At 54.0% G+C, this 48,966-nt stretch carries 47 protein-coding genes; 27 read left to right on the top strand and 20 right to left on the bottom strand.

Annotated features, from left to right (window positions below; translation table 11 throughout):
* A protein-coding gene (locus VGM55_RS10310) for an IS1 family transposase (protein WP_331635402.1) occupies positions 1-686 on the top strand; the annotation gives its coding sequence in 2 pieces (ribosomal slippage) (positions 1-235 and positions 235-686; 687 coding nt annotated over the 2 pieces). This gene is flagged as partial in the annotation.
* 134 nt (positions 687-820) lie between these two features.
* Here the strand turns inward: VGM55_RS10310 and VGM55_RS10305 are convergent.
* The 4 genes from VGM55_RS10305 to rlmG form a co-directional block, all read right to left on the bottom strand.
* Positions 821-1,279, bottom strand: a complete 459-nt coding sequence (locus VGM55_RS10305; protein WP_331635401.1) for a hypothetical protein — start codon at positions 1,277-1,279, stop codon at positions 821-823.
* Between the two features lie 77 nt (positions 1,280-1,356).
* A complete protein-coding gene (locus VGM55_RS10300) occupies positions 1,357-1,836 on the bottom strand; it encodes a hypothetical protein (protein ID WP_154186997.1) in 480 nt (159 codons plus the stop codon).
* On the bottom strand, positions 1,833-2,573 hold the full coding sequence (locus tag VGM55_RS10295; RefSeq protein ID WP_154186996.1) for a winged helix-turn-helix domain-containing protein: 741 nt from the start codon (positions 2,571-2,573) through the stop codon (positions 1,833-1,835). Before VGM55_RS10295 ends, VGM55_RS10300 begins: the two co-directional genes overlap by 4 nt.
* A 422-nt stretch (positions 2,574-2,995) precedes the next feature.
* Entirely contained in the window at positions 2,996-4,132 is a 1,137-nt protein-coding gene (rlmG, locus tag VGM55_RS10290) for a 23S rRNA (guanine(1835)-N(2))-methyltransferase RlmG (protein WP_331635400.1), read from the bottom strand.
* 84 nt (positions 4,133-4,216) lie between these two features.
* Here rlmG and VGM55_RS10285 point away from each other — a divergent pair, with 84 nt between their 5' ends.
* From VGM55_RS10285 to sstT, 4 genes are all read left to right on the top strand, one after another.
* Entirely contained in the window at positions 4,217-4,717 is a 501-nt protein-coding gene (locus VGM55_RS10285) for a M48 family metallopeptidase (protein ID WP_154186994.1), read from the top strand.
* 49 nt (positions 4,718-4,766) lie between these two features.
* Entirely contained in the window at positions 4,767-5,765 is a 999-nt protein-coding gene (locus tag VGM55_RS10280; protein ID WP_331635399.1) for a Gfo/Idh/MocA family oxidoreductase, read from the top strand.
* Between the two features lie 243 nt (positions 5,766-6,008).
* Positions 6,009-6,977 (top strand): TerC family protein, encoded by a 969-nt coding sequence (locus VGM55_RS10275; RefSeq protein WP_154186992.1) that lies wholly within the window; start codon positions 6,009-6,011, stop codon positions 6,975-6,977.
* 266 nt (positions 6,978-7,243) lie between these two features.
* A complete protein-coding gene (gene sstT / locus VGM55_RS10270) occupies positions 7,244-8,488 on the top strand; it encodes a serine/threonine transporter SstT (RefSeq protein WP_331635398.1) in 1,245 nt (414 codons plus the stop codon).
* Between the two features lie 30 nt (positions 8,489-8,518).
* On the opposite strand, the gene VGM55_RS10265 is transcribed toward sstT, so the two are convergent.
* Together VGM55_RS10265 and uxaC are read right to left on the bottom strand one after the other, a co-directional pair.
* Positions 8,519-10,006 (bottom strand): altronate dehydratase family protein, encoded by a 1,488-nt coding sequence (locus tag VGM55_RS10265; protein WP_331635397.1) that lies wholly within the window; start codon positions 10,004-10,006, stop codon positions 8,519-8,521.
* 7 nt (positions 10,007-10,013) lie between these two features.
* Positions 10,014-11,426 carry a glucuronate isomerase gene (uxaC, locus tag VGM55_RS10260; protein ID WP_331635396.1) on the bottom strand — a complete coding sequence of 471 codons (1,413 nt, stop codon included), beginning with the start codon at positions 11,424-11,426 and terminating at the stop codon, positions 10,014-10,016.
* Positions 11,427-11,786: 360 nt separating this feature from the next.
* On the opposite strand from uxaC, the gene VGM55_RS10255 reads away from it, so the two are divergent.
* The 11 genes from VGM55_RS10255 to VGM55_RS10205 all read left to right on the top strand — a co-directional run bounded on the left by VGM55_RS10255 (position 11,787) and on the right by VGM55_RS10205 (position 19,152).
* Positions 11,787-13,088 carry an MFS transporter gene (locus tag VGM55_RS10255; protein WP_154186988.1) on the top strand — a complete coding sequence of 434 codons (1,302 nt, stop codon included), beginning with the start codon at positions 11,787-11,789 and terminating at the stop codon, positions 13,086-13,088.
* A gap of 110 nt (positions 13,089-13,198) precedes the next feature.
* On the top strand, positions 13,199-13,975 hold the full coding sequence (gene exuR / locus VGM55_RS10250) for a transcriptional regulator ExuR (protein ID WP_154186987.1): 777 nt from the start codon (positions 13,199-13,201) through the stop codon (positions 13,973-13,975).
* Positions 13,976-14,295: 320 nt separating this feature from the next.
* Complete coding sequence (yqjA, locus tag VGM55_RS10245) at positions 14,296-14,958, top strand: DedA family general envelope maintenance protein YqjA (RefSeq protein WP_154186986.1); 663 nt, start codon at positions 14,296-14,298, stop codon at positions 14,956-14,958.
* 9 nt (positions 14,959-14,967) lie between these two features.
* The gene (gene mzrA / locus VGM55_RS10240) at positions 14,968-15,345 is read left to right on the top strand and encodes an EnvZ/OmpR regulon moderator MzrA (protein ID WP_154186985.1); all 378 of its coding nucleotides are present in this window, start codon (positions 14,968-14,970) and stop codon (positions 15,343-15,345) included.
* Between the two features lie 176 nt (positions 15,346-15,521).
* A complete protein-coding gene (locus VGM55_RS10235) occupies positions 15,522-15,890 on the top strand; it encodes a DUF1090 domain-containing protein (RefSeq protein WP_154186984.1) in 369 nt (122 codons plus the stop codon).
* 50 nt (positions 15,891-15,940) lie between these two features.
* The gene (locus VGM55_RS10230; RefSeq protein ID WP_154186983.1) at positions 15,941-16,246 is read left to right on the top strand and encodes a DUF883 family protein; all 306 of its coding nucleotides are present in this window, start codon (positions 15,941-15,943) and stop codon (positions 16,244-16,246) included.
* Between the two features lies 1 nt (position 16,247).
* On the top strand, positions 16,248-16,643 hold the full coding sequence (locus VGM55_RS10225; RefSeq protein ID WP_154186982.1) for a phage holin family protein: 396 nt from the start codon (positions 16,248-16,250) through the stop codon (positions 16,641-16,643).
* Positions 16,643-16,933, top strand: coding sequence for a YqjK-like family protein (locus VGM55_RS10220; RefSeq protein WP_154186981.1), 291 nt, complete (start codon positions 16,643-16,645; stop codon positions 16,931-16,933). The genes VGM55_RS10225 and VGM55_RS10220 overlap by 1 nt, the downstream gene beginning before the upstream one ends.
* A 284-nt stretch (positions 16,934-17,217) precedes the next feature.
* Complete coding sequence (locus VGM55_RS10215; RefSeq protein WP_154186980.1) at positions 17,218-17,610, top strand: DoxX family protein; 393 nt, start codon at positions 17,218-17,220, stop codon at positions 17,608-17,610.
* 73 nt (positions 17,611-17,683) lie between these two features.
* Positions 17,684-18,676, top strand: coding sequence for a glutathione S-transferase family protein (locus VGM55_RS10210; RefSeq protein ID WP_154186979.1), 993 nt, complete (start codon positions 17,684-17,686; stop codon positions 18,674-18,676).
* A gap of 104 nt (positions 18,677-18,780) precedes the next feature.
* Positions 18,781-19,152: a DUF805 domain-containing protein gene (locus VGM55_RS10205; RefSeq protein ID WP_331635395.1), complete on the top strand. Its 372-nt coding sequence runs from the start codon at positions 18,781-18,783 to the stop codon at positions 19,150-19,152.
* A gap of 51 nt (positions 19,153-19,203) precedes the next feature.
* On the opposite strand, the gene mpl is transcribed toward VGM55_RS10205, so the two are convergent.
* Positions 19,204-20,589: a UDP-N-acetylmuramate:L-alanyl-gamma-D-glutamyl-meso-diaminopimelate ligase gene (mpl, locus tag VGM55_RS10200; protein ID WP_331635394.1), complete on the bottom strand. Its 1,386-nt coding sequence runs from the start codon at positions 20,587-20,589 to the stop codon at positions 19,204-19,206.
* Between the two features lie 175 nt (positions 20,590-20,764).
* On the opposite strand from mpl, the gene fbp reads away from it, so the two are divergent.
* A complete protein-coding gene (gene fbp, locus VGM55_RS10195; protein ID WP_154186976.1) occupies positions 20,765-21,763 on the top strand; it encodes a class 1 fructose-bisphosphatase in 999 nt (332 codons plus the stop codon).
* A gap of 48 nt (positions 21,764-21,811) precedes the next feature.
* Here the strand turns inward: fbp and VGM55_RS10190 are convergent, their stop codons facing one another.
* Positions 21,812-23,365 (bottom strand): methyl-accepting chemotaxis protein, encoded by a 1,554-nt coding sequence (locus VGM55_RS10190; RefSeq protein ID WP_331635393.1) that lies wholly within the window; start codon positions 23,363-23,365, stop codon positions 21,812-21,814.
* A gap of 281 nt (positions 23,366-23,646) precedes the next feature.
* On the opposite strand from VGM55_RS10190, the gene ppa reads away from it, so the two are divergent.
* Positions 23,647-24,177 carry an inorganic diphosphatase gene (gene ppa, locus VGM55_RS10185; protein WP_008460444.1) on the top strand — a complete coding sequence of 177 codons (531 nt, stop codon included), beginning with the start codon at positions 23,647-23,649 and terminating at the stop codon, positions 24,175-24,177.
* A 121-nt stretch (positions 24,178-24,298) separates the two neighbouring features.
* Here ppa and VGM55_RS10180 read toward each other — a convergent pair whose 3' ends face one another.
* Genes VGM55_RS10180 through tamA form a run of 3 tightly spaced genes read right to left on the bottom strand, consistent with a single transcriptional unit; the run spans position 24,299 to position 30,155 of the window.
* The gene (locus VGM55_RS10180) at positions 24,299-24,643 is read right to left on the bottom strand and encodes a gamma-glutamylcyclotransferase (protein WP_331635392.1); all 345 of its coding nucleotides are present in this window, start codon (positions 24,641-24,643) and stop codon (positions 24,299-24,301) included.
* Positions 24,644-24,645: 2 nt separating this feature from the next.
* Positions 24,646-28,422 (bottom strand): autotransporter assembly complex protein TamB, encoded by a 3,777-nt coding sequence (gene tamB / locus VGM55_RS10175; protein ID WP_331635391.1) that lies wholly within the window; start codon positions 28,420-28,422, stop codon positions 24,646-24,648.
* Positions 28,419-30,155 (bottom strand): autotransporter assembly complex protein TamA, encoded by a 1,737-nt coding sequence (gene tamA, locus VGM55_RS10170; protein WP_331635390.1) that lies wholly within the window; start codon positions 30,153-30,155, stop codon positions 28,419-28,421. Before tamA ends, tamB begins: the two co-directional genes overlap by 4 nt.
* Before the next feature lie 215 nt (positions 30,156-30,370).
* On the opposite strand from tamA, the gene msrA reads away from it, so the two are divergent.
* Positions 30,371-31,006 (top strand): peptide-methionine (S)-S-oxide reductase MsrA, encoded by a 636-nt coding sequence (gene msrA, locus VGM55_RS10165; RefSeq protein WP_331635389.1) that lies wholly within the window; start codon positions 30,371-30,373, stop codon positions 31,004-31,006.
* A 48-nt stretch (positions 31,007-31,054) separates the two neighbouring features.
* Here the strand turns inward: msrA and VGM55_RS10160 are convergent, their stop codons facing one another.
* Both VGM55_RS10160 and VGM55_RS10155 read right to left on the bottom strand, forming a co-directional pair.
* Positions 31,055-31,903, bottom strand: coding sequence for a hypothetical protein (locus tag VGM55_RS10160; protein ID WP_154186971.1), 849 nt, complete (start codon positions 31,901-31,903; stop codon positions 31,055-31,057).
* Between the two features lie 72 nt (positions 31,904-31,975).
* Positions 31,976-33,310, bottom strand: a complete 1,335-nt coding sequence (locus tag VGM55_RS10155) for a hypothetical protein (protein ID WP_154186970.1) — start codon at positions 33,308-33,310, stop codon at positions 31,976-31,978.
* Between the two features lie 319 nt (positions 33,311-33,629).
* Between VGM55_RS10155 and VGM55_RS10150 the strand changes: the two genes are divergently transcribed.
* Positions 33,630-34,967 carry a hemolysin family protein gene (locus VGM55_RS10150; RefSeq protein WP_331635388.1) on the top strand — a complete coding sequence of 446 codons (1,338 nt, stop codon included), beginning with the start codon at positions 33,630-33,632 and terminating at the stop codon, positions 34,965-34,967.
* Positions 34,968-35,027: 60 nt separating this feature from the next.
* On the opposite strand, the gene VGM55_RS10145 is transcribed toward VGM55_RS10150, so the two are convergent.
* Entirely contained in the window at positions 35,028-35,234 is a 207-nt protein-coding gene (locus VGM55_RS10145; protein ID WP_126357745.1) for a DUF1107 domain-containing protein, read from the bottom strand.
* Positions 35,235-35,559: 325 nt separating this feature from the next.
* Between VGM55_RS10145 and VGM55_RS10140 the strand changes: the two genes are divergently transcribed.
* Positions 35,560-36,117, top strand: a complete 558-nt coding sequence (locus VGM55_RS10140; RefSeq protein WP_154186968.1) for a YtfJ family protein — start codon at positions 35,560-35,562, stop codon at positions 36,115-36,117.
* Here the strand turns inward: VGM55_RS10140 and cysQ are convergent.
* Positions 36,107-36,853, bottom strand: coding sequence for a 3'(2'),5'-bisphosphate nucleotidase CysQ (gene cysQ / locus VGM55_RS10135; RefSeq protein ID WP_331635387.1), 747 nt, complete (start codon positions 36,851-36,853; stop codon positions 36,107-36,109). The two genes, VGM55_RS10140 and cysQ, sit on opposite strands and share 11 nt — an antisense overlap.
* A gap of 202 nt (positions 36,854-37,055) precedes the next feature.
* On the opposite strand from cysQ, the gene VGM55_RS10130 reads away from it, so the two are divergent.
* Entirely contained in the window at positions 37,056-38,987 is a 1,932-nt protein-coding gene (locus VGM55_RS10130) for a bifunctional 2',3'-cyclic-nucleotide 2'-phosphodiesterase/3'-nucleotidase (RefSeq protein WP_331635386.1), read from the top strand.
* Between the two features lie 3 nt (positions 38,988-38,990).
* On the opposite strand, the gene VGM55_RS10125 is transcribed toward VGM55_RS10130, so the two are convergent.
* Positions 38,991-39,386, bottom strand: a complete 396-nt coding sequence (locus tag VGM55_RS10125) for a winged helix-turn-helix transcriptional regulator (protein ID WP_154186965.1) — start codon at positions 39,384-39,386, stop codon at positions 38,991-38,993.
* Between the two features lie 92 nt (positions 39,387-39,478).
* Between VGM55_RS10125 and VGM55_RS10120 the strand changes: the two genes are divergently transcribed.
* The 3 genes from VGM55_RS10120 to VGM55_RS10110 all read left to right on the top strand — a co-directional run bounded on the left by VGM55_RS10120 (position 39,479) and on the right by VGM55_RS10110 (position 42,275).
* On the top strand, positions 39,479-40,327 hold the full coding sequence (locus VGM55_RS10120; RefSeq protein ID WP_331635385.1) for an SDR family oxidoreductase: 849 nt from the start codon (positions 39,479-39,481) through the stop codon (positions 40,325-40,327).
* A gap of 80 nt (positions 40,328-40,407) precedes the next feature.
* Positions 40,408-41,229, top strand: coding sequence for an AraC family transcriptional regulator (locus VGM55_RS10115; protein ID WP_331635403.1), 822 nt, complete (start codon positions 40,408-40,410; stop codon positions 41,227-41,229).
* Positions 41,230-41,309: 80 nt separating this feature from the next.
* Positions 41,310-42,275: a DMT family transporter gene (locus tag VGM55_RS10110; protein WP_331635384.1), complete on the top strand. Its 966-nt coding sequence runs from the start codon at positions 41,310-41,312 to the stop codon at positions 42,273-42,275.
* A 62-nt stretch (positions 42,276-42,337) separates the two neighbouring features.
* Here VGM55_RS10110 and VGM55_RS10105 read toward each other — a convergent pair whose 3' ends face one another.
* Positions 42,338-43,993, bottom strand: coding sequence for a methyl-accepting chemotaxis protein (locus VGM55_RS10105; protein WP_154186962.1), 1,656 nt, complete (start codon positions 43,991-43,993; stop codon positions 42,338-42,340).
* Between the two features lie 243 nt (positions 43,994-44,236).
* On the opposite strand from VGM55_RS10105, the gene ytfE reads away from it, so the two are divergent.
* The gene (gene ytfE / locus VGM55_RS10100; RefSeq protein ID WP_154186961.1) at positions 44,237-44,899 is read left to right on the top strand and encodes an iron-sulfur cluster repair protein YtfE; all 663 of its coding nucleotides are present in this window, start codon (positions 44,237-44,239) and stop codon (positions 44,897-44,899) included.
* Positions 44,900-44,971: 72 nt separating this feature from the next.
* On the opposite strand, the gene cycA is transcribed toward ytfE, so the two are convergent.
* Both cycA and fklB read right to left on the bottom strand, forming a co-directional pair.
* A complete protein-coding gene (gene cycA, locus VGM55_RS10095) occupies positions 44,972-46,384 on the bottom strand; it encodes a D-serine/D-alanine/glycine transporter (protein ID WP_331635383.1) in 1,413 nt (470 codons plus the stop codon).
* 277 nt (positions 46,385-46,661) lie between these two features.
* A complete protein-coding gene (gene fklB, locus VGM55_RS10090) occupies positions 46,662-47,282 on the bottom strand; it encodes an FKBP-type peptidyl-prolyl cis-trans isomerase (protein ID WP_154186959.1) in 621 nt (206 codons plus the stop codon).
* A 339-nt stretch (positions 47,283-47,621) separates the two neighbouring features.
* On the opposite strand from fklB, the gene VGM55_RS10085 reads away from it, so the two are divergent.
* Entirely contained in the window at positions 47,622-48,218 is a 597-nt protein-coding gene (locus VGM55_RS10085) for an OapA family protein (RefSeq protein ID WP_154186958.1), read from the top strand.
* A gap of 232 nt (positions 48,219-48,450) precedes the next feature.
* Here VGM55_RS10085 and rplI read toward each other — a convergent pair whose 3' ends face one another.
* Positions 48,451-48,900, bottom strand: a complete 450-nt coding sequence (gene rplI, locus VGM55_RS10080) for a 50S ribosomal protein L9 (RefSeq protein ID WP_008460412.1) — start codon at positions 48,898-48,900, stop codon at positions 48,451-48,453.
* Positions 48,901-48,966: the final 66 nt, after the last annotated feature.

Below are 48,966 nucleotides of genomic sequence, written 5' to 3'. Positions count from 1 at the left end.
GTTACTGTTCATTGCCCTCGATGCCATTCAGACGAAGTTTATCGCCATGGCCGCAGTTCTTCCCAACACGAACGCTTTCGTTGCCGGACATGTGGCCGGGTTTTCCAGCTGGCCTATACCTATGAAGCCCGAAAACCCGGTGTTAAGGAGCAGATCATTGAGATGACCTTCAACGGGGCGGGTGTTCGTGATACCGCCAGAACACTTAAGGTGGGCATCAACACCGTCATCCGTGCCTTAAAAAACTCGCACCAAAACAGGTGACATCTTCACCAGTTGCTCATGCCGATGTCGCCCTTATCTGCGAACTGGATGAACAATGGAGCTTTGTTGGCAGCAAGACCCGACAGCACTGGCTCTGGTACGCGTATAACACAAAAGCAGGCGGCGTTCTGGCTTACACCTTTGGCCCCCGAACCGATGAAACCTGCCGTGAACTGCTGGCGTTGCTCGCTCCTTTTAACATCGGCATGATAACCAGCGACGACTGGGGCAGTTATGCCAGAGAAGTACCGAAGGACAAGCATCTGACCGGCAAGATTTTTACTCAGCGCATTGAGCGTAACAACCTGACACTGAGAACCCGAATCAAAAGGCTGGCCCGCAGAACCATCTGCTTCTCACGTTCTGTTGAGCTTCATGAAAAAGTCATAGGTGCTTTTATCGAAAAGTACATGTTCTATTGATTGGAGTCATCACCAAGATTGCCGCCTGTTACCAGGGCGGCATTATTACTGGATTATGAAACTGAAAAATGCACATACAAAACTGTCTAGTAACCACTATTTATACGTTTTTATGGTAAACCACTCGTCACCCTCTATATATCAGAAAAACTTTTACGCTTTTCATTGACTAAAATAAAACTTGAATATTGTATCTTTGCACAGAGTGTTTCAATCTTCATCTTTAGTTCCATAATGTATATTCGCTTCGCACTGTCATCCATGATGTTCTTATTCGCATTAAGGAAGGCATAACCGTCTGTAATTTTGGTGTACTCTTCGGAATATTTTTCAAACTGCCCGGACTTCTCCTCTTTGAGCAAATTGAAATTATCGATACATTTATTATTCGTTGAAGCGACCGTCATCCCTTCGGTTAAACCGCGAATAAAAGTCGCATCACTCTCCTGAGGTGCAACCTGATTATTGGCAGTAAAAAAATTATCTGCCGGATACGCCTGCACGGGTGGCATCCGCGCGGAATCATTACTGACACATGAAGAGATAAAAAAAGTACAGGGTAACAGGAGTGTTAGTGAGATTATTCCGTTCATAAATATCCTTATGAGTATCATAGAGAATCTGTATCTGGAGGGGCGCGCTGGCCTGCAGTAACCGGCTCTCATAAATTTTATATCGTGCACGAAAAAACGATTTTATTTTCTCGCCCAAAAAAGTAGGTGTTATTATTTTTATTTATCACAATCGTCAACTCCATTAATTCCTTACCGCGAAAAAAAAGAAAATCGAGAAAAGGATCGGGGATAAAAGTATTATTGACTGAGTCGCTTGCGTATACCGTGCCGTAGACACCATAAATAACCAATGTCTCAGGAGACATAACGCGATATTTAAAATCCACACTGCGAATAACATCATAAAGCAGCTTATCCTTTTTTAAATTGCCTACGATCTCCGCACTGCCGCTAAAATCATCTCTTAATGTTATTGATATATTCCCCTCGAAACGCTCATTTTTCATTTTATCAATATAGACAAAAGCATCATTACAGGAAAATCCATATGCCTGAGCATAGATTGAGTGCAGATAAAAAACGCTGCCCATCAGTGCAAGAAAGATATAAGAAAGAATGACTAGTCTATTATTCATTTAATATAATATCCTTTGCAAAAGGCGTTTTCATTACTATTTATACCGTGAGTGCACTCAGCAAGAAACTCTCTCCCCTGGCCACGAAAATCCAGATCGGTAATAAATACCTTACCTGAAATGCACGCTGCGGAAACTTCTTCTATTAATGCACTGGCGCGCTCAAGCACAATATCATTCTTTTCACGAAGCGCAGAACCAATCATATAAACATCACAAACATGGTATTTACCAACATAGAAAAAACTTTCTGCCACACTATTTTCATCGTTATGTAAGAAGTAATAAAAGAGCAGAAAAAAAATTAATAATACCAGAGTGAAAACCAGCAGCTTTATGTTTATTAATCGTTTGCCTGTTGCCTTATCAGAAGAGATTTCTTGATCCCCTGGTGTGCTATCGCTTTCTTTCTCGATAACTACATATTTATTTAAGCGAAAACCAGTGCGTGGAACAGTGATAATGACATCATCTTCTACTCCCAGTAAAGAAATAGCCCTTCTGGAAATAGATATATATTGATTGAGCGTGTTATTAGATGAACTTAACCCTTGTTTATCCCAGATGTCCTCAAGTATCGCTTCGCGAAAAAGAATAGCTCCATCACTGTCCAGGATAAACTGAAGAAGATTACTATTGGTGATCGTTAAGTTTATCACATGCTCAGGATCGTCTATATTCCAAAGCGTGCCATCCGCCGGCTTAAACTTCACCACTCTATTAATTATATAAATCATATTTACAATACATTCCCTTGCTGCGTGCAGAAATACATAAATTATTTAAAAGAATATTAAACACCAACTACTAATATAAGTTTTCTGAAATCGACGGCAGCTTAGCATAAAGGTTTATATAGTTAATAAGTGCAGGTATTTTTTAGGATAAAGACAGCACAATTATAAAAAACACAAGACATCCTCTCTTATAATACATAAGAGATAATTAATTTTTATAGCCTAAATATAAAGTCATGCAATTTTTAAAATGACATTTTTTCAATAAAATCATCCACAGGGCAGCAATAGACTAACCTCACTACTTGAGATTTCATTATCAAAGACGTTGGGAATATAGCAGGGTTAAGAACGGGTACAATGAAATGAAGGATGGATATCCGACGTGCTATCGCGCCGGATATCCGTCTGACGATACGGCGTTAGCTACGGCGGCCTAATTTGACGGCTTTAAGCACCACGAACTTGCTATTAGTCGCAACCGTGGTGCAGTTGCCGAAAATTTTCTTCAGCTTACGGAAGTAGTCGAGGTGGCGGTTGGCCACAATATACAATTCGCCGTTGATCTTCAGGCAACGGCGAGCGTGATGGAACATTTCCCACGCAATCTGGTCAGTTAGCGCATGCTGTTGGTGGAACGGTGGGTTACACAGCACGGCGTTGAAGCGGAACGGCTCCACGCCGGACAGCCCGTTATTGATCATAAACTCGCAGCGGTCGATGTCACCCGGCAGGTTTGTTTCAATGTTCAGGCGGCTTGAGGCGACCGCCATCGGCGACTCATCCACAAACACCACCTGAGCCTGCGGGTTTCTTTCCAACAGCGTTAGGCCAATCACCCCATTGCCGCAACCCAGATCGACAATTTCCCCTTCCAGGTCAGAAGGCAGGCTCTCAATGAAGAAACGCGCACCAATGTCCAGCCCGTTACGGGAGAAAACGTTCGCGTGGTTATGAATCGTCCACGGCGTACCTTCCAGCTTCCAGGTCAGGGTTTCTGGCGCATCGGCCAATTCTGGCTTGGTTACCGTCGGGTTAATTAAACGCGCTTTTTTCCACGCCAGCGTGGTCGTAGTCGGCCCCAGAATTTTTTCAAATAGCTCAAGCGTGGAGTTGTGAATATCACGCGCCTTCGCACCGGCGATGATGCGGGTTTCCGGCGTAACCACTTTACGCAGAGCGCGCAGCTGCTGCTCCAACAGCGCCAGCGTTTTAGGCACTTTAATCAGCACCAGACCCGGCTCTGGCGGATAATCCGCGGTGCTGTCGAGGAAGGTGACGCTGTTTTCCGGGATTTCGTTCTCGCGCAGATTTTCACGGGTTGCCAGCTCGCTTAAGTAAGAGTCGCCGATGCTGTAAGGCTTATGTTCGGCCAGTACGCAGGCCAGCGTACCGAAAGTATCGTTAAGAACAAGAACGGGGCCGACTGGCTCAAGTTCGTCTACCTGCTGCAACAGGTAGTCATCTGCCGCTTCCCACGCCTGCAGCGGGTTAACGTCGTCCGTTTCCGGAAAACGCTTCAGCGTCAGTGAACGAAAACCGTTGTCTAATTGGCTCATCGGCCCTCCTGGATGGTAAAGTTTGGTGATATCCCCGTAGTGGGGGCGAGAGTATACCTTTTTTTCCTTCAACCTGAGACAAGCATGAGCGAACTGATTTATTTAAGCGGCTATCCGGAGCATTTGCTTTCGCAGGTTCGCACCCTGATTCGCGAGCAGCGCCTCGGCACAGTGCTGGAAAAGCGCTACCCGCAGGGGCATAACATTGCGACCGATAAAGCGCTTTATGCTTATACTCAGGATCTGAAAAGCCAGTTTCTGCGCAACGCGCCGCCGATAAATAAAGTCGCTTATGACAGCAAAATCCACGTGTTGAATAACGCGCTGGGGCTGCATACCGCCATTTCACGCGTGCAGGGTAATAAGCTGAAAGCCAAAGCGGAAATTCGCGTTGCGACCGTGTTTCGCGGCGCGCCAGAAGCCTTCCTGCGCATGATTGTGGTTCATGAACTGGCGCATCTTAAGGAGAAGGATCACAACAAAGCGTTTTACGCCTTGTGCTGTCATATGGAACCGCAGTATCACCAGTTAGAATTCGATACACGGCTTTGGCTTACCCAGTTGGCCCTTAGCGGTACGGCCTGATTAAGCGCCAAAATTTTTGATTATCGACTTCCGGAGAACGCACCCGTCTATGATACGTTTCGCTGTGATTGGAACAAACTGGATAACCCGCCAGTTCGTGGATGCCGCCCATGAAAGCGGCAAATATAAGCTGACTGCGGTTTACTCCCGGAGCCTGGAGCAGGCGCAGACTTTCGCCAATGATTACCCTGTAGAGCATCTGTTTACTTCGCTGGACGAACTGGCAAAAAGCGAGGTTATCGACGCGGTGTACATCGCCAGCCCGAACTCGCTGCACGGCCCTCAGAGCCTGCTGTTCCTCAGCCACAAAAAACACGTTATCTGCGAGAAGCCGCTGGCCTCTAATCTTGCGGAAGTTGAAGCGGCTATCGCCTGCGCACGTGTTAACCAGGTGGTACTGTTCGAGGCGTTTAAAACCGCCAGCCTGCCAAACTTTATCGCGCTGCAGCAGGCGCTGCCGAAGGTCGGTAAAATCCGCAAAGTGCTGCTCAACTACTGCCAGTATTCTTCGCGCTACCAGCGCTACCTGGGCGGCGAAAACCCGAACACCTTTAATCCGGCGTTTTCTAACGGCTCAATCATGGACATCGGCTTCTACGTGCTGGCCTCCGCGGTCGCATTGTGGGGCGAACCGTACTCCGTTCACGCTACGGCTTCCCTGCTGGACAGCGGCGTGGATGCCCACGGCACGGTACAGCTGAACTACGGCGATTTCGACGTCACCCTGATGCACTCCAAAGTGAGCGACTCGGCGATCCCAAGTGAAATTCAGGGCGAAGCCGGGGCGCTGGTGATCGAGAAGATCTCCGAATGCCAGCGCCTGACCTTTATCCCGCGCGGCGGTAAACCACAGGATCTGACGCTGCCGCAGCATATCAATACTATGCTGTACGAAGCGGAGACGTTCGCCCGGCTGGTGGAAGAAAACGTGGTTAATCACCCAGGGTTGGTGACGTCGCGCAGCACTTCAGCGCTGGCGACCGAGATTCGCCGCCAGACCGGGGTTAAATTCCCGGCGGATGATGTGAGCCAGCAGACAACGGCATAAGGTATTTTGCATAAAAACAGGTACCAAATATTGACCAAAGCCATTGCTTGTCATATTTTGTTACCTGCAAAGGGGAGTAACTTCATTGCCGGTTAATCGTCATTACGATGCGCAAGCATCCGGTTGCCGGGCGACGTGAAAACGTCGTAAGTGAGACCTTGCCGGAAGGCGAGATCCCTGTTGCAAGCGAAAGCGGCTGGCGTCTTCTGATGTTGGCCGTTTTTGTTTTCAAGGAATCTTATTATGCATACTGTCGGTACTCCGCTGCTCTGGGGCAGTTTCGCCGTCGTGGTCGCCATCATGTTGGCGATCGATCTCCTGGTTCAGGGCCGCCGTGGCTCGCAAACCATGTCAATGAAGCAGGCCGCTATTTGGTCGCTGGTCTGGGTTTCTCTCTCCCTGCTGTTTAACCTTGCCTTCTGGTGGTATCTCAGCGGAACCGCTGGCCGCGAAGTGGCGGACACTCAGGCGCTCGCCTTCCTCACCGGTTATCTGATTGAAAAAGCCCTGGCGGTCGATAACGTCTTCGTCTGGCTGATGCTGTTCAGCTACTTTGCCGTGCCTGCTGCGTTGCAGCGCCGGGTGTTGGTTTACGGCGTGCTGGGTGCGATTGTACTGAGAACGATCATGATCTTCGGCGGCAGCTGGCTGATTACCCAGTTTGAATGGCTGCTGTACGTGTTCGGCGCGTTCCTGCTATTTACCGGGATCAAAATGGCGCTGGCGAAGGAAGACGACACCGGCATAGGCGAAAAGCCACTGGTTCGCTGGCTGCGCGGCCATCTGCGCATGACGGATAAAATTGAGAACGAACGTTTCTTCGTGCGCCATAACGGCCTGCTGTACGCTACGCCGCTGCTGCTGGTGCTGATTCTTGTCGAGCTGAGCGACGTGATTTTCGCGGTAGACAGCATTCCGGCAATCTTCGCGGTCACCACCGACCCGTTCATCGTGCTGACGTCTAACCTGTTCGCCATCCTTGGCCTGCGTGCAATGTACTTCCTGCTGGCCGGCGTGGCAGAACGCTTCTCAATGCTGAAGTATGGTCTGTCGGTGATTCTGGTGTTTATCGGCGTGAAGATGCTGATCGTCGATTTCTACCACATCCCTATCGCCGTTTCGCTTGGCGTGGTGGGCGGTATCCTGGCGGGTACGCTGATTATCAACGCCTGGGTGAATCACCGTAACGACCAGAAGAAGTCGGCGGAATAAGCCAATATCTCATCACAAATAAAGGGGCGTAATGCCCCTTTTACGTTCTGGCAAACGACCATCTTCCCAAATTGCTGAATATGTCACACAGATGTTAATCATCAGTTATGAAACCTAACGCTGAGCGCAATTCCAGCGCAAAATGCTTTTTCCTTCGTCGCTTTTCCTTATACTCATCGGGCAAACACATTTTCTTACAACCGCACAGACGTAGCCCACTACGCGCGCGGAACGGCACGACATCACTGAAACACAGGAAGGTATTCATGAGTTCGCAAGCTTCTGGACTACTGCAGCGCTTTGCCCGCGGCAGCCTCGTAAAACAAATTCTCGTTGGCCTGGTGCTGGGCATTCTGCTCGCGCTGGTCTCCAAACCCGCCGCCATTGCAACCGGCCTGCTCGGCACGCTGTTCGTCGGCGCGCTAAAAGCCGTGGCGCCGGTACTCGTCTTTACGCTGGTAATGGCCTCCATCGCTAACCACCAGCACGGGCAAAAAACCAACATTCGCCCAATACTGGTGCTTTACCTGCTGGGTACCTTCTCCGCCGCCCTGACGGCGGTCGTCGTGAGCTTCATGTTCCCTTCTACGCTTCACCTGACCAGCAGCGCCACGGACATAACTCCGCCGTCAGGGATCGTCGAGGTGATACACGGCCTGCTAATAAGCCTCATTGCCAACCCGATAAACGCCCTGCTGAACGCCAACTACATCGGCATTCTGGTCTGGGCGGTGGGTCTGGGCTTTGCCCTACGTCACGGCAGCGAAACCACCAAAAGCCTGGTGAACGATTTGTCTGACGCGGTGACCTTTATCGTGAAGGTGGTTATCCGCTTTGCGCCCATCGGGATCTTTGGGCTTGTGGCCTCAACGCTTGCCACAACAGGTTTCTCTACGCTCTGGAGCTATGCCCAGCTGTTGCTGGTGCTGCTGGGCTGCATGTTCGGCGTGGCGCTTATCATCAACCCGCTGCTGGTGTTTATCACGACTCGCCGCAATCCGTATCCGCTGGTGCTGGCCTGCCTGCGCGAAAGCGGCGTCACGGCGTTCTTTACCCGCAGCTCGGCAGCTAACATCCCGGTAAACATGAGCATGTGTCAGAAAATGAACCTGGATCGCGATACATATTCGGTGTCGATTCCGCTGGGAGCAACCATCAATATGGCCGGGGCCGCTATCACGATTACGGTGCTGACGCTCGCTGCGGTACATACGCTGGGCGTGCCGGTAGACCTGCCCACAGCGCTGCTGCTGAGCGTTGTGGCTTCGCTGTGCGCCTGCGGTGCTTCCGGCGTGGCGGGCGGCTCTCTGCTGTTGATCCCGCTGGCCTGTGGCATGTTTGGCATTCCGAATGAAATTGCCATGCAGGTCGTCGCCGTAGGTTTCATCATCGGGGTACTGCAGGACTCCTGCGAAACCGCGCTGAACTCCTCGACGGACGTTATCTTTACCGCCGCCGTTTGCCAGGCAGAAGATGCTCGTCCGGCGAAGGCCGATCCGCTGCGTAGTTAATCCCGACACTCCCCGCTCTGTGCGGGGAGATCAGAGCGTTACGCCACTTTTAAACAGCGCCAGCTCGCGAAAATCATTTTTCTCGTTACAGGTTGGCGCGCCGTTCACTTTCTCAACAATCACATCAATAAACTGCTCCAGCAGCTCGGGCATCGTGCTACCGTGCAGCAGTTTTCCCGCATCAAAATCTATCCAGTGCGGTTTCTTCATCGCCAGCTCGCTGTTAGTGGCAATTTTCACCGTCGGTACAAAGCCGCCGTATGGCGTACCGCGCCCGGTGCTAAACAGCACCATGTGGCACCCCGCTCCCGCTAAAGCGCTGGTCGCTACCGCATCGTTACCCGGCGCGCTCAGCAGGTTTAATCCCGGCTGTTTTAACCTTTCGCCATAGCGAAGAACGTCAACGATCTGGCTTTCACCGGCCTTCTGCGTGCAGCCGAGCGATTTTTCTTCGAGCGTCGTGATCCCGCCCGCTTTGTTGCCCGGCGATGGGTTTTCGTAAATAGGCTGGTGGTGTTCGATGAAGTAACGCTTGAAGTCGTTGACCATCGCCACCGTTTTATCAAACGTGGCTTCGTCACGGCAGTGGCTCATCAGCAGCCTCTCCGCGCCAAACATTTCCGGCACTTCCGTCAGCACCGTGGTGCCGCCGTTCGCCACGATATAGTCGGAGAAGCGGCCCAGCATCGGGTTCGCGGTAATGCCGGAAAGACCGTCCGAACCGCCGCATTCGAGGCCAAATTTCAGCTCGCTCAGCTTGCCCGGCTCACGCCTGTCATGGCGCATCACCTCATAAAGAGCATGAAGGTGCTCAAGCCCCGCTTCAACTTCATCGTCCTGCTGTTGCAGCGCCATAAAGCGAACGCGACTTTGTTCGTACTCTCCTAAGGTTTCGCGAAAAGCCTCAATCTGGTTATTCTCGCAGCCCAGCCCCACCACCAGCACCGCCCCTGCATTAGGATGATGTACCATGTTTTGCAGCATGGTGCGGGTGTTGAGATGATCGTCGCCAAGCTGAGAACAGCCAAACTGATGGCTGAAAAGCCACGCGCCGTCGACATCTGGCGCATTGCCCGTCTGCTGCAGGAAACGGCTCAGCATCTGGCGCGCAATGCCGTTAACGCACCCCACGGTGGGCAGGATCCACAGCTCGTTACGTACGCCAACCGCGCCGCTACTGCGGCGATAGATGTTCACCTCACGATCGCCGAAAGGTTTACTCTCCTCAGCAATATCGGGCTGATAGCGATACTCATCCACATCGCTAAGGTTGGTGCGCAGGTTGTGGGAGTGCAGATGTTCCCCGGCTTCTATACCGCAAAGCGCATGGCCTATTGGCAGGCCGTACTTCACGACGTTTTCACCTTCAGCAATGCCACGAAGCGCGAACTTGTGGCCACGGGCGATCGGCTGGCGCAGCCTGAAGCTGTCCGGCAGAGTACCAATCCCTTCGCCCTCCTCCATATCCACCAGAGCGACCGCAACGTTATCCTGTTTATGGATCCTGATATAGCGCATTTCAGCCTCAGTTCAACTCAATGGCAAAGTAGTCCCGGGCGTTGTTGAAGCAGATGTTTTTCACCATCTCACCCAGCAGTTGCAGATCCTCTGGCACTTCACCCGCCTGGACCCAGTGCCCTAACATGCGGCATAAAATGCGGCGAAAATATTCGTGGCGCGTGTAGGAGAGGAAGCTGCGGCTGTCGGTCAGCATCCCCACGAAGCGGCTCAGCAGCCCGAGCTGAGCAAGCTGTGTCATCTGCCGTTCCATACCGTCTTTCTGATCGTTGAACCACCAGCCGGAACCAAACTGCATTTTCCCCGGCCTTCCTTCCCCCTGGAAGTTACCGACCATCGTGCCAATCACTTCGTTATCCCGGGGGTTCAGGCAGTAGAGAATGGTTTTAGGCAGCAGATTCTCTACATTCTGCTTGCTCAACAGCTTCGATAGCGGCTCGGCCAGCGGGCGATCGTTAATAGAGTCAAAGCCCACGTCCGGCCCCAGCAGGTGGAACTGCCGCTGGTTATTATTGCGCAGCGCGCCGATGTGGTACTGCTGCACCCAGCCTCGACGGGCGTATTCGCTACCCAGCCACACCAGTACGGCGGTTTTAAACTGCGCCACTTCGGTTTCATTAACTGCGCCACCGGCCAGGCGGCGGGCAAGAATGGCATCCAGCGTCGACTCATCCGCTTCGGCAAAGACCACCACGTCCAGCGCGTGGTCGGCAACCTTGCAGCCGTGGGCGGCAAAATGATCGAGTCTTTTACCCAGCGCAGCCTGGAGATCGCTGAAGCGGCGGATGTCGGTATCCGAGACCGCTGCCAGCGTCGAAATGTAGTCGCTGAACGCCGCCAGCTCGATATTGAAGGCTTTATCCGGACGCCAGCTCGGCAGCACTTTGATGTTAAAACTGCCGTCTTTGGCCACGGCGGCATGATGTTCAAGAGAATCCACCGGGTCGTCGGTAGTCCCCACCATTTTCACGTTCATCTGCTGCATGATGCCGCGGGCGGTGAACGCCTCCTGCTCCAGCAGCGAGTGGCACTGGTGCCAGATTTCATCCGCCGTTGCCGGGGAGAGGAGCTTGCCGGTAATACCAAACGGGCGGCGAAGCTCCAGATGGGTCCAGTGATACAACGGGTTGCCCAGCGTATGCGGCACCGTTGCCGCCCAGGCATCAAATTTCTCACGGTCGCTGGCATCACCGGTACAGAGCCGCTCTGCAACGCCGTTAGTGCGCATGGCGCGCCACTTGTAATGATCCCCTTTCAGCCAGATGTCATACAGGTTTTTAAAGCGATAGTTGTCGGCAATTTGTTGCGGCGGCAGGTGACAATGGTAGTCAAAAATGGGCTGTGATTTCGCGTAGTCATGGTACAGGCGGCGGGCGAATTCGGTATTAAGAAGAAAATCTTCGGTCATAAACGGGGCCATAGTTGGGCGTCCTCTGCAGATAACGGTTCTATGCTTGTGCATGATGGGACAAAGTTATCACACCAATTTTCATGCAACGACCTCAATTTTGCGTTAAAGGTCACAAAACGAACACTCCACTGGCGGTAAATTTTGCCTTAACCCAGCCCAACCCCGCTCTCTATCTGGCCTGCAGGCGAGCGGTAGCAGGAAGTTAAGCAAAAATGCTTTTGTGATATCACTCAACTTTTAAAGCTGTATGACAAGTTATCTTTCAAGCCGTCGCAGTACCGCTTGCCTCAGGGCTTGGGTGACGAGAGCAGGAACGGATGCCGGTCTACCTGGAACAACGTTCACAATAAAGACGGGATGGGGTTAGAAATGCGAAAGATAAAAGGTTTACGCTGGTACATGATAGCGCTGGTGACGCTGGGCACCGTGCTGGGCTATCTGACCCGTAACACGGTAGCCGTCGCGGCGCCCACGCTAATGAGTGAGCTGAATATCACCACGCAGCAGTATTCATGGATAATTGCTGCTTATTCAGCCTGTTATACCATTATGCAGCCGGTTGCCGGCTATCTGCTCGACGTGCTGGGCACTAAAATTGGCTACGCGGTGTTTGCCGTGGCCTGGGCTATTTTCTGCGGTGCAACCGCGCTGGCAGGCAGCTGGGGCGGCCTGGCGCTTGCACGGGGTGCAGTCGGTGCCGCCGAAGCGGCCATGATCCCCGCAGGATTGAAGGCCAGCAGCGAGTGGTTCCCCGCCAAAGAGCGTTCTATTGCGGTTGGGTACTTTAACGTAGGCTCTTCCATTGGGGCGATGATAGCGCCGCCGCTGGTAGTCTGGGCCATTGTGATGCACAGCTGGCAGATGGCGTTTATCTTAACCGGCGTGCTGAGCTTTATCTGGGCGATGGCATGGCTCTGGTTCTATAAAAATCCGCGTGACCAGAAAAAGCTGTCCAGCGAAGAACGTGAGTACATCATTAGCGGACAGGAAGCTCACCATCAGACCGGTAACACCAAAAAGATGTCGGCATGGAAGATCCTGCGCAACAGGCAATTCTGGGGCATCGCTCTGCCGCGCTTCCTGGCAGAACCCGCGTGGGGCACGTTCAACGCCTGGATCCCGCTGTTCATGTTTAAAGCCTACGGCTTCAACCTGAAAGAGATTGCGATGTTCGCGTGGATGCCGATGCTGTTTGCCGACTTTGGCTGCATCCTCGGGGGCTATTTACCGCCGCTTTTCCAGCGCTGGTTTGGCGTTAACCTGATTGTTTCCCGCAAGCTGGTCGTCACGATGGGCGCGGTACTGATGATTGGCCCAGGCACAATTGGTCTGTTTACCAGCCCTTACGTGGCGATTGCTTTGCTCTGCGTTGGCGGGTTTGCACACCAGGCGCTGTCGGGTGCGTTAATCACTTTGTCTTCCGACGTGTTCGGTCGTAACGAAGTGGCGACCGCCAACGGACTGACGGGAATGGCAGCCTGGACCGCCAGCACGCTGTTTGCCCTGGTCGTTGGAGCACTGGCCGACACGCTAGGCTTTAGCCCGCTCTTTGCCGCGCTTGCCGTGTTTGATCTTCTCGGTGCCGTTGTTATCTGGGCTGTATTGAAAAACCAGCCCGCCAGCGAACTTGCGGCCGAAGGCATTTCGCCAAAAGCAGTTACGCAGTCTTGATATCTCTGATGCCGCCTACGGGCGGCATTTCTCACCCTGGTTGCTAGAGCGCTATCGGAAAAAGTGGTATAACAAATTTACTCACGCGCAGCCCTCTTCCGGAGCAAATTATGGACGTCATCGAACCTCGCCGCCTTTACCAGCAGCTTGCAGCCGAACTTAAACAACGTATTGAAACCGGTGTCTACCTGGTGGGGGAAAAGCTGCCTGCGGAGCGTTATATTGCAGAAGAGAAAAACGTCAGCCGTACCGTTGTACGTGAAGCAATTATTATGCTGGAAGTGGAAGGCTACGTGGAAGTACGAAAAGGCTCCGGTATCCACGTGATTTCTAACCAGGCAAAACATATGACCGTGCCGGACGAGCGCTTTGAGTTTGCTAATTACGGCCCTTTTGAGCTTCTGCAGGCGAGGCAGCTCATTGAAAGCAATATCGCTGAGTTTGCCGCGACTCAGGTCACCAAACAGGATATTGTGAAGCTGATGGAAATTCAGGAAAAAGCGCGAAAGGAACAAACATTCCGCGATTCTGAATGGGATCTCCAGTTTCATGTGCAGGTTGCGCTGGCGACACAAAACGGGGCGCTGGCAACGATTGTAGAAAAAATGTGGAGCCACCGCATTCACAACCCTTACTGGAAAAAACTGCACGAGCACATCGACATGCGCCCGGTAGATAACTGGTGCGACGATCATGACCAGATTCTTAAAGCCCTGATCCGAAAAGACTCTCATGCGGCTAAACTGGCTATGTGGCAGCATCTCGAGAATACGCGTCAAATGCTGTTTAACGCCACCAGCGACGATTTCGAATTCAACGCCGACCGCTATTTGTTCGCTGAAAATCCGGTCGTTCATCTTGATAAAGCTGCAAACGGTCAAAAATAGTCATTTTCCCGGCCGAGGGTAAGCAAACCATAAATAGTGTCAGCGTTTGTAAATACCCTCGCCAGCCTCCCTCCTGGTAAGCAAAATCATTCATCAACAAAACGCAAATACTGTGACGCACAACGCGTAGTTTTGTTACAATTAGATGCAATTTCGCCGTCTGTGTTGATTTCGCGCCCCCGGGCCGTTGTTTCACAAGGTGTTGTTCCAGAAGACCAGCACGGGCAGCGGATTGTAGTCAGCAAATGATAATAAAAACCATGCTGCATTCTGCTCATCCGTTTACACCGGCGGCCTAAACGAAGTGCCAGGAACCTTGAATGGAACTACTGACTCAACTGCTTTCCGCTCTCTGGAGCCAGGATTACGAAACGCTCGCCAATCCCTCAATGATTGGCATGCTCTACTTTGTGTTGTTCATGATTTTATTTCTGGAAAACGGGCTGCTTCCGGCGGCCTTTTTGCCGGGCGACAGCCTGCTTATTTTAGTTGGCGTGCTGGTAGCCAAAGGTTCAATGGGTTTCCCGGAAACGCTGGCACTACTCACCATTGCTGCCAGCCTCGGCAGTTGGGTTGGCTACATTCAGGGACGGTGGCTCGGGAATACGCGCATCGTACAAAACTGGCTTTCGCATCTCCCCGCGCATTATCACCAGCGTTCGCACCAGTTATTCCATAAGCACGGCCTGTCAGCGCTGCTGATTGGCCGTTTTATCGCTTTTGTTCGCACCCTGTTGCCAACTATTGCCGGATTATCGGGTCTTAGCAGCGCGCGCTTTCAGTTCTTCAACTGGATGAGCGGCCTGTTGTGGATACTGATTCTGACCTCGCTGGGCTATTTGCTGGGCAAAACACCGGTCTTCCTGAAATACGAAGATGCCTTAATGTCATGCCTGATGCTGATCCCGGTGGTTCTGCTGGTCATCGGTCTGGTCGGTTCGTTAATTGTGCTTTGGCGTAAAAAACGCAGCCAAAACAGCTAGAGGGATTCGATGAAATTAGCTTTCACACGCCGCCTGCGGGCGGCGCTGCTTGTTGGAGCGCTGGCGATTGCATCGCTGATGGTGTGGTCCGGCATGCAGACCCAGGATTCTACCCTCGAAATTCGTGCTTCACGGCAGGGCGGGAGTATTCCTGACGGTTTTTATGTCTGGCACCATCTTGATGCCAACGGCATTCGCTTCAAAAGCATTACGCCGCTGAATAATACGTTGTTAGTGACTTTTGACTCCAGCGCCCAGAGCGAGGCCGCGAAGGAAGTGTTAAACCGTACGCTGCCGCAGGGGTACGTAATTGCCCAGCAGGACGGCGACAAAGACGCACTCGCCTGGCTCTCTATCCTGCGCCCCGATCACAATCACCTCGGCTAATCTCCTTTCTTTCAGTCTGAATTTGTTATTGCCCCCTGGGTTTTTAGTCGATTCATGACTATGCTTTATCTGTTTTTACCGCTATTTGTGAGCGCTTTTTTCAACATTCGGGAACGACGCATAGAGTATGATCGCTGATACTTTTATACCTCGTCTGACAATGGAAGGTTTCAACCATGAATTACCGCACCGTACTGGCACTGACTTTACTCACCCTGACTTCTGCCGCACAGGCAAATTCCCTTTGCAGTGAAAAAGAGCAGGATATTCAACGCGAGATTGGCTATGCGGAAAAACACAACAATCAGCACCGTATTGATGGCCTGAAAAAAGCGCTGAGTGAAGTTCGTGAAAACTGCAGCGACACCAGCCTGCGCGCTGAGCACCAAAAGAAGATTGCTAAGCAGAAAGCAGAAGTTGAAGAGCGCAAAGCCGATCTCAACGAAGCTCGCCAGAAGGGTGACCCGGAAAAAATCACAAAACGTGAGAAGAAACTTGCAGAAGCAGAAGATAACCTCAAAGCTTTAGAGAAGCGTGATTACTGATTTTGTAGTCGCAGACTTTAAGGATCCATCTCAAACACTCGGAGAGAATTATGTCAAAAGATACTACGTCAGAACATTTGCGCGCTGAGTTGAAATCCCTGGCAGATACGCTTGAAGAAGTCCTGAGTGCTTCCACGGACAAGTCAAAAACTGAACTGGACAAACTGCGCAATAAAGCTGAAAAAGCGCTAAAAGAGAGCCGCGATCGCCTCGGTGAAACCGGCGATGCCATCGCGAAACAAACCCGCGAAGCTGCCGCAAAAGCGGATGATTACGTTCGCGATAACCCGTGGACCGGCGTCGGCATTGGTGCGGCGGTTGGCGTCGTGCTGGGTGTGTTACTGGCACGTCGTTAAGATGGCTGATTCTCACCAAAGCCAGGGGCCGGGCAAAAGCGTGCTTGGCATTGGCCAGCGGCTGGTCACCATTTTGGTTGGCATGGTTGAAACCCGGGTACGCCTTGCCGTGGTTGAACTGGAAGAGGAGAAAGCACATCTCGTCCAGCTGCTGCTGATGCTCGGTCTGACCATGCTGTTTGCCGCGTTTGGCTTAATGAGCCTGATGGTACTGGTTATCTGGGCCGTTGACCCACAGTATCGCCTTAACGCCATGATTGCGACAACGGTCGTACTGCTGTCTCTGGCGCTAATTGGCGGTATCTGGACGCTGCGTAAATCCCGTCAGTCCACGCTCTTACGCCATACCCGGCGCGAGCTGGAAAACGACAGGGAATTGCTGGAAGAGGATAAGTAATGAGCGATGCGGAACGTGCGAAGCGTAAAGCGTATCTGCTCAGCCAGGTTCAACAGCAGCGGCTTGATCTTAGCGCCGCAAGGCGCGACTGGTTACAGGTTACCAGCCCGTACGATCGCGGCTGGAACACGTTACTAAGCCTACGCACCTACGCCATGATCGCCAGTAGCGTATTGGCTATCTGGACGGTGAAGCACCCGGGGCGGTTTATGCGCTGGGCAAAGCGAGGTTTTGGCGCCTGGAGTACCTGGCGGCTTATCCGCAATACGCTTACTCAGCCACCGCGCTGACCCAGAACACCGCCCCAGGGCGGTGTTTTTTATTGTGCCACGAACGCTTCCCTTATCTTCTACTACCGTCATGCCCTGACATCACATTCGCTCCGTGTTTTTACTTTCCCCGCTTAGTTCACTCAGGATATTTGAAGAACTTAGACAGTTTTCCTTGCTAACAATCTTTTTTCACCCCGTCTATTATCCTCCCCATCAACAGCAAACACCGGTAACCACTGGGGTTTGCGCCCTTTTTAAGCCCTGGCAGAGTAAGCCGGAAAAAAGAACCGCTGGAGAGTAAAATGAAAAAATTAGAAGATGTTGGCGTACTGGTTGCTCGTATTTTAATGCCAATCCTGTTTATTACCGCTGGCTGGGGCAAAATCACCGGTTATGCAGGCACTCAGCAGTACATGGAAGCGATGGGCGTCCCGGGCGCACTGCTGCCGCTGACCATCCTGCTTGAATTTGGCGGCGGCCTGGCCATTCTGTTTGGCTTCCTGACCCGTACGACGGCGCTGATTACCGCACTGTTTACTCTTCTGACAGCGTTCCTGTTCCACAGCAACTTCGCTGAAGGCGTAAACTCCATTATGTTTATGAAAAACTTCACCATCGCGGGTGGCTACCTGCTGCTGGCGGTCTTCGGCCCGGGCGCCATCAGCCTTGACCGCGTACTGAATAAAAAATGGTAAGCGTTCTATACTGATGAACACTGAGAAAGCGAAGACACCGTCTTCGCTTTTTTGCTATTGAGGAGGAGAAAAAATGGGACAACTCATCGACGGCGTCTGGCATGACGTCTGGTACGACACCAAATCGACCGGCGGCCGCTTTAAACGTTCGGAATCCGCCTTCCGCAACTGGCTTACCGCCGACGGCGCGCCCGGCCCAACGGGAAAAGGGGGATTTGCCGCGGAGAAAGACCGCTACCATCTTTATGTTTCTCTTGCCTGCCCGTGGGCACACCGAACGCTGATCGTTCGCAAGCTAAAAGGTCTTGAGCCGTTTATCTCCGTTTCCGTCGTCAACCCGCTGATGCTGCAGAACGGCTGGACGTTTGCCAAAGATTTCCCGGATGCAACCGGTGACAGCCTGTACCAGCACGATTTTCTCTATCAGCTCTACCTGCAGGCCGATCCACACTATACCGGCCGCGTGACGGTTCCCGTGCTGTGGGACAAGAAAAACCAGACGATTGTCAGCAATGAGTCCGCTGAAATTATACGTATGTTTAATACGGCCTTCGATGCCCTCGGCGCACGAGCAGGCAACTATTACCCTGACGCCTTAAAAAGCGAGATTGATGAGCTGAACAGCTGGATTTATGACACGGTGAATAACGGCGTGTATAAATCAGGTTTTGCCACCGCCCAGGAAGCCTATGACGAAGCCGTGGACACGCTTTTCATCTCGCTGGAGCGCCTTGAGCAAATTCTTGGCCAGCACCGCTATTTAACCGGTGACCGGCTGACCGAAGCGGATATTCGCCTGTGGACAACGCTGGTACGTTTTGACCCGGTGTATGTCACTCATTTCAAATGCGACAAACGGCGCATCAGCGACTACCTCAATCTTTACGGCTTCCTGCGTGATATCTATCAGCTGCCGGGAGTAAGCGAAACGGTAAGCTTCCCGCACATTCGCCACCATTACTATCGTAGCCACAACACCATTAACCCAGCCGGTATCATTTCCACCGGCCCTGCACAGGATTTAGACGAACCGCACGGGCGTGATGAACGGTTTAGGAAGCGTTAGGAATATTCAGCACAACAACGATTTACGGCCAATGCATTCACGACTATTCTTGAATCGATCGCTTACCGTTCAGGTGATTGTCGGATAATAAAGGCAGGCCTTAAATGGATTGGTATTTTAAAGCACTAACAAATTACATTGGGTTTGGCGGACGTGCGCGCCGCAAAGAGTACTGGATGTTCCATCTGGTGAACTTCGTTCTGGCAGCGGTACTAAGCGTGCTGGATAAGATGCTTGGGCTGCACATTTATAAAGATGAAGGGGCGCTCACCACGATTTACAGCGTCCTGGTTTTCCTGCCGCTTTGGGCAGTACAGTTCCGTCGCCTGCACGACACCGATCGCTCTGCCTGGTGGCTGCTGTTGCTGTTAATCCCGATTGTCGGCTGGTTGATCATCCTGGCATTCAACTGCCAGGACGGCACGCCGGCAACTAACCGTTTCGGGCCAACCCCAAAGGCCCCGGAGCTCTACTAAAGAAAAAGGGCGTACCTCAAGGTACGCCCTTTTTGTATCAGGCAGACTCGCTTAAAAAGCCTGTTCGTTCTGCTGTTCCGCTTTCTTCGCCAGGCCATCCAGCAGTTTCTGGTGAATACCGCCGAAACCGCCGTTGCTCATGACCAGAATGTGGTCGCCCGGCTGTGCCGTTTTCACCACCATTTCCGCCAGCGTGTCCACATCTGCGCTCCAGTGTGCTGGCTGTATGCAGGCCTCAGCAACCTCCGCGACCTGCCACGGAATATGCTGCGGCTGGAGCAGGAAGACTTCATCTGCACGCCCTAATGACGGAGCCAGGTCATCTTTGCAAACGCCCATTTTCATGGTGTTTGAACGAGGCTCCAGAACCGCCAGAATGCGAGCAGTGCCGCCCACTTTCCCACGCAGGGCTGCCAGCGTCGCCAGAATAGCCGTTGGGTGGTGAGCAAAATCGTCGTAAACCGTGACGCCATGCGCTTCGCCGCGCAGTTCAAGGCGGCGGCGTGCGTTAACAAAACCATCCAACGCCTGAGCGGCATCGGCCGGGGTTACGCCAACATGGCGGGCTGCGGCAATCGCCATCAGTCCGTTATGCATATTGTGTTCGCCAACCAGCTGCCAGTTGACGGTACCAACGCACTCGCCGTCCAGGTAAACCTCCCACTGGGAAGCATCGGTCGTCAGCTTTTTCGCCTGCCAGTGGCCCTGATCGCCCACCAGCTCCTGCTCGCTCCAGCAGCCCATCGCAAGGGTTTGCTTCAGATTGACATCGCTTTCCGGCCAGATAATTTTGCCCTGGCCCGGCACAATGCGCACCAGGTGGTGGAACTGCTTCTGGATGGCTTTCAGATCGTCAAAGATATCCGCGTGATCGAACTCAAGGTTATTGAGGATCAGCGTTCTTGGGCAGTAATGGACAAACTTAGAGCGCTTGTCGAAGAACGCACAATCATATTCATCAGCTTCGATCACGAAGAACGGGCCGTCGCCCAGGCGAGCGGAAACGTCAAAGTTCCCCGGTACACCACCGATAACAAAGCCTGGATTATAGCCACACGCTTCCAGAATCCAGGTCGCCATACCGGCGGTTGTCGTCTTACCGTGAGTACCCGCAACCGCAATCACCCAGCGGTCACGCAGGACAAAATCATGCAGCCACTGCGGGCCGGACATATACGGAATGCCCTGCTCCAGAACGGCCTCAACACACGGGTTACCGCGCGTCATCGCGTTGCCGATAATCACCAGATCCGGGTGCGAAGCCAGCTGACTGGCGTCATAACCTTCAATTAGCGAGATACCCTGCTCTTCAAGCAGCGTGCTCATCGGTGGGTAAACGTTGGCGTCGGAGCCGGTCACTTCATGCCCTAAAGAGCGAGCCAGCATCGCCAGGCCGCCCATAAAGGTGCCACAGATCCCTAGAATATGAATGCGCATAGGAATTTTCCTTTCTTGGTTTGGCGCACATTCTAACCGCATGCCTGCCGCGGGCGAAACGCATTTCAGGATATTCCTTAACGTGCTGGCGCGATTCACCTGTGCGCGACTTTTTGAAAGTTTGTTAAGATTGTTGCGATCGCTTTATCCAACATAATGATGCAGGGAAAGTGTTATGAAAACGTTAGGTGAATTTATTGTCGAGAAACAGCATGAGTTTTCCCATGCTACTGGTGAGCTCACGGCTTTACTGTCGGCAATAAAGCTGGGCGCCAAAATCATCCATCGCGATATCAATAAGGCCGGACTGGTCGATATCCTGGGGGCGAGCGGTGCTGAAAACGTGCAAGGTGAGGAGCAGCAAAAACTCGACCTGTTTGCGAATGAAAAACTGAAGGCAGCGCTTAAAGCACGCGGCATAGTTGCGGGTATCGCCTCCGAGGAAGAAGACGAGATCGTGGTCTTCGAAGGCGCCGAGCAAGCCAAATACGTTGTGCTGATGGACCCGCTTGACGGCTCTTCTAACATTGATGTTAACGTCTCCGTTGGCACCATCTTCTCTATCTACCGCCGCATTACGCCGGTCGGCACGCCGGTTACTGAGGAAGACTTCCTTCAGCCGGGCAATAAGCAGGTTGCCGCGGGCTACGTGGTTTATGGCTCGTCGACCATGCTGGTTTACACTACCGGCTGCGGCGTTCACGCCTTCACCTACGATCCTTCACTTGGCGTATTTTGCCTGAGCCAGGAGCGCATGCGCTTCCCGGAGAGAGGCAATACCTACTCCATCAACGAAGGCAATTACATTAAATTTCCAAACGGCGTGAAGAAGTACATCAAGTTCTGCCAGGAAGAAGATGCCGCCAGCAAGCGCCCGTATACTTCGCGCTATATTGGCTCACTGGTTGCCGACTTCCACCGCAATCTGCTGAAAGGCGGGATTTATCTTTACCCAAGCACCGCAAGCCACCCGGAAGGCAAGCTGCGTTTGCTGTATGAAGGTAACCCGATGGCATTCCTTGCGGAACAGGCCGGCGGTAAAGCCAGCGACGGTAAAGAGAGAATTCTGGATATCATCCCAACCACGCTGCACCAGCGCCGCCCGTTCTTCGTCGGCACTCAGCATATGGTCGAGGACGTAGAGCGCTTTATTCGCGAATACCCGGACGCCTGATTTATCCTGCACAATATGCCTCTTCCCCAGGGAAGAGGCATTACTCGATTAATAACGGAATGACGCCATCGCGGCCACCAGCTGCTGCGACTGCTCTTCCAGCGAATGCGTGGCGGCGGTGGACTGCTCAACCAATGCCGCGTTCTGCTGCGCCGCCTCATCCATCTGGCTTACCGCAATATTCACCTGCTCAATACCGTGGCTCTGTTCGTTAGACGCGTTGGCGATTTCGCGAACCAGTTTGGTCATACGCATAATTTCTTCGGCGATTTCGTCCATAGTTTCCCCGGCCTGCTGCGCCAGCTCGCTGCCCTCACCCACGTGAGTTTGCGAATCGGAAATCAATGTGCGGATCTCTTTTGCTGCCTCGGCGCTGCGGCTTGCCAGAGTACGCACTTCACCGGCCACCACGGCAAAACCACGGCCTTGCTCGCCCGCGCGGGCGGCTTCAACCGAGGCGTTAAGCGCCAGAATATTGGTCTGGAAAGCGATGCCGTCGATAACGCTCAGAATGTCGGCAATACGGCCTGCGCTACCTGAGATGTCGCGCATTTTTTCAATCACGTAGCAAACCATTTCGCTGCCACGGTCGGCGGTATCGGAGACCACTTTCGCCAGCTTGTGCGCCTGCTCGGCGTTATCGGCGTTTTGTTTCACTGTAGCGGTAATTTGCTCCATGCTGGCCGCCGTTTCTTCAAGCGAAGTGGCCGTTGATTCCGTTCGCTGGGAGAGATTGAGGTTACCTGCCGCCAGCTCGCGGCTGCCGGTATCAATTTGGGAAGAGGCATCACGCACGCGGCTTACCGAGTCTACCAGGGACGTTCGCATCGCCACAATCGCGCCGGCAAGACGGCCAAATTCGTTATTGCCCGTTTGCGGCAGCGGCTGGGTTAAATCCCCTTCCGCCACAAACTCCAGCTGATGAATAGCCTCATCCAGCGGCTTCAGCAGCAGGTGGCGCAGCGCCAGCCAGACCAGCACAATAATGGCGGCGGTCAGCAGCGCGGCGAGAATAATAAAGCCCAGAACGATTTTTTTGTGCAGCTGTACGGCTGCAACTTCGCTGTTACCACGCGTTTCGCCCCAGTGCTGGAACGCCTGAACATCGTTATCAAATTTCAGTCCCAGCGGGATCAGGCTTTTTTCCAGCAGATCGTAATAATCGTCCGGGCTTTGTTTTTGCAACGCGGCCAGCATCGGGGTAATCCCCTGCACCTGATAGGTGCCAAAGCTTTGCGCCAGGCTGGTAAGCAGGGCGTTGCCCTGGTCGTCGTCAACGCCGCTGTCGATAACGGACTTCAGGTTTTTCTGCGCCAGGCCAACTTCACCGGCAATGTTTTTCGTGGCTTTTGTCGCGTCGTCCAGCATGCCGATTTCCATCTGGCGCACCGCCTGGCTTGCCTCATTGCGGGCACGAAGCAGCAGAATATAACCATCGCTAAGGCGTACCATTTGCTCTCCCTGCAGGCGGTTAATGCGCTCAAGAGAGGAGGAACTTTGCTGCAGGGCATAAATGCCGATGCCGCTTACAACCAACAGCAAGAACGTCATAACCGCTAACAGCGTCAGCAGCCCCGTACGAATCGACAAATTTCTCAACATGCTACATTCCCGGTTAACGATGGCTCATGAATAAAGTAGTGAGCGGGTTATCGGCAATTTTCGGAAAATGTTTAATCAATTTGCGTTATTTATACTCGTTAAGTGCTTGTTGCGCTGATGTTTACCTCAATCATGACAATGGCGTGACTCAAGGCTTAAGCTGCCTAAAGCGGCGGGTTTGGCGGCGAGAAGGGCCGTGGTCAAAAAACAGCAAAAGACATTTAACCGCAGTTGGCTATAATATCGGGCACTTGAAATACACCAGGTTAAAGGAAACAGACATGAGCTTACTCAACGTCCCAGCGGGTAAAGATCTGCCGGAAGATATCTACGTTGTTATCGAAATCCCTGCTAACGCTGACCCAATCAAATACGAAGTAGACAAAGAGAGCGGCGCGCTGTTTGTTGACCGTTTCATGTCTACCGCGATGTTCTATCCGTGCAACTACGGCTACATCAACCACACCCTGTCTCTGGACGGTGATCCGGTTGACGTGCTGGTCCCAACGCCATACCCACTGGAGCCAGGTAGCGTTATCCGTTGCCGCCCAGTTGGCGTGCTGAAAATGACCGATGAGTCTGGCGAAGACGCGAAGCTGGTTGCCGTGCCGCACACCAAACTGAGCAAAGAGTACGATCACATCAAAGATGTGAACGACCTGCCAGAACTGCTGAAAGCGCAGATCACTCACTTCTTCGAGCACTACAAAGATCTCGAGAAAGGCAAATGGGTGAAAGTTGACGGTTGGGACAACGCCGAAGCTGCTAAAGCAGAAATCATTGCTTCTTTCGAACGCGCTGCTAAGAAGTAAGTAGCCAGCCCGAAAGAAAAAACACCGCCTGAGGGCGGTGTTTTTGTTTCGGCTTCTCGCCCACCAGCTAGCTGGTGGGCAAAAAAAACGGCCACGTGTTGGCGTGGCCGCTTAGGTTTGCTTAGTTCTTTTCTCGATCCAGCCAGTTACCGCTGTCGATGCGGGTTAACCCCTCCACCGGGCGCTGGTAGACGTACATCCACGCGCCGCCGTAAGGTGTCTGAATCAGCTGACGGCTGTACTCGCCCCCTTTGGTGCGCAGCGCGTCAAGCTCGGAAAGCGTGGAGGCATCTATTCGGTAAACTTCTCCCAATACCACGCCCTCTCCCGGCACGGCGCCTGGATAATGCCCAAGGCTATACAACACGTAGTTTTCCTGCGTGTGGTCGCCCAGCCACTGGGCGTTGGTCATCCAGTGGCTGTTGCCTTGTTTGCGTCGTAAACTGCCGTAAACAAATATTCGCATTGCTAAAACTCAAACTGATAGAGCAGATCTAGTGCCTGATCTACGCCAGACACCGCTTCCAGATATAGCTTAGGCATCAGACGATAACGCAGCGTTAACGTCGCCAGAGAGTCAAAAATACCTACGCCATATTTAACCTGTAGACCCGGCAGTACATAGCCGCTGACCACCACCTGAGAGGAATCACCCACCCCTGCGGTGTCGAGCGCCAGATTGCTTACGCCAAACGTCTCGCCGATTTTACCCACAACCTGACCACTTTGTGCAACCCCCAGACCCACAAGCATTGACGTCATCGCGTCGCCATCGTTGCCGGAGGTATCTAAACCCTGGCCACGAAGCAGGTAGGACAAGGCTTCCTGCTGCGACATCGCCGGGTCAGAGAATATTTCAGCTTTTGGCTCATCTGCAGGCCCCGTCACACGAACGCCCGCCGTCACGCTGTTTTCGGTAGAGTCAGGGTTACGAATAGCTTCAATATTCAGGTATGGGTTATCCGGTGGACCAGAGAACAGCAGCTCACCTTTGCGGACGATAAGATCCTGGCCGTACGCGTGGAAGCGCCCTTGTGGAATGTTTATCTGCCCGTTAAGCCCCAGGCCCTGCTTGTCCTGAACCATTTTCAGATCGCCGGTCAGGCGTGCTTTCAGGCCGAACGCATCCAGCCGCACATTATTACCGACGTGAATTGTCAGGTTGCTGTTGATAGGGATCCCGGCGGACTGTGGATTAACCGGTTTAAGGTCTTTATCCAGCATGACTTCGTCGCTGGATACGCCCACGGCACTCTCCGGCACGTCATGCACCACGATACGCGCCCACGGCACATCAACATTCCCGTTAAGGGTAAACAGGCTCGGCGTCGCCACAAACTCGATATCCGGAGACACATCCAGACGTACCATCGGCGGCACGGTAATACGCACTTTACTGCCCTTCGCGGCAACTCGCGCGCGCCAGTTGTCGATTTGCGTCCAGTCGGCATCGCCGCTTAACACAATCTGCCCCTGTTTTGTACGTACCACACCCTGTAGCGTTGAATTCATCCCGTTGAAGTTCATGGCAATCTGGCTTGGCTGCATGTCGAACGGCATAAAGTTGCCTTCGACGTCGACGCCATTAAGCTGCATTTGCCCGAACATCTGCGGCCGCTCAAGGTTCCCTCCCAGGCGTAGGTTCGCGTTCAGCGTCCCGTCGGCCTTTTCGCCCTTCGAGAAGATAGCGTTGGCAATGGCCAGAGAGAAGTTACGAACGTTGACGTTGCCGCCGAGGTTGCGTCGCCCCTGCGGATCGGTGATTTGCACCTGGCCATCAAACTGCCCGTTATTCGCTACCTTCACCAGCCAGCCAAGCTGGGCGCGGTTATTTTTTAGTTCGGCGTTGAGGTTCAGCGTGTCGAAAGCAACCGGCAGGGTATTGCCGTTCACCACCTGCGCCACCTTCACGCCGCGCCCGCTGAGCGTCACCTGGCCCTGCGGCAGGCCTCCGGCCTCGCTGTCCCAGCTGACGTCTGCCTTGCCGGTAAACACGCCGCTGGCCTGCGTATCCGCCGGCATCACCGGTTTCAGCATGGCAAGATCGAAGCGGTTGAGGTTAACCACCGCCCGACCTTTCGCTCCGGCGTCGATGGTTTGCGGTACGCAAAGCTCGGCGTTCGGGTTCACCCAGCAGTGCGGGCCAATCGCGATTTTCTGTTCTTTGTTACGGAAGTCCAGCGTCAGGTCACGGTTAAGCGCCCACGGCCCCACCGGCGTATCAAAGCGGGTATCGCTTAGCTTGCCACGCCAGCGCTCTTCATTGCGATCGAAGCTACCGCTCAGGTTGAGACGCCCGGAAACCGGCTCTCCCTGAACGCGCAGCTGAAGCTGATGTTGTTTCTCATCGCCTTTTGTGTCCAGGGTGACCAGGTCAACCTTCACGCCCGGTTGAGCCACTCGCTCTACGCGCAGGTTGAGGTTACCGGCGATTTGGTCGCTCGATTTCACATCGCCTTTAAGCAGAACCCGGGCGATCGTCAACTCCTGCCAGCGCAGGCTGTTTGCGGTCAGGTCAGCCAGCAGCTGCGGGGCTTTCACGTCACCGCGAACCTTCACGATACCTTTCGCCGTACCGCCAAGCCCCGGCAGGGCGTTGTCCAGGTTCGGGGCATTAATGTTGGCGTCCAGGTTCAGCTCTTTCTCACCCAGCTCCCCTTTGACGTCCACCGTATTGCGACCCAGTTCCAGATGCAGACCCGGAACCTTCCACTGCATATAATTGTTGCCCTGCAGCGTGCCCTGAACGTTGACCTTATTCTGCTTCACGTTACCGGCAAGCTTCAGCTCAGGAATATCCAGCTGCCAGCTTCCACCATACAGGCTGCCGCGGGTTTTGATATTGCCGTCAAGCTTCGCCGGCCAGTCCGGGAACTGTTTCGCAGTATTGATCCCGGCCAGCGTTAATTCGCCGCGCCAGCTGATCGCTTTGCTCCAGTCCACCAGCGCTTTCAGGTCGGTGTTGCCCTGCAGGGCAGCCACGCGCAGCTTATCGAGGCTAAACTGCTGCTCGTTGCCTTTGCCGTCCAGCGTGATGGTGGCAGGCGGCACCTGTTCTCCCTTCACGGCGGTACTGAATGCGAGCTTGTAGTCGGTCATTTTGCCGGTCAGGCGTAACTTAAGATTATCAGCCTGATATTGCTTCGCGCCGGTCAGCGGCCAGTAAAGCTGCTTGCTGTCTACCTCGACATTCAGCGGCAGTCCGGCTTCGGCAAGCCGGGTTTGGGCATTCAGCTGCATCCCCACCGGGCCGGAAAGATTGACGCCCACTTTCAGCTCATCCCGCAGCGCGCCGCCCACCGTCATCTTCACCTTTTCGCCTTTCAGCGGCTCAATGTTCAGCGTGCTGTTGAGCGTTAAATCAACCGGCCAGTTGTCGCGCAGCTGGGCGCTGCCGGTGGCGTTCACCAGCCCCTGAGAGGAGTCCACATCCAGCGCATCCAGCTTCAGGTTGCCGTCGATGCTGCTCACTTTCAGCAGCAGCGAGTTGACCATCAAATCCGTATCGCCGGTCAGGCGCAGGCGCGCTCCGCGGAATTCCTGAATATTCAGGTTCACCGGCAAATTAACGTCGGTCATTTCCGGCAGCAGCGGCTTCTCAAACAACTTTTTGAGCGTTTCACCCAGCGGCGCTTCTTCCGGCTGAGGGTTCTGGATCTTCGGCTCAACAATCTCTTCTTTTGCCACCTGCGCCGCCTTCGGCAGGGCAATCAGCAGCCCTTCAAGGTTAGTTGGCGTCAGCGTCAGGTTGCGCTGCTCCCAGGTCAGGCCGCTGGAGAAATCCATCACCGAAACGGTAGTGTCATCAATTTTCACATTGACGTTGTTAAGCGCCACGCGGCTCAGGGTAATCGGGTACGGCGTAGAGAGATTCAGCGGGCCGCTGTCCTCTTCCTGCACCGGGGCAGACGGCGGCATTTTTTTCGTGTCGACCGCGACATCCACATCTTTCAGCGAGAAATCATTCACGCACAGGCTGCTGTGCCACAGGCAGTTAAGCTCAACGGCGAGATGAACCTCGCCCGCACGTACCGCGACGCCAGGCTGCTCATAGCGCAGGTTTTTCAGCGTCAGATTGCGCCACCCGCCGTCAACCTGAGCGATATTCAGCCCCGGCACCCAGCGATTAGCGCCTTTAAACAGCAAATGCAGGCCAGGCGTAGTCCCTACCAGGAAACCGACTGTCGCGATCAGCAGCACAATCACAGCCAGCACCGCGAGGCTTATTTTCTTCCAGCGACTCATAGTTCAGGCCCCAAACCGATGTAAAACTGTAAACCGTGCTCTTCCTTGTCACCCACCGGTACCGCGAAGTCGAGCTTGATAGGCCCAACCGGGGACTGCCAGCGCACGCCAACGCCTGCGCCGGTTTTGAAGTTGCTTCGTTTGATGTCGTTCACCGCTTCACCGGAGTCAACGAACGCCGCGCCCCACCATTTGCCGGTCACGTTGTACTGATACTCCAGCGAGCCGGTCGCCAGTTTGGAGGCCCCGGTTAACTTGCCGTTGCTGTCCTCCGGCGAAATAGATTTGTATTTGTAGCCGCGAATGCTGCGGTCGCCCCCGGCGAAGAAACGCAGATCCGGCGGCACTTTTTTAAAGTTGTTGGTTTCAATCCAGCCGAGATTGCCGCGTACCACAAAGCGATGTTTTTCATACAGCGAGCGGATCCAGACGTTTTGCGCCTGGAACACGCCAAAATCGACGTCGGAACCCCAGGTCGTATTGGAGACATCAATCGAGTAGCGCTGGGAGTCGCCCCATGTAGGCATCAGGCCGCCGCGCGAGCGAGTGCGGTTCAGGCTGACGCCAGGATAAAGCAGCATCGTCGTGTTAGTGACGTCTGCCTGGGTAAAGTGGTCCAGGCTCCAGCGCAGGTTAACCGCGCGCTGCCAGCCGCTCGACATATCCCAATAGCGGGACAGCGCCACGGTGGTGGAGTCTGATTTGGTGTCGTTGAGATCGGTGCGCTTAAAACCGCCCTGCACCAGGTAATATTGCTCCAGCGGGCTTTTCAACAGCGGCACTTTATAGCTGAAGTCGAGCGTTTGCTCAGGCCCGGAGAGGCTGGTGCTGGTCGTCAGGCTGTGGCCATACGAGTTCATCCACGGCTTTTTCCAGCTCGCCTTTACGCGCGGGCCAACGTCCGTGGAATACCCGACCCCAGTTTCAATGGTATTTTCGGTTCGCGGCGTCACCACGCCCTGCAGCGGCAGGACTTTAGTCTGGCGGGACTTTTCAAACTCGGGCGCCACCACCACGGAGTTAAACCAGCCCGTGGCCGACAGCCGGCGGTTCAGCTCGGCCAGATCGCTTGACTGGTAATAATCGCCCTGCTTAAAAGGCACCAGATTTTGCAGGTACTCTTCGCGAATCTGCGAGCCTTCAAAAGTCACCGCGCCAAAACGGTAGCGCTCACCGCTGTCATAATCGATATCCCAGAAAGCCTGATGTCTGTCGAGAGAGACGCCCAGCTGGCTTTTACGGAAATCGCTGTCGAAGTAGCCCTTACGCAGCGCAATACTGGAGAGGCTTTTCTTGAAGTTATCGTAATCCGCATGGTCGAGGACGGTGCCGATTTTTGGCCGCTTGGGCAGCAGCGCCAGATAGTCTTTATCGGCACGCGCGCCTCCACGTAAAATCACGTCTGTGCCGCCAATTAACACCGGCTGCCCGGCATCTACTTTGGCAAGCAAAACCTGGCGCCCCCCGTTTTGCGGGGGAGGGTTGAGCGTGAAATTAATGGTCGGTTCGTAGTAACCCAGCGCTTTGAGCCCAGCACGAATAGCGTCATCGACGCGCGCCTGGAAGCGACGGTCCGGCGTCACTTCATCGCTTTCAATGGTTGAAAGCTGGGCACGTACGTTCTTTTGCAGGTCACCGCTGAGCCCCTCAACCTGCAAACGTACGTTCGCGGCGTTTGCCCATGTGCTCGCTACACATAGGCTCGTAATACATAAAGTACGGATTCCTGGCACGTTTTCTCCTGAATATCCTTGTTCCCACCCCTGGAAGGAAACGTCATTACCGCTCCGCGGATTAACAAAACCCTAACAACGAGGGTTGAAAATATCTCACTAGCCTAAATATTTCTTATAAGTAATGTAGTCTTATAACTCGGGTGTATTGTCTGCAATTGCAGCGCCGATGACAACCGCTCGCTTTTTTACCGATTTTCGGGAGAATCAACACCATGCATCTGTTCGAAAAAACTGATCCTGTAACCCAGGCTGACGCGCTTCCAGGCCGCAATACACCTATGCCTGTCGCGACGCTTCATGCGGTGAACGAACACTCTATGACAAATGTACCAGATGGGATGGAAATCGCCCTGTTTGCAATGGGTTGTTTTTGGGGCGTAGAGCGCTTGTTCTGGGAAATTCCGGGCGTTTACAGCACCGCAGCTGGCTACAGCGGCGGCTACACGCTAAACCCAACCTACCGCGAAGTGTGCAGCGGCCAGACCGGTCATGCGGAAGCCGTGCGCGTGGTTTATGACCCGCGCGTTGTCAGCTATGAGCACCTATTACAGGTGTTCTGGGAAAACCACGATCCGGCACAGGGCATGCGCCAGGGCGGCGACGTCGGTACCCAGTACCGCTCCGCCATTTATCCCCTGACGCCAGAGCAGGACAAAGCCGCTCACGCCAGCCTTGAACGCTTCCAGGCCACCATGGATGCCGCCGGTGATAAGCGCAAGGTCACCACCGAAATCGCCAACGCGGGTCCGTTCTATTACGCAGAAGATGACCACCAGCAATATCTGTATAAAAATCCGCACGGCTACTGCGGCATTGGCGGCATCGGCGTCTGCCTGCCGCCTCAATAATCTTCACGATAAGAGCCAGTCAACCGACTGGCTTTTTCTTTAGCGTCGTTAACCAAAGCCCACCCACGCCTTCTGATTATTCACGTCAAGCGTTGCTGAGGTATGTCCGTTTCCGAGGCTTGCCATGCTGATATTGTTTGCCACGCCGTGTTTGTTCAGCGCTGCCAGCATCGCCCGCACATTACCCGCCGAACCCTGATCGTTCGCCCCTACCAGGAACACCTCGGTTTTCCGCGCCGACGGCTGCAAATGCCGGGACAGCATATCCTCAAGAGGAATGCCGCCTGAGCCGCTGCGCTGCGGGTTGTCCATATGTAAAGCCAGGCTTTTCCCATCCTGCACGATCATTGCCGCCAGGCAAGGCGCCAGGTCTGTTGTGAACAGCGCGGTTTTCTGACGGGGCGGCTGCTGAATCACCTGAGCACGGTTATTTCCCTGGGCGAAAAACTGCAGCTTGTATCCCTCATCCGCAAAACGTTCGTGCGAGCGGCGAAACGGCACGCCCTGGTTTTGCTGATTCATCGCCAGCTGCAGCGTTTGCAGGGAACCAAGCTGTAACAACGCTTTGGCCGGGAAAGCTTGCAGCGGGTTACCGGACACATTCAGATGTTTGAGGTGCGTCAGCGCGCCCAGCGACTCGGGTAATGCCGTCAGCCCCCGTTCACTCAGATCTAATGACTCGTTGCGGCACTGAAAGTTATTCATTATTTCGCTGCAGGCGGCCGCTCGTGCCTTCCCCTCTTCGACGGTGGGCGCAGCGGCAGCCCAGCTTTTAAGCGCGCCATGCAAATCGCTTGTGTGCAGGCCGGACGAAGCGGCTTTAACCGCCGCCGTTGAAGGTACGCTGGTGGAAGGCGACATGCCCGCAGGACGTAGCGCGCCAGGATTAATATGCATAGTTTGACTCCAGAATGGACTGCCAGTATGTGGACGTAATAGACCGACCTGTTCCCCAGAACAGAGCCATCGTTACACCTGCTGCTCTGCTGCATTCAGGGATGTCGTCGGTTGCCGGTTTAATGCTGCCTGTAGCTGATGCCCAACCCACCCCGCCGCCGAGTTCACGGCCGCTGGCACCTTTTCCTGAAGCGCCTGCGTCATTTTGCCTGCCGCTGCGTCCGCGAGAATTTCCGCCGCAGGAACGGCGAAGAATACCGGAGCAGAAGCCACAACGTTTGCAGCATGGCTAATGGCGCTTAGCGAGGCGGCATTAATTCTGGGGCTGGCGCTGGCAATTGCGCCGCCGATGATGCTGCGCAGAGCAGTCACGCCCGCAAAACCCCCGGCAAGCATCGCGGTTTTACCGAGACCGGGCGCAGAAAACACATTCCTTACCGCCCCCAGGCTATCGGTTGCAATATCCAGCGGCAGCCTTACCATGCGCTGAGCGGCATTTTTTGCCGTATCGCTCACCACATGCGTATTTTTAAGCTCGGTAAATTTCTGCTGCCAGTCGTTGCGCCCCAGCAAATACTCTGGCCCCGTACGCCCCTTACTTTCATCCACCGCATGCAAAATGGCATTCATCGCGCCCCCCGCCACCAGCCCTCCCGCAGCGGAAAGCCAGGTATCGGCCTCCCCGGCCACTTTCGCCCCCGCTAAATGCGTGAGCGTTGCCGCCGTAGCCAGGCGCGCCAGGTTGCGTGCAGAATAGGTCTGAATTGCCAGCCCGGTTTCCGCCACCGTCGTCAGCAGCCCGGGCTTTGTCTCTTTTACGGCCTCACGCATCGCCGGATGCAGGTCACTGTCTTTGGCTGAAAGCCAGGGATTCGTCGCCGTTGCTCGGTTAAGCAGCGTGGTGCCAATGGTGTCGGCAATGCTGGACTGCAGGCCTGCATGGAGGCCAATTTCCGCGGCGGTATGGGCAAAAGTGCTCAGTAGCGGCACTTTATCGTAGGCGACCGACGCTACCGCAAACGGGATCGCCCGCACGGCCCCTCGCGCCACTTGACCTAGCCTGTCCAACTGATGGCCTTTGCCCAGCACAGCCTCAATGGATGCGGGCGTTTCCCCCATTTTGTGGAGCTCACGGGTTCTCGACTCGATCAGGGCGTGCATTTCAGCATGATTATCGCCGCTAATGTGCTTGCCAAATAGCGCACCAAGCTTGTGATGAATAGCAGCTTCGTTTGCAGAACCATAAACGCTATCGCCAACAAAATGCAGGCTTTCGTGCGCGCTAACGGCGGCAGAGGTGGCAACAGACGCGCTGGAAGCAATCGACGCAGGACGCTGGCCGCTATGTTCCGGTAAGAGAGGAAGCTCCGCAGCATGCCTGTGCGCGGAAGTAACGGAATTGACCATGTGAACGCTCTCCTGATATTGGGCTAACCAGTCAGGTGGGTGGAAAAAGGAAGGAAAGAGTTCCGGGGTACCGAAGATGCCGCTAATCGCTCACAAAGCAGGCTAAATGTTGCGTGCCTTTTATCAAAAATCTTATTAAGAAAAATGCAGCTTCCGGCAGGTTAAATTACACCCTCTGGCAGCATATCCCTTCCTTACGCTATACTACCCGTTGAATTTGCTGGCTCGTTCACAAAAGCGGCCAGCATTTCTTGTGTTTGACCCCATAGATTTTTCAACTTTCCCTTCCGAGGATCTGGCCACAACAGCCGGATAAATTATGTTAAACAGTATTTTGATAATACTTATTCTTATTGCTATCAGTGCCTTCTTCTCTGTCTCTGAGATCTCGCTTGCCGCCTCCCGTAAAATCAAACTTAAGCTGCTGGCCGATGAAGGCAACGTTAACGCGCAGCGTGTGCTGAAGATGCAGGAAACGCCGGGCATGTTCTTTACCGTGGTGCAGATTGGCCTGAACGCCGTGGCTATTCTCGGCGGTATCGTCGGCGATGCGGCATTTTCACCCGCGTTTAAAATGCTGCTGGAACGCTTTCTGTCTCCGGAGCTTGCCGATCAGCTCAGCTTTATTATTTCGTTCACCCTCGTCACCAGCCTGTTCATTCTGTTTGCAGACCTTACTCCGAAACGCATCGGTATGATTTCGCCCGAAACGGTTGCTTTGCGAATCATCAACCCGATGCGCTTCTGTCTGTTTGTCTTCAGACCTCTGGTGTGGTTCTTCAACGGTCTGGCGAACGTTATCTTCCGCATCTTCAAGCTGCCGATGGTGCGTAAAGACGACATCACGTCCGACGACGTTTATGCGGTATTTGAAGCTGGTGCACTGGCGGGCGTGCTGCGTAAGCAGGAACATGAATTGATCGAAAACGTGTTTGAACTTGAATCACGCACCGTACCGTCTTCCATGACCTCGCGCGAAAACGTTATCTGGTTCGACTTACATGCCGATGAGCAAAGCCTGAAGTCCACCATCGCCGAGCATCCTCATTCCAAGTTCCTGGTGTGTAATGGCGATATCGATCACGTCGTCGGCTATGTTGACTCTAAAGAGTTGCTGAACCGCGTTCTGGGTAACCAAAGTATGGCGCTCAACAGCGGCGTGCATTTGCGTAATGCGCTGATTGTCCCGGATACACTGACGCTGTCCGAAGCGCTGGAAAGCTTCAAAACCGCCGGTGAAGACTTTGCGGTTATCATGAATGAGTACGCGCTGGTGGTGGGTATCATCACCCTGAACGACGTGATGACCACCCTGATGGGTGACCTGGTTGGCCAGGGAATGGAAGAGCAGATTGTTGCCCGTGACGAGAACTCGTGGCTGGTTGAGGGCGGTACGCCAATTGATGACGTGATGCGCGTGCTGGATATCGACGAGTTCCCACAGTCCGGCAACTACGAAACCATCGGCGGGTTCATGATGTTTATGCTGCGTAAGATCCCGAAACGTACCGACTCGGTGAAATTCTCCGGCTACAAGTTTGAGGTGGTGGATATCGATAACTACCGTATCGATCAGCTGCTGGTGACGCGCATCGACAATAAGCCGGTGTCGCTTGCGCCAAAACTCCCTGACGGCGAAGAACCACAAGAACAGTAATTCCCCAGAAACACTAACGGCCCCTTTTGGGGCCGTTTTATTTTACGTTCATCTATGGGACTAGCCCATATCCGCCTGCAAACGCATTACCTGGCGGTTCACCTCGGACATCACCGAGTAGTGCTGCTTATCCTTAACCTTCGGGATAAGGATTTTGCCCTTATCAAATTCGAAAGCGCCAACGTCCTTGATATACAACCGTCCACGAAACAGGATCTTCACGTACTTCGCCACCTGAAGGGGGTTGTAACGTTGGAAAATTTTCATTGTTCTTTACTCCTGCATGTTAACGCCTCTGCGAGCTACATTTGGCTCGACAAGATGAGGCGAAAAATTTTGGTGCTCGAAAACTATAGTCGAGATACTGAAGGACACCTAGTGTGTATAAGTTTTTTTACTAAAAGATTACAAACTTTCAGAGTAATCGTTTAAATTGTAAAAAATATCAGCGTAAGCCTTCAAATTTCAGGGTTATGTGCGTCAGCCCGCAAACTGGCACTTTGATTGCGGGACAGAGCCTTATTCAGCACATATGCTTAATGCATCGACTGAAGTGGTCGGATCACCTGCCAACAATAATAAGGAGCCACCTATGACCCTGCGCAAAACGCTGGCGCTGTCTCTGCTGTTGCTGCCGTTTATGGCCTCAGCCCACAACTTTGAAAATAACCAGCGAGTCTCCCCGATTGGTATTACCGATAAGGGCGAGCTGGTGCTGGATAACAGTAAGTTTAGTTATAAAAACTGGAATAGCGCGCAGCTCCCTGGGAAAGTGAGAGTCCTGCAGCATATTGCCGGCCGCTCCAGTGCGAAAGAAGAAAACGCGACGATGGTCGAGGCCATCAAAGCGGCAAAGTTCCCGCACGATAAGTACCAGACCACAACCATCGTCAATACCGATGACGCAATCGTCGGTACCGGCATGTTCGTGCGCAGCAGCATCGAAAGTAATAAGAAGGCGTTTCCTTGGTCGCAGTTTATCGTCGACGGTAACGGCGTAGCGGCCAAAGCCTGGAAACTTGAGCAGGGTGGTTCAGCCATCGTGGTGCTGGATAAAGAAGGCCGGGTTCAGTTCGCCAAAGATGGCCCGCTAACCCAGCAGGAAGTGCAGCAGGTGATTAACCTGCTGCAGGGGCTACTCAGTAAATAGAAACCCGGAAGCCGGGGTTAAGGAATGATTCGCGCGGGGTATAATCAAGCGGCTTGCCCTGCCAGTCATGAACGTGCGCCCCGGCGGCCACCGCCACAGCATGCCCCGCGGCGGTATCCCAGATATTGGTTGGCCCAAAGCGCGGGTAAAGCTGGGCCTGGCCGTCGGCCACCAGGCAGAACTTCAGCGATGAACCAATGGCCGTGGTCTGATGCTCTCCCATCTGCTGAAGATACTCTTTCAGTTCGGTGTCATTCGCAGCATGCGAGCGGCTCACGACGACCCGTGGCGGGCGGGCGTCACGAACGTGAATTTGGTTACGCACGCCGCACTCTTCCTTCCACGCCTTCCCTTCCGCCGCGCTGTACATAATTTTCAGCACCGGCGCATAGACCACGCCCATCACAGCCTTACCTTGTTCGATAAGCGCGATGTTAACGGTGAACTCGCCGTTACGCTTGAGGAACTCTTTTGTGCCGTCCAGCGGGTCAACCAGCCAGTAGCGCTGCCAGCTTTGGCGAGTTTCCCATGACTGCGGATCTTCTTCCGACAGCACCGGTATGTCTGGCGTTAACGCCTGCAGCCCTTTAAGAATAATTCCATGAGCGGCGAGATCCGCCGCCGTGACCGGCGAGTCATCTGACTTATGGGTAGCTTCCAGCGGCTTCTCGCCTTCATAGACCTGCATGATGGCGGCGCCCGCTTCCTGCGCCAGTTGGCAAATTTGTTCTAACATTCTCCACCTCATGTTGTGTGGCTACACGCTGCACCGAGCGAATAACTTATTGTTTTACTTATATCTCATTGCACCACGATGCGCTATCTGTGAAGCATTTCCGGTTTAGTACTCCATATTTCTGGCAGACTTCACAAAATTGTAAGCAACAGTCTGTATATACATTGCCCTTTGTGGCGTACCTCTAAAAAGGACATTTAACATGATTAAGTTTAGCGCAACGCTTCTGGCGACGCTGATAGCCGCCAGCGTCAATGCGGCAACCGTTGACCTGCGGATCATGGAAACGACCGATCTGCACAGCAATATGATGGACTTCGATTACTACAAAGATACGCCGACTGAGAAGTTCGGTCTGGTACGTACCGCAAGTTTAATCAATGCCGCACGCGGCGAAGTCACCAACAGCGTGCTGGTGGATAACGGCGACATTATTCAGGGCAGCCCGCTTGGGGATTACGCGGCGGCAAAGGGCCTTAAAGCGGGAGAAATTCATCCGGTCTATAAAGCGCTGAATACGCTCGACTATACCGTCGGCAACCTGGGTAACCACGAGTTCAACTACGGCCTGGACTTCCTGCACAAAGCACTCGCAGGCGCGAAGTTCCCGTACGTTAACGCCAATATCATCGACGCAAAAACCAATAAACCGATGTTCACGCCGTACCTGATTAAAGAAACCGAAGTCAAAGACAAAGATGGTAAAAAACAGACGCTGCGCATCGGCTACATCGGCTTCGTTCCGCCGCAAATCATGACCTGGGATAAAGCGAACCTGACCGGCAAAGTGACGGTGAACGACATCACCGAAACCGCACGGAAATACGTGCCGGAAATGCGCCAACAGGGTGCGGATGTCGTGGTAGTCATTGCCCACTCGGGGCTTTCCAGCGATCCTTATCAGGCGATGGCCGAAAACTCGGTTTACTACCTCAGCCAGGTGCCCGGCGTGGACGCCATTATGTTCGGCCACGCTCATGCCGTGTTCCCGGGGAAAGATTTTGCCAATATTAAAGGGGCCGACATCGAAAAAGGCACCCTCAATGGCATTCCTGCCGTGATGCCGGGCATGTGGGGCGATCATCTCGGCGTGGTGGATCTGGTGCTGAACAACGACTCCGGCAGCTGGAAAGTCACCGGCAGCAAGGCCGAAGCACGGCCGATTTATGACAGCGTAGCTAAAAAGTCGCTGGCCGCAGAAGACGAGAAGCTGGTGAAAGTACTGGAACACGATCACAACGCAACTCGTGAATTTGTCAGCAAGCCGGTCGGCAAGTCAGCGGACAACATGTACAGCTATCTGGCGCTGGTGCAGGACGACCCTACCGTTCAGGTGGTGAATAATGCGCAGAAGGCCTACGTCGAGAAATACATTCAGGGTGACCCGGATCTTGCCAACCTGCCGGTACTCTCCGCCGCAGCACCGTTCAAAGTGGGCGGACGTAAAAACGATCCGGCCAGCTTCGTTGAAGTAGAAAAAGGCCAGCTGACCTTCCGCAATGCCGCCGATCTCTACCTTTACCCAAACACGCTGGTGGTGGTGAAAGCGACCGGCAAAGAAGTAAAAGAGTGGCTGGAATGTTCCGCCGGGCAGTACAACCAGATCGACGTGAACAGCGCTAAGCCTCAGGAACTGATCAACTGGGACGGCTTCCGTACCTATAACTTCGACGTCATCGACGGCGTGAACTACCAGATTGACGTTAGCCAGCCGGCCCGCTACGACGGCGAATGCCAAATAGTGAACCCGAAGGCAGAGCGCATCAAAGATCTGACCTTCAAGGGCAAACCTATCGATCCGAACGCGGTCTTCCTGGTGGCGACCAATAACTATCGCGCCTACGGCGGCAAGTTTGCCGGCACCGGCGACAGCCACATCGCTTTTGCTTCACCGGATGAAAACCGCTCGGTACTGGCCAACTGGATAGGCGCTCAGGGCGAAATTCACCCTGCCGCAGACAACAACTGGCGTCTGGCGCCGATAGCCAGCAAGCAGCCGCTGGATATCCGCTTTGAAACCTCGCCAACCGACAAAGCCGCCGCCTTTATCAAAGAAAAAGGGCAATACCCAATGAAAAAAGTCGCTAACGACGACATTGGCTTTGCTATCTACCAGCTTGATTTAAGCAAGTAAGTCTCAGGCGTCCCGTTTTTCGCGGGACGCCATCACCTGCGGCAAATTCTCTTCTATCCAGTCGGCCAGCGCGGCCACTTTATCGGCAATTTCATGCCCCATCGGCGTCAGCGTGTACTCCACGTGCGGCGGCACAACCGGGTAAGATTTGCGATCTACAAAACCGTCCGCTTCCAGCCATTGCAGCGTCTGCGCCAGCATCTTCTCGCTCACGCCGCCCATCTTGCGCCTTAAATCGCTGAACCGATGAGTGCCGTCCTGTAATGCCACTAGAATTAAAACACCCCAGCGGCTGGTCACGTGCTTCAGCACGTCCCGCGACGGGCATTTATCGCTAAACAGGTTGCCGTTGCGCAATTGCTCGCCCAGCGTCATGGGCGCTTCGCTGATTTCACTCATTTAACACTTACCTTTTTGTGCGTACTTACTAAAAGTTAGTTATGGTGTTAGTGTGACACAACTTGTTCGAAACATCACCCAGGAGATTGATCATGATTGCGATTACCGGCGCATCCGGCCAGCTAGGCCGCCTTGTGATTGAAGATTTACTGAATACGGTGAAAGCCGAAGAGATTGTGGCCGTGGTGCGTAACCCGGCCAAAGTAGAAGAGTTTGCCCGCCGAGGCGTGCAGGTTCGTGCGGCGGATTACGGCGACGTGTCAGCCCTGGCGAAGGCTTTCTCCGGCGTAGAAAAAGTGCTGTTGATCTCCTCCAGCGAGGTAGGTCAACGAGCCGTTCAGCACAGCAATATTATTGCCGCAGCAAAACAAGCGGGCGTTAAGCTCATCGCCTACACCAGCCTGCTGCATGCCGACAAATCGCCGCTGGCCCTTGCCGAAGAACACATCGTCACCGAGCAACAGCTTAAAGAGTCCGGCGTACCGTTCGTGCTGCTGCGTAACGGCTGGTATACCGAAAACTATCTGGCCAGCGTACCGCCGGCTATTCAGCATGGCGTGTTTATCGGCAGTGCCGGGGAAGGCAAAATCGCCTCCGCTACGCGAGCAGACTACGCGGCCGCAGCGGCTAAAGTACTGACGCTGGATAACCAGGCGGGCAAAGTTTACGAGCTGGCGGGCGATCGCGGCTGGACGCTGGCCGAGCTGGCGGCGGAAGTAAGCCAGCAAAGCGGCAAACCTGTGGTTTATCAGAACCTGGACGAAGCCGATTTTAAAGCTGCACTTCAGGGCGCTGGCCTGCCGGAAGGTTTCGCGGCGCTGCTGGCAAACTCCGATGCAGGCGCGGAAAAAGGCGGACTGTTTGACGACAGTCACCAGCTCAGCAAACTGATTGGCCGCCCAACGACCTCGCTCAGCGATAGCGTCAAAAGCACCCTCTAGTTGTTAAAAATTGGTTAATAACTAGCCCTGCACGCGGACATCTCTATAATAACGGGAGAGTCCGCGTGGAGAGAAAGAGCGTGCAGGGAGTTCCCGAGCAGTTTAGCGATGAGAGAGACAGCGCCCAGTTCCGGCATTTGCCGCAGCTGCCAGGCGTTGAGCTTTATCACGCCCATATTGCGAAGTACGCCTTCGAGCCGCACACCCATGAAGCCTTCGGCATCGGGGCAATCACCTGGGGAGCGGAGCGCTTTCGTTACCGCGGGGAACAGCTGGTTGCGCCAACCGATTCGCTGGTTCTGATGAACCCGGACGAGCTGCATACCGGCGAAGCCGCCAGCGAAGACGGCTGGCAATACCGCATGATTTATCTGGACCCTGAGCTGCTGGAGTCGCTAACCGGGGAGAGAAGCTGGTGGTTTAACGCCGCCGTGAATCACGACCCTGCCCGCGCCCGCCAGGTTTCACAGTTTATCGCGGGCCTGTGGCAGGCCGAAGACACGCTGACCCAGCAGGGGCTGCTGCTGAACCTCGTCGAGGCTTTTCGCCCCTATGCCCGACATCTGCCCGGACTCCAGGAGGCGGCCAACCGCTTCACCCTGGTGCGCGAGTTTCTCTACGATAACTATATGCACACCATCACCCTTGAAGATTTAGCGTCGCTGGTTTCCCTTAGCCCTTACCATTTTCAGCGGCAATTCAAAGCCTGCTATCACGTCACCCCGCATCAGATGCTGATGGCTATCCGCCTTTGGCACGCCAAGCAGTTCCTCACCGGCGGCATGCCTGCCGCTCAGGTTGCCGCCGCCAGCGGCCTGACGGACCAGGCGCACCTGACCCGCGCGTTTGCCCAGCGCTACGGCATTACCCCCGTTCGTTACCAAAAGCAGGTCACCCGCTAACAAGACAGCAACCTGGTACAATACGCCGTCGCGCAGCCCCCCTACACTGCCGCTAAATTGTGTTGTTGCAGGAAATGAAGATGTTAAGTGGTGTGCTGTATGCCCTGCTGGCGGGGCTGATGTGGGGATTAATTTTCGTTGGGCCAATTATTGTCCCGGACTACCCGGCGGCCCTGCAGTCGACCGGGCGTTATTTAGCCCTTGGGCTGATTGCTCTTCCCATCGCCTGGCTTGGGCGTAAACGCCTGCGCGAGCTGAGCCGCCAGGACTGGTTTACCGCCCTGAAGCTCTCGAGCGTGGGTAACCTGATTTATTACGTTTGCCTGGCGAGCGCCATCCAGCGTACCGGGGCACCTATCGCAACCATGATTATTGGCACGCTGCCGGTGGTTATCCCTATTTTTGCTAACCTGCTGTACAGCAAAAGGGACGGCAAGCTGCCGTGGCGGCGTCTTGCCCCGGCGCTGGTGGTGATTGCCGCCGGGCTGATCATGGTGAATACCGCCGAACTTCGCGGCGAGCAGGCCGATTTCAGCTGGTGGCGCTACGTAAGCGGTATTCTGCTGGCGTTTGTTTCGGTTGCCTGCTGGGCCTGGTATGCCCTGCGCAATGCCCGCTGGCTGCGTGAGAATCCGGAGAAAAATCCCATGATGTGGGCAACGGTTCAGGGGCTTTCAACGCTGCCGTTTTCGCTTATCGGCTATATCGGCGTCTGTATCTGGATGGGCAGCCACGATGCGGGCTTTACCCTGCCCTTCGGCCCGCGCCCGGAAGTGTTTATCACTCTGATGCTGGCGATTGCCATTCTCTGTTCGTGGCTGGGAAATCTGTGCTGGAACACGGCCTGCCAGCGCCTGCCAACGGTGATTGTCGGCCCACTGATCGTCTTTGAGATCTTAGCCGGCCTGGCTTACAACTTTATGATTCGCCAAAGCTGGCCGCCGCTGCTAACGCTGTGCGGGGTGTTATGCCTGACAATTGGCGTGATACTGTCGGTACGTTCAAAACCGGCAAAAACGACGGTAGTTCAGGTTTCCGAAGTATAAAAAAGCCGGACTTAGCCCGGCCTGAGAGAAAAAGCTCCCGGCTTAAGGTTGCCGGGAGCTTTTTAGAAGGTTTCCCAGTTCGCTTCCGAAACCGGCATCACCTGTTTTGTTTTCAACTGCGGCGCTTTCACCTGGGTGGCTTTCACCAGCACCGGGGAACTGCGATTAATTTTAAACACCGCGACCGCCTCGTTAAGGCGCGAAGCCTGCTCCTCAAGCGCAGCCGCTGCGGCCGCGGATTCTTCTACCAGCGAAGCATTCTGCTGAGTCACGCGGTCCATCTCAGCCACGGCCTGCCCAACCTGATCGATACCCCGGCTTTGTTCATCCGACGCAGAGGCAATCTCGCCCATAATATCGGTGACTCGGGTGACGGCGCTGACGATTTCCGCCATCGTTTTACCGGCCTCATTCACCAGGTCAGAACCCGCATTCACGCGCTCACCGGAGTCATCAATCAGGGCCTTAATCTCTTTTGCCGCCTGCGCGCTGCGCTGAGCAAGCGTACGCACCTCACCGGCCACCACGGCAAAACCGCGCCCCTGCTCCCCCGCACGGGCGGCTTCTACTGCGGCGTTAAGCGCCAGAATGTTGGTCTGGAAGGCAATACCGTCGATCACGCTGGTGATTTGGGCAATTTTACTTGAGCTGGTGGCAATTTCGTCCATCGTCCGCACCACGCCTTCCACCACGTTACCGCCTTTCTTCGCGGTCGTTGAGGCGTCCAGCGCAAGGCGCGAAGCCTGACGGGCGTTGTCGGCGTTTTGCTTCACCGTGGCCGTCAGTTGTTCCATGCTGGCCGCCGTTTCCTCCAGCGAAGCCGCCTGCTGTTCGGTACGGGAAGAGAGGTCATTACTGCCAGCGGAAATTTCACCGGCACCGGTATAGATGGTATCGGCACCGTCACGCACCACGCCGACCGTATTCGCCAGCGCGGCCTGCATCTCTTGCACACTGTTTGCCAACAGCGCCATTTCGTTTTTACCTCCAGCATCAATAGACTGAGTCAAATCACCTGCTGCAATGGCGCGTATATGTCCCATAACCTCATTCAGTGGCAGGAGCAAAACCCGGCGCATCGCCACCCAGCTCACTACAATCACCCCAATCACGCCGAGCATGACGACGCCGAGGATCCACAGAATCCGCTGGTAGTCGGCCTGATTATCGCGAACACCTTCGCTGGAAAGCTCCGCCTGTTCATCACGCCATTCACGGTAGACCTTCTGCATCGCAACCTGTTTCTGTTCCGCATTCTGTTTGAACATCTGCTCCAGGTTGCCCTGCGCGAGGAAGGTGTTCATTTTGGCGAGCGTGGAAGAGTAGTTGCGGTACTGCTCTTCCAGTTCATCGCTCAGGTGTGGGCGTAAACCTGGGGTATCCGGCAGCGCCTGGTATTTCTCGAAATGGCTTTGTGCCTCCGCAAGCAACGCATTGGCCGTTGCGACGAGTTCCTGGAGCTGCCCGCCGTTAATCTGGTTCGCCATGCTGCCCTGAATGCGCAGCATGCCGCGGTTCAGCGTCACACGTGCCTGATTAAGGCCGATCCAGGCATCGGTAAACTCGGCAACATTCTGGCTGGAAAGCTGGGAAACGGTGAAGTTGTTCTTGTCGTTATTGAGGGCATTGATGAAAACCGTGGCTGAGAGGAGCTGCATTAAGCCCAGCGCAATCAGTACGGTGATTAACAAGGTAATGACTTTCATTCTTTTAAACATGTATTGCCTTTTCTTATACAGGTATTGTCCAACGTCTAACTATCGGCAGCGTCCCCTGCTTATTTATGCTGCTCTTCCCAACAAACCACCATTTCTGGGGATTTTTTGTAATCATTCAGTATGTTAATGCGAAAACTTTTTTGTGATAAATGTCTCGTTATCCTTCGTGCCCCAAAAGGGTTATAGTCCCCCGATAAAGATGCATTTAAGATACACCTTATATTTCACTATGAGGACCCTGCTATGGCCTACCGCGATCAACCCCTGGGCGAACTGGCGCTGACGATTCCCCGCGCCTCGGCGCTGTTCCGTAAACTGGACCTGGATTTTTGCTGTGGCGGCAAGCAGACGCTGCTGCGCGCGGCAACACGTAAAGAACTCAATTTAGAAGAAATTGAAGCGAAGCTGGCCGCGTTAGCCGAAGAACCGGCGGAGAAAGACTGGCACACAGCCCCGTTGGCAGAAATCATCGATCATATTATTGTCCGCTTCCACGACCGCCACCGTGAGCAGCTGCCGGAGCTGATTCTGCAGGCAACCAAAGTCGAACGCGTCCATGCCGATAAGCCAAATGTGCCGAAAGGGCTGGCGAAATACCTCACCATGCTGCATCAGGAATTGAGCAGCCACATGATGAAAGAGGAACAAATCCTGTTCCCGATGATTAAGCAGGGCATGGGCACTCAGGCCGGTGGGCCAATCAGCGTGATGGAAAGCGAGCATGATGATGCGGGTGAACTGCTGGAGGTTATCAAACACACCACCAATAACGTGACGCCGCCGCCGGAAGCCTGCACGACGTGGAAAGCGATGTATAACGGAATTAATGAGCTGATTGACGATCTGATGAACCACATCAGCCTGGAGAATAACGTCCTGTTCCCAAGAGCGTTAAGTGGCGAATAACTAAGATTTTTCCCTCACTAAACCTCTCGCCCCAAAAGGGAGAGAGGTTTTTTAGCGCGTATTCTAACTCGTCTATTTCCGGATATTCGCCAGGCGTTTCTTACCGACAAACAACCAGCCAGCACCCAGCACAACGAACCACAGCGGCGTCACGATCAGCGCCTGACGGGTATCGTCTTCCAGCGTCAGCAGGACAATCACAAACACGAAGAACGCCATACACACCCAGCACATCAGCTTGCCCAGCGGCATTTTGTAGATGGACTTCTCGTGCAGGTGAGGACGCTGTTTGCGGTACACCAGGTACGAGCAAAGAATAATGGTCCAAACGAACATGAACAGGATCGCCGATACCGTCGTTATCATCGTGAACGCCGCGATCACGTTTGGATTGACGTAGAGCATTACCACGCCGCCCAGCAGGCAGATGCAGGAGAAGGTCAGCCCTTTTGCCGGCACCGCACGTTTGGAGAGCTTGGCGAACGCTTTAGGCGCTACGCCGTCCTGTGCCAGGCCGAACAGCATGCGGCTGGTCGAGAACACGCCGCTGTTCGCGGAGGAAGCAGCGGAGGTCAGCACCACAAAGTTGATGATACTCGCCGCAGCCGGCAGGCCGACCAGCACGAACAGCTCAACGAACGGGCTCTTATCCGGCACAACGGAGCTCCACGGCGTCACCGACATGATGATGATCAGCGAGAAGACGTAGAACATAATGATACGCAGCGGGATCGAGTTAATCGCGCGCGGCAGTGATTTCTCAGGATCTTTGGTTTCAGCCGCGGTGGTCCCCACCAACTCAATACCCACGAAGGCAAAGACCGCTATCTGGAACCCGGCAAAGAATCCACTGATGCCTTTAGGGAACCAGCCGCCGTCATTCCAGAGGTTGTTGAAGGAGGCCTCAACGCCTGACGGGGAATGGAAGCTGGTCAGCACCATCACCAGGCCAATGACGATCAGCGCGACGATGGCGACGATTTTGATCATCGCAAACCAAAACTCCATCTCACCGAACATCTTCACGGTGGCCAGGTTCAGGCTCAACAGCACCAGCACAACCGCCAGAGAAGCGACCCAGTCAGAAAGCCCGGGGAACCAGAACTGGGCGTAGGCGGTTATCGCTACCACGTCTGCCATGCCGGTCACCACCCAACAGAACCAGTACGTCCAGCCGGTGAAATACCCCGCCCACGGCCCTAATAAATCGGCGGCAAAATCGCTAAACGACTTATATTCAAGATTAGATAACAGTAACTCTCCCATCGCTCGCATCACGAAGAACAGCATAAAGCCGATTATCATGTAGACGAAGATGATGGACGGCCCCGCAAGGCTGATGGTTTTCCCTGACCCCATAAACAAGCCGGTGCCGATGGCACCCCCAATGGCAATTAGCTGGATATGACGGTTTGTTAAATTACGCCGCAGCGACTGCTCGGTCGGAGCCTGAGCTTCGTCCGCGACTTTGACCTGATCTACCATGTTTGTATTTTCCTGTACCTGTCTGTTTTTTCAGGCTCTACTGGCCCGTGAACTGTTTTTACGTGATGTTGTTTGCGTGATACGAGGTAAGAATCGGCGGGATAAATAATAAGCACAAGGGTAATGTTAATTTTTTGTTTTATTTGAGTGTGAAATCGCATTCACAGCGGGATATAGCTCACAAAAATACCCGTAAAACGGGTTAATGCAAGATAAAATCACGCCAGTTTATTATCAGGCAATGCAAAACCCCGCGCTCGGCGGGGTTCTGAGGACTTTACAGAATTTCCAGCAGCTCGACTTCAAAGACCAGGGCGCTGAATGGCGGGATAGAGGCACCGGCACCGCGCTCGCCGTAAGCGAGGTTGTGTGGAATAGTCAGTTCCCATTTGGAGCCGACCGGCATCAGGGTCAGCGCTTCGATCCAGCCAGCAATAACGCCGCTTACCGGGAATTCTGCCGGTTCGCCACGCTGTACGGAGCTGTCGAAAACGGTGCCATCGATAAGCTTACCGGTGTAATGCACGCGCACGTGATCTTTACGGGCAGGGATCGGGCCGGTGCCCTGAGTGATAACGCGGAACTGCAGGCCGGATTCGGTGCTGCTCACGCCCTCTTTCTCTGCGTTCTCAGCCAGGTATTTCTGACCTTCTACGGCCAGCTCTTTCTGGCGCTCGCGACGCACTTCGTCCGCGCGCTCGTGAACTTCACGCAGAGCGCGGTGTACAACGTCAACAGGAACGGCCGGGGCATTCCCTTCCAGCGCGTCACGGAGACCGGCGACCAGCGCTTCTGGCAGTAAACCTTGCAGGCCGGACTCGCTCAGCTGCTGGCCCACCTGTAAACCAATACCGTAACTTGCTTGCGCTTCGACGCTGTCAAAAGAAGGGGTTGTCATGGATTTTCCTTTCATGATGTTTAAAAGCAAGCCCGAAGCATAACAGCGTCAATCCGCAGGGTAAATGGCAATGGAGGAAAGGTGACAAATGCAAACGAAACGGGAACAATAGCTTATACGGGCGCGAAATTGCGGTTTACCGTCACGGAAACCAGGATTGCTTCAGGCATCAAACAGTTAGCGCTTATACTCTACATAATTCGAGTTGCAGTAAGGCGGCAAGGCCAGGCATCCTCAGGAGCATAGCTAACGATGTGGCTAAGTGAGCGGATGCAATCAACACAGCTGCAGCTTGAAATATGACGAGTCTATACTGGAAAAGTATTACTTCGAGGAGGGTTGCCAATGCAATTCGCAGTTAAACCATGGCTTACGCGGATTTGGCATGCACCTGATCATTTCCGCTTGATGGATCCGTTACCTCCCCTGCACCGCCGAGGCATTATTATTGGCTTTGCGCTCGTGATTCTCGGCTTCCTGTTGCCTGGCGCAGATGATACCCACCGTCCGGTCACGCGTGACGCACAGCTTTCCGTACAGTCCCAGTCGCCGATGCAGGCCGAACTCACGCCCCCTTCAAATAGCAATAATGTACCGGCCACGCCGGTTGAGCCTCAACGCCTGGAAGAGCAACCCCAGGCACCGGTGGCGAACGATAATAATGATATCGAGCAGCAGTGGCGCTCCTATCGCGTAGCCTCCGGCCAGACAATGGCCCAGCTGTTCCGCGACCATAATCTCCCGCCCGCGGATGTCTATTCCATGGCTCAGGTTGAAGGCAACAGCAAACCGCTGAGCAACCTGCAAACCGGGCAGATGGTACAGATCCGCCAGAATGCTAACGGCGTGGTGACGGGCTTAACGATAGATATAGGCAGCGATCAGCAGGTGCTGTTTACCCGCCAGCCGAACGGTAGCTTCATTCGCGCGCAGTAAACGCGCCGAGTCTCAGAAAAGCAAAACGCCAGCACAAGGCTGGCGTTTTTAGACTGGTGACAAACACCCGAAAAACGTGGTTTTCGGGTGTTTGGGGTCAACCAGAACATATTCTTTATCTTCTTATTCAGCCCGCATTCAGAACGTTGCGTCGAGATGAACTTTGCCGCCAGCCTCAGGAAAGCAAAACGCCAGCACAAGGCTGGCGTTTTTACGAGCAGTGAATAATAAATTATTCAGCTACAACGTTTACAGTCAGTTTAGCGAATACTTCGCTGTGAACCTGGAAGTCCACTTCGTGCTCACCGGTGGTGCGCAGAACGCCGTTCGGCAGGCGAACTTCGCTCTTGGCAACAGCAACGCCAGCTGCAGTAACAGCGTCAGCGATGTCGCGAGTACCGATGGAACCGAACAGTTTACCTTCGTCGCCAGCTTTGGACGCGATGGTTACGGTTTCCAGTGCGTTGATTTTCTCAGCGCGAGCTGCAGCTGCAGCCAGAACGTCAGCCAGTTTAGCTTCCAGTTCTGCACGGCGTGCTTCGAAGAACTCAACGTTTTTCTTGGTAGCAGGAACAGCTTTACCCTGTGGTACCAGGAAGTTACGAGCGTAGCCCGCTTTAACGTTAACCTGATCACCCAGGCTACCCAGGTTTGCTACTTTATCAAGCAGAATAACTTGCATTACCTTATCCTCTCAAAGTCGTATTAATGGACCGTGACCGATTACTGATGACGATCAGTGTACGGC

It is taken from the genome of Cedecea sp. (genome assembly GCF_036500665.1).
Classification (GTDB): domain Bacteria; phylum Pseudomonadota; class Gammaproteobacteria; order Enterobacterales; family Enterobacteriaceae; genus Cedecea.
The sequence above is the reverse complement of the archived record's forward strand: the minus strand, read 5'-3'. Positions and strand labels throughout refer to the sequence as shown.

Excerpts from the sequence above, each read along its gene's own strand:
- cysQ (WP_331635387.1), bottom strand. The coding sequence starts at position 36,853 with ATGTTAGAACAAATTTGCCAACTGGCGCAGGAAGCGGGCGCCGCCATC.
- sstT (WP_331635398.1), top strand. The coding sequence starts at position 7,244 with ATGAGTTCGCAAGCTTCTGGACTACTGCAGCGCTTTGCCCGCGGCAGC.
- fbp (WP_154186976.1), top strand. The coding sequence starts at position 20,765 with ATGAAAACGTTAGGTGAATTTATTGTCGAGAAACAGCATGAGTTTTCC.
- uxaC (WP_331635396.1), bottom strand. The coding sequence starts at position 11,426 with ATGGCCCCGTTTATGACCGAAGATTTTCTTCTTAATACCGAATTCGCC.
- VGM55_RS10300 (WP_154186997.1), bottom strand. The coding sequence starts at position 1,836 with ATGAATAATAGACTAGTCATTCTTTCTTATATCTTTCTTGCACTGATG.
- VGM55_RS10130 (WP_331635386.1), top strand. The coding sequence starts at position 37,056 with ATGATTAAGTTTAGCGCAACGCTTCTGGCGACGCTGATAGCCGCCAGC.
- rplI (WP_008460412.1), bottom strand. The coding sequence starts at position 48,900 with ATGCAAGTTATTCTGCTTGATAAAGTAGCAAACCTGGGTAGCCTGGGT.
- VGM55_RS10155 (WP_154186970.1), bottom strand. The coding sequence starts at position 33,310 with ATGGTCAATTCCGTTACTTCCGCGCACAGGCATGCTGCGGAGCTTCCT.
- VGM55_RS10265 (WP_331635397.1), bottom strand. The coding sequence starts at position 10,006 with ATGCGCTATATCAGGATCCATAAACAGGATAACGTTGCGGTCGCTCTG.
- exuR (WP_154186987.1), top strand. The coding sequence starts at position 13,199 with ATGGACGTCATCGAACCTCGCCGCCTTTACCAGCAGCTTGCAGCCGAA.
- VGM55_RS10110 (WP_331635384.1), top strand. The coding sequence starts at position 41,310 with ATGTTAAGTGGTGTGCTGTATGCCCTGCTGGCGGGGCTGATGTGGGGA.
- VGM55_RS10125 (WP_154186965.1), bottom strand. The coding sequence starts at position 39,386 with ATGAGTGAAATCAGCGAAGCGCCCATGACGCTGGGCGAGCAATTGCGC.
- VGM55_RS10215 (WP_154186980.1), top strand. The coding sequence starts at position 17,218 with ATGAAAAAATTAGAAGATGTTGGCGTACTGGTTGCTCGTATTTTAATG.
- VGM55_RS10190 (WP_331635393.1), bottom strand. The coding sequence starts at position 23,365 with ATGTTGAGAAATTTGTCGATTCGTACGGGGCTGCTGACGCTGTTAGCG.
- cycA (WP_331635383.1), bottom strand. The coding sequence starts at position 46,384 with ATGGTAGATCAGGTCAAAGTCGCGGACGAAGCTCAGGCTCCGACCGAG.
- VGM55_RS10255 (WP_154186988.1), top strand. The coding sequence starts at position 11,787 with ATGCGAAAGATAAAAGGTTTACGCTGGTACATGATAGCGCTGGTGACG.
- VGM55_RS10140 (WP_154186968.1), top strand. The coding sequence starts at position 35,560 with ATGACCCTGCGCAAAACGCTGGCGCTGTCTCTGCTGTTGCTGCCGTTT.
- msrA (WP_331635389.1), top strand. The coding sequence starts at position 30,371 with ATGCATCTGTTCGAAAAAACTGATCCTGTAACCCAGGCTGACGCGCTT.
- VGM55_RS10150 (WP_331635388.1), top strand. The coding sequence starts at position 33,630 with ATGTTAAACAGTATTTTGATAATACTTATTCTTATTGCTATCAGTGCC.
- VGM55_RS10105 (WP_154186962.1), bottom strand. The coding sequence starts at position 43,993 with ATGTTTAAAAGAATGAAAGTCATTACCTTGTTAATCACCGTACTGATT.
- VGM55_RS10295 (WP_154186996.1), bottom strand. The coding sequence starts at position 2,573 with ATGATTTATATAATTAATAGAGTGGTGAAGTTTAAGCCGGCGGATGGC.
- ytfE (WP_154186961.1), top strand. The coding sequence starts at position 44,237 with ATGGCCTACCGCGATCAACCCCTGGGCGAACTGGCGCTGACGATTCCC.
- VGM55_RS10230 (WP_154186983.1), top strand. The coding sequence starts at position 15,941 with ATGTCAAAAGATACTACGTCAGAACATTTGCGCGCTGAGTTGAAATCC.
- VGM55_RS10225 (WP_154186982.1), top strand. The coding sequence starts at position 16,248 with ATGGCTGATTCTCACCAAAGCCAGGGGCCGGGCAAAAGCGTGCTTGGC.
- VGM55_RS10120 (WP_331635385.1), top strand. The coding sequence starts at position 39,479 with ATGATTGCGATTACCGGCGCATCCGGCCAGCTAGGCCGCCTTGTGATT.
- VGM55_RS10280 (WP_331635399.1), top strand. The coding sequence starts at position 4,767 with ATGATACGTTTCGCTGTGATTGGAACAAACTGGATAACCCGCCAGTTC.
- mpl (WP_331635394.1), bottom strand. The coding sequence starts at position 20,589 with ATGCGCATTCATATTCTAGGGATCTGTGGCACCTTTATGGGCGGCCTG.
- VGM55_RS10180 (WP_331635392.1), bottom strand. The coding sequence starts at position 24,643 with ATGCGAATATTTGTTTACGGCAGTTTACGACGCAAACAAGGCAACAGC.
- rlmG (WP_331635400.1), bottom strand. The coding sequence starts at position 4,132 with ATGAGCCAATTAGACAACGGTTTTCGTTCACTGACGCTGAAGCGTTTT.
- ppa (WP_008460444.1), top strand. The coding sequence starts at position 23,647 with ATGAGCTTACTCAACGTCCCAGCGGGTAAAGATCTGCCGGAAGATATC.
- mzrA (WP_154186985.1), top strand. The coding sequence starts at position 14,968 with ATGAAATTAGCTTTCACACGCCGCCTGCGGGCGGCGCTGCTTGTTGGA.
- VGM55_RS10210 (WP_154186979.1), top strand. The coding sequence starts at position 17,684 with ATGGGACAACTCATCGACGGCGTCTGGCATGACGTCTGGTACGACACC.
- VGM55_RS10205 (WP_331635395.1), top strand. The coding sequence starts at position 18,781 with ATGGATTGGTATTTTAAAGCACTAACAAATTACATTGGGTTTGGCGGA.
- VGM55_RS10285 (WP_154186994.1), top strand. The coding sequence starts at position 4,217 with ATGAGCGAACTGATTTATTTAAGCGGCTATCCGGAGCATTTGCTTTCG.
- VGM55_RS10160 (WP_154186971.1), bottom strand. The coding sequence starts at position 31,903 with ATGCATATTAATCCTGGCGCGCTACGTCCTGCGGGCATGTCGCCTTCC.
- VGM55_RS10275 (WP_154186992.1), top strand. The coding sequence starts at position 6,009 with ATGCATACTGTCGGTACTCCGCTGCTCTGGGGCAGTTTCGCCGTCGTG.
- VGM55_RS10220 (WP_154186981.1), top strand. The coding sequence starts at position 16,643 with ATGAGCGATGCGGAACGTGCGAAGCGTAAAGCGTATCTGCTCAGCCAG.
- yqjA (WP_154186986.1), top strand. The coding sequence starts at position 14,296 with ATGGAACTACTGACTCAACTGCTTTCCGCTCTCTGGAGCCAGGATTAC.
- fklB (WP_154186959.1), bottom strand. The coding sequence starts at position 47,282 with ATGACAACCCCTTCTTTTGACAGCGTCGAAGCGCAAGCAAGTTACGGT.
- VGM55_RS10305 (WP_331635401.1), bottom strand. The coding sequence starts at position 1,279 with ATGAACGGAATAATCTCACTAACACTCCTGTTACCCTGTACTTTTTTT.
- tamB (WP_331635391.1), bottom strand. The coding sequence starts at position 28,422 with ATGAGTCGCTGGAAGAAAATAAGCCTCGCGGTGCTGGCTGTGATTGTG.
- VGM55_RS10145 (WP_126357745.1), bottom strand. The coding sequence starts at position 35,234 with ATGAAAATTTTCCAACGTTACAACCCCCTTCAGGTGGCGAAGTACGTG.
- VGM55_RS10235 (WP_154186984.1), top strand. The coding sequence starts at position 15,522 with ATGAATTACCGCACCGTACTGGCACTGACTTTACTCACCCTGACTTCT.